Origin of the sequence: Yoonia sp. I 8.24, from assembly GCF_022096995.1 — a bacterium.
Taxonomy (GTDB): domain Bacteria; phylum Pseudomonadota; class Alphaproteobacteria; order Rhodobacterales; family Rhodobacteraceae; genus Yoonia.
On the sequence record NZ_JACXGQ010000003.1, the window covers coordinates 457,019 to 514,255 of the forward strand.

The 57,237-nt window shown below is 54.1% G+C and carries 53 protein-coding genes and 3 tRNA genes (2 of these 56 only partly in view); 38 read left to right on the forward strand and 18 right to left on the reverse strand.

Translation table 11 applies throughout. The features are described 5' to 3' along the window. The 4 genes from hemN to Yoon_RS08025 form a co-directional block, all read right to left on the reverse strand. Window positions 1–522 carry the beginning of an oxygen-independent coproporphyrinogen III oxidase gene (gene hemN, locus Yoon_RS08010; RefSeq protein ID WP_238111616.1) on the reverse strand. 828 nt of this gene lie to the left of the window's left edge, so the window shows 522 of its 1,350 coding nt (coding positions 1–522); its start codon is at window positions 520–522; the stop codon falls past the left edge of the window. Window positions 523–588: 66 nt separating this feature from the next. Then, window positions 589–1,197 (reverse strand): SCO family protein, encoded by a 609-nt coding sequence (locus Yoon_RS08015; RefSeq protein ID WP_238111617.1) that lies wholly within the window; start codon window positions 1,195–1,197, stop codon window positions 589–591. 54 nt (window positions 1,198–1,251) lie between these two features. Beyond that, window positions 1,252–1,719 (reverse strand): copper chaperone PCu(A)C, encoded by a 468-nt coding sequence (locus Yoon_RS08020; RefSeq protein WP_238111618.1) that lies wholly within the window; start codon window positions 1,717–1,719, stop codon window positions 1,252–1,254. Window positions 1,720–1,791: 72 nt separating this feature from the next. Then, window positions 1,792–2,133 carry a hypothetical protein gene (locus tag Yoon_RS08025; RefSeq protein ID WP_238111619.1) on the reverse strand — a complete coding sequence of 114 codons (342 nt, stop codon included), beginning with the start codon at window positions 2,131–2,133 and terminating at the stop codon, window positions 1,792–1,794. A 207-nt stretch (window positions 2,134–2,340) separates the two neighbouring features. Between Yoon_RS08025 and Yoon_RS08030 the strand changes: the two genes are divergently transcribed. The 8 genes from Yoon_RS08030 (at window position 2,341) to Yoon_RS08065 (ending at window position 10,503) form a co-directional block, all read left to right on the forward strand. Next, window positions 2,341–2,844, forward strand: a complete 504-nt coding sequence (locus Yoon_RS08030; RefSeq protein ID WP_238111620.1) for a DinB family protein — start codon at window positions 2,341–2,343, stop codon at window positions 2,842–2,844. Window positions 2,845–2,877: 33 nt separating this feature from the next. Beyond that, entirely contained in the window at window positions 2,878–3,861 is a 984-nt protein-coding gene (gene acuI, locus Yoon_RS08035; protein ID WP_238111621.1) for an acryloyl-CoA reductase, read from the forward strand. Between the two features lie 359 nt (window positions 3,862–4,220). Further along, window positions 4,221–4,661, forward strand: a complete 441-nt coding sequence (locus Yoon_RS08040) for a TrgA family protein (protein ID WP_238111622.1) — start codon at window positions 4,221–4,223, stop codon at window positions 4,659–4,661. Window positions 4,662–4,664: 3 nt separating this feature from the next. Then, entirely contained in the window at window positions 4,665–5,780 is a 1,116-nt protein-coding gene (locus Yoon_RS08045; RefSeq protein ID WP_238111623.1) for a gamma-glutamylcyclotransferase, read from the forward strand. Between the two features lie 51 nt (window positions 5,781–5,831). Continuing rightward, window positions 5,832–6,857 carry a cysteine synthase A gene (locus Yoon_RS08050; RefSeq protein ID WP_238111624.1) on the forward strand — a complete coding sequence of 342 codons (1,026 nt, stop codon included), beginning with the start codon at window positions 5,832–5,834 and terminating at the stop codon, window positions 6,855–6,857. After that, window positions 6,854–9,145, forward strand: coding sequence for a DUF3772 domain-containing protein (locus tag Yoon_RS08055; RefSeq protein WP_238111625.1), 2,292 nt, complete (start codon window positions 6,854–6,856; stop codon window positions 9,143–9,145). The genes Yoon_RS08050 and Yoon_RS08055 overlap by 4 nt, the downstream gene beginning before the upstream one ends. Further along, entirely contained in the window at window positions 9,142–9,858 is a 717-nt protein-coding gene (locus tag Yoon_RS08060; protein WP_238111626.1) for an alanyl-tRNA editing protein, read from the forward strand. Before Yoon_RS08055 ends, Yoon_RS08060 begins: the two co-directional genes overlap by 4 nt. Window positions 9,859–9,861: 3 nt before the next feature. Then, complete coding sequence (locus Yoon_RS08065; protein WP_238111627.1) at window positions 9,862–10,503, forward strand: M35 family metallo-endopeptidase; 642 nt, start codon at window positions 9,862–9,864, stop codon at window positions 10,501–10,503. Here Yoon_RS08065 and Yoon_RS08070 read toward each other — a convergent pair. After that, on the reverse strand, window positions 10,500–11,636 hold the full coding sequence (locus Yoon_RS08070; protein ID WP_238111628.1) for an AI-2E family transporter: 1,137 nt from the start codon (window positions 11,634–11,636) through the stop codon (window positions 10,500–10,502). The two genes, Yoon_RS08065 and Yoon_RS08070, sit on opposite strands and share 4 nt — an antisense overlap. A gap of 126 nt (window positions 11,637–11,762) precedes the next feature. On the opposite strand from Yoon_RS08070, the gene Yoon_RS08075 reads away from it, so the two are divergent. The 9 genes from Yoon_RS08075 to Yoon_RS08115 all read left to right on the forward strand — a co-directional run bounded on the left by Yoon_RS08075 (window position 11,763) and on the right by Yoon_RS08115 (window position 24,683). Beyond that, window positions 11,763–11,852, forward strand: a tRNA-Ser gene (locus Yoon_RS08075). Between the two features lie 534 nt (window positions 11,853–12,386). Beyond that, window positions 12,387–13,640 carry a hypothetical protein gene (locus Yoon_RS08080; RefSeq protein ID WP_238111629.1) on the forward strand — a complete coding sequence of 418 codons (1,254 nt, stop codon included), beginning with the start codon at window positions 12,387–12,389 and terminating at the stop codon, window positions 13,638–13,640. Window positions 13,641–13,669: 29 nt separating this feature from the next. After that, window positions 13,670–14,758: a polysaccharide biosynthesis/export family protein gene (locus Yoon_RS08085; RefSeq protein WP_238111630.1), complete on the forward strand. Its 1,089-nt coding sequence runs from the start codon at window positions 13,670–13,672 to the stop codon at window positions 14,756–14,758. A gap of 158 nt (window positions 14,759–14,916) precedes the next feature. After that, window positions 14,917–17,019: a capsular polysaccharide biosynthesis protein gene (locus Yoon_RS08090; protein ID WP_238111631.1), complete on the forward strand. Its 2,103-nt coding sequence runs from the start codon at window positions 14,917–14,919 to the stop codon at window positions 17,017–17,019. Window positions 17,020–17,168: 149 nt separating this feature from the next. After that, window positions 17,169–18,215, forward strand: coding sequence for a hypothetical protein (locus Yoon_RS08095; RefSeq protein ID WP_238111632.1), 1,047 nt, complete (start codon window positions 17,169–17,171; stop codon window positions 18,213–18,215). 5 nt (window positions 18,216–18,220) lie between these two features. Beyond that, window positions 18,221–18,994: an ABC transporter permease gene (locus tag Yoon_RS08100; RefSeq protein ID WP_238111729.1), complete on the forward strand. Its 774-nt coding sequence runs from the start codon at window positions 18,221–18,223 to the stop codon at window positions 18,992–18,994. A gap of 2 nt (window positions 18,995–18,996) precedes the next feature. Then, window positions 18,997–19,644, forward strand: coding sequence for an ABC transporter ATP-binding protein (locus Yoon_RS08105; RefSeq protein WP_238111633.1), 648 nt, complete (start codon window positions 18,997–18,999; stop codon window positions 19,642–19,644). A 228-nt stretch (window positions 19,645–19,872) separates the two neighbouring features. After that, window positions 19,873–21,021 carry a glycosyltransferase gene (locus Yoon_RS08110; RefSeq protein ID WP_238111634.1) on the forward strand — a complete coding sequence of 383 codons (1,149 nt, stop codon included), beginning with the start codon at window positions 19,873–19,875 and terminating at the stop codon, window positions 21,019–21,021. 23 nt (window positions 21,022–21,044) lie between these two features. Then, window positions 21,045–24,683: a glycosyltransferase gene (locus tag Yoon_RS08115; protein ID WP_238111635.1), complete on the forward strand. Its 3,639-nt coding sequence runs from the start codon at window positions 21,045–21,047 to the stop codon at window positions 24,681–24,683. A 33-nt stretch (window positions 24,684–24,716) separates the two neighbouring features. Here Yoon_RS08115 and Yoon_RS08120 read toward each other — a convergent pair whose 3' ends face one another. Then, complete coding sequence (locus tag Yoon_RS08120; protein WP_238111636.1) at window positions 24,717–25,592, reverse strand: LysR family transcriptional regulator; 876 nt, start codon at window positions 25,590–25,592, stop codon at window positions 24,717–24,719. 161 nt (window positions 25,593–25,753) lie between these two features. On the opposite strand from Yoon_RS08120, the gene Yoon_RS08125 reads away from it, so the two are divergent. From Yoon_RS08125 to Yoon_RS08135, 3 genes are read left to right on the forward strand one after another with little or no spacing between them, the layout of a single operon-like run. After that, window positions 25,754–27,370, forward strand: a complete 1,617-nt coding sequence (locus Yoon_RS08125) for a GMC family oxidoreductase (protein ID WP_238111637.1) — start codon at window positions 25,754–25,756, stop codon at window positions 27,368–27,370. Beyond that, window positions 27,370–28,578, forward strand: a complete 1,209-nt coding sequence (locus Yoon_RS08130) for a mandelate racemase/muconate lactonizing enzyme family protein (protein WP_238111730.1) — start codon at window positions 27,370–27,372, stop codon at window positions 28,576–28,578. Before Yoon_RS08125 ends, Yoon_RS08130 begins: the two co-directional genes overlap by 1 nt. Before the next feature lie 10 nt (window positions 28,579–28,588). Continuing rightward, a complete protein-coding gene (locus Yoon_RS08135; protein WP_238111639.1) occupies window positions 28,589–30,019 on the forward strand; it encodes an aldehyde dehydrogenase family protein in 1,431 nt (476 codons plus the stop codon). 55 nt (window positions 30,020–30,074) lie between these two features. Here Yoon_RS08135 and Yoon_RS08140 read toward each other — a convergent pair whose 3' ends face one another. From Yoon_RS08140 to Yoon_RS08165, 6 genes are all read right to left on the reverse strand, one after another. Then, on the reverse strand, window positions 30,075–31,184 hold the full coding sequence (locus tag Yoon_RS08140; RefSeq protein WP_238111640.1) for a TauD/TfdA family dioxygenase: 1,110 nt from the start codon (window positions 31,182–31,184) through the stop codon (window positions 30,075–30,077). A 29-nt stretch (window positions 31,185–31,213) separates the two neighbouring features. Further along, complete coding sequence (locus tag Yoon_RS08145) at window positions 31,214–31,957, reverse strand: class II aldolase and adducin N-terminal domain-containing protein (RefSeq protein ID WP_238111641.1); 744 nt, start codon at window positions 31,955–31,957, stop codon at window positions 31,214–31,216. 4 nt (window positions 31,958–31,961) lie between these two features. Continuing rightward, entirely contained in the window at window positions 31,962–32,930 is a 969-nt protein-coding gene (locus Yoon_RS08150; protein ID WP_238111642.1) for an NAD(P)-dependent oxidoreductase, read from the reverse strand. A 217-nt stretch (window positions 32,931–33,147) separates the two neighbouring features. Then, window positions 33,148–33,906 (reverse strand): proteasome-type protease, encoded by a 759-nt coding sequence (locus Yoon_RS08155; protein ID WP_238111643.1) that lies wholly within the window; start codon window positions 33,904–33,906, stop codon window positions 33,148–33,150. 100 nt (window positions 33,907–34,006) lie between these two features. After that, window positions 34,007–34,945: an alpha-E domain-containing protein gene (locus tag Yoon_RS08160; protein WP_238111644.1), complete on the reverse strand. Its 939-nt coding sequence runs from the start codon at window positions 34,943–34,945 to the stop codon at window positions 34,007–34,009. A gap of 25 nt (window positions 34,946–34,970) precedes the next feature. Further along, window positions 34,971–36,389, reverse strand: a complete 1,419-nt coding sequence (locus Yoon_RS08165; protein WP_238111645.1) for a circularly permuted type 2 ATP-grasp protein — start codon at window positions 36,387–36,389, stop codon at window positions 34,971–34,973. 140 nt (window positions 36,390–36,529) lie between these two features. On the opposite strand from Yoon_RS08165, the gene Yoon_RS08170 reads away from it, so the two are divergent. Then, window positions 36,530–39,898 carry a DUF2126 domain-containing protein gene (locus tag Yoon_RS08170; protein ID WP_238111646.1) on the forward strand — a complete coding sequence of 1,123 codons (3,369 nt, stop codon included), beginning with the start codon at window positions 36,530–36,532 and terminating at the stop codon, window positions 39,896–39,898. 33 nt (window positions 39,899–39,931) lie between these two features. Here Yoon_RS08170 and Yoon_RS08175 read toward each other — a convergent pair whose 3' ends face one another. Continuing rightward, window positions 39,932–41,251 (reverse strand): ATP-binding protein, encoded by a 1,320-nt coding sequence (locus tag Yoon_RS08175; RefSeq protein WP_238111648.1) that lies wholly within the window; start codon window positions 41,249–41,251, stop codon window positions 39,932–39,934. Between the two features lie 44 nt (window positions 41,252–41,295). Here Yoon_RS08175 and Yoon_RS08180 point away from each other — a divergent pair, with 44 nt between their 5' ends. The 3 genes from Yoon_RS08180 to Yoon_RS08190 all read left to right on the forward strand — a co-directional run bounded on the left by Yoon_RS08180 (window position 41,296) and on the right by Yoon_RS08190 (window position 43,463). Next, window positions 41,296–42,231 (forward strand): MBL fold metallo-hydrolase, encoded by a 936-nt coding sequence (locus tag Yoon_RS08180; RefSeq protein ID WP_238111650.1) that lies wholly within the window; start codon window positions 41,296–41,298, stop codon window positions 42,229–42,231. A 60-nt stretch (window positions 42,232–42,291) separates the two neighbouring features. Further along, window positions 42,292–42,366, forward strand: a tRNA-Asn gene (locus Yoon_RS08185). 143 nt (window positions 42,367–42,509) lie between these two features. Next, a complete protein-coding gene (locus tag Yoon_RS08190) occupies window positions 42,510–43,463 on the forward strand; it encodes a hypothetical protein (RefSeq protein WP_238111652.1) in 954 nt (317 codons plus the stop codon). Between the two features lie 143 nt (window positions 43,464–43,606). Here Yoon_RS08190 and Yoon_RS08195 read toward each other — a convergent pair. Then, window positions 43,607–43,696, reverse strand: a tRNA-Ser gene (locus Yoon_RS08195). A 151-nt stretch (window positions 43,697–43,847) separates the two neighbouring features. Here Yoon_RS08195 and Yoon_RS08200 point away from each other — a divergent pair. Both Yoon_RS08200 and Yoon_RS08205 read left to right on the forward strand, forming a co-directional pair. Then, a complete protein-coding gene (locus Yoon_RS08200) occupies window positions 43,848–44,252 on the forward strand; it encodes a hypothetical protein (RefSeq protein WP_238111654.1) in 405 nt (134 codons plus the stop codon). Window positions 44,253–44,427: 175 nt separating this feature from the next. Further along, on the forward strand, window positions 44,428–44,742 hold the full coding sequence (locus Yoon_RS08205; RefSeq protein ID WP_238111655.1) for a hypothetical protein: 315 nt from the start codon (window positions 44,428–44,430) through the stop codon (window positions 44,740–44,742). A 110-nt stretch (window positions 44,743–44,852) separates the two neighbouring features. Here the strand turns inward: Yoon_RS08205 and Yoon_RS08210 are convergent, their stop codons facing one another. Continuing rightward, a complete protein-coding gene (locus tag Yoon_RS08210) occupies window positions 44,853–45,197 on the reverse strand; it encodes a hypothetical protein (RefSeq protein ID WP_238111656.1) in 345 nt (114 codons plus the stop codon). A gap of 187 nt (window positions 45,198–45,384) precedes the next feature. Here Yoon_RS08210 and Yoon_RS08215 point away from each other — a divergent pair, with 187 nt between their 5' ends. From Yoon_RS08215 to Yoon_RS08240, 6 genes are all read left to right on the forward strand, one after another. Continuing rightward, window positions 45,385–46,011: a 50S ribosomal protein L21 gene (locus tag Yoon_RS08215; protein WP_238111657.1), complete on the forward strand. Its 627-nt coding sequence runs from the start codon at window positions 45,385–45,387 to the stop codon at window positions 46,009–46,011. A gap of 12 nt (window positions 46,012–46,023) precedes the next feature. Continuing rightward, on the forward strand, window positions 46,024–46,293 hold the full coding sequence (rpmA, locus tag Yoon_RS08220; RefSeq protein WP_090197892.1) for a 50S ribosomal protein L27: 270 nt from the start codon (window positions 46,024–46,026) through the stop codon (window positions 46,291–46,293). Between the two features lie 126 nt (window positions 46,294–46,419). Next, a complete protein-coding gene (locus tag Yoon_RS08225; RefSeq protein ID WP_238111658.1) occupies window positions 46,420–46,962 on the forward strand; it encodes a GNAT family N-acetyltransferase in 543 nt (180 codons plus the stop codon). A 73-nt stretch (window positions 46,963–47,035) separates the two neighbouring features. Further along, window positions 47,036–48,082, forward strand: coding sequence for a GTPase ObgE (gene obgE / locus Yoon_RS08230; RefSeq protein WP_238111659.1), 1,047 nt, complete (start codon window positions 47,036–47,038; stop codon window positions 48,080–48,082). Further along, entirely contained in the window at window positions 48,070–49,176 is a 1,107-nt protein-coding gene (gene proB, locus Yoon_RS08235; protein ID WP_238111660.1) for a glutamate 5-kinase, read from the forward strand. The genes obgE and proB overlap by 13 nt, the downstream gene beginning before the upstream one ends. A 12-nt stretch (window positions 49,177–49,188) precedes the next feature. Continuing rightward, window positions 49,189–50,454, forward strand: coding sequence for a glutamate-5-semialdehyde dehydrogenase (locus Yoon_RS08240; protein WP_238111661.1), 1,266 nt, complete (start codon window positions 49,189–49,191; stop codon window positions 50,452–50,454). Here the strand turns inward: Yoon_RS08240 and Yoon_RS08245 are convergent. Beyond that, window positions 50,451–51,041, reverse strand: a complete 591-nt coding sequence (locus Yoon_RS08245; RefSeq protein WP_238111663.1) for a histidine phosphotransferase family protein — start codon at window positions 51,039–51,041, stop codon at window positions 50,451–50,453. The two genes, Yoon_RS08240 and Yoon_RS08245, sit on opposite strands and share 4 nt — an antisense overlap. A gap of 29 nt (window positions 51,042–51,070) precedes the next feature. Here Yoon_RS08245 and Yoon_RS08250 point away from each other — a divergent pair, with 29 nt between their 5' ends. From Yoon_RS08250 to Yoon_RS08260, 3 genes are all read left to right on the forward strand, one after another. Continuing rightward, window positions 51,071–51,250, forward strand: coding sequence for a DUF3553 domain-containing protein (locus Yoon_RS08250; RefSeq protein WP_238111665.1), 180 nt, complete (start codon window positions 51,071–51,073; stop codon window positions 51,248–51,250). Between the two features lie 99 nt (window positions 51,251–51,349). After that, window positions 51,350–52,126, forward strand: coding sequence for a GNAT family N-acetyltransferase (locus tag Yoon_RS08255; protein ID WP_238111667.1), 777 nt, complete (start codon window positions 51,350–51,352; stop codon window positions 52,124–52,126). Next, window positions 52,119–52,949 (forward strand): 1-acyl-sn-glycerol-3-phosphate acyltransferase, encoded by an 831-nt coding sequence (locus Yoon_RS08260; RefSeq protein WP_238111668.1) that lies wholly within the window; start codon window positions 52,119–52,121, stop codon window positions 52,947–52,949. Before Yoon_RS08255 ends, Yoon_RS08260 begins: the two co-directional genes overlap by 8 nt. On the opposite strand, the gene Yoon_RS08265 is transcribed toward Yoon_RS08260, so the two are convergent. Both Yoon_RS08265 and Yoon_RS08270 read right to left on the reverse strand, forming a co-directional pair. Continuing rightward, entirely contained in the window at window positions 52,926–53,552 is a 627-nt protein-coding gene (locus Yoon_RS08265; protein ID WP_238111669.1) for a thiamine phosphate synthase, read from the reverse strand. The genes Yoon_RS08260 and Yoon_RS08265 overlap by 24 nt on opposite strands. Before the next feature lie 59 nt (window positions 53,553–53,611). After that, window positions 53,612–53,944: a TfoX/Sxy family protein gene (locus Yoon_RS08270; RefSeq protein ID WP_238111670.1), complete on the reverse strand. Its 333-nt coding sequence runs from the start codon at window positions 53,942–53,944 to the stop codon at window positions 53,612–53,614. Between the two features lie 63 nt (window positions 53,945–54,007). Here Yoon_RS08270 and Yoon_RS08275 point away from each other — a divergent pair, with 63 nt between their 5' ends. The 3 genes from Yoon_RS08275 to Yoon_RS08285 form a co-directional block, all read left to right on the forward strand. Then, the gene (locus Yoon_RS08275; protein ID WP_238111671.1) at window positions 54,008–54,748 is read left to right on the forward strand and encodes an RNA methyltransferase; all 741 of its coding nucleotides are present in this window, start codon (window positions 54,008–54,010) and stop codon (window positions 54,746–54,748) included. Window positions 54,749–54,837: 89 nt separating this feature from the next. Further along, entirely contained in the window at window positions 54,838–55,971 is a 1,134-nt protein-coding gene (gene ctaA / locus Yoon_RS08280; RefSeq protein ID WP_238111672.1) for a heme A synthase, read from the forward strand. A gap of 4 nt (window positions 55,972–55,975) precedes the next feature. Continuing rightward, window positions 55,976–57,237: the 5' portion of a carboxypeptidase M32 gene (locus Yoon_RS08285; protein ID WP_238111673.1), read on the forward strand. The gene runs 208 nt beyond the window's last position; 1,262 of the gene's 1,470 nt are visible here — the first part of the coding sequence; the start codon lies at window positions 55,976–55,978; the stop codon falls past the right edge of the window.

Sequence of the window (57,237 nt, forward strand, 5' to 3'; positions counted from 1 at the left end):
TGAAAAGTCTTGAATGCCAATGCTGGCGCGCGTCATGCCCATATCGGCAAGGGCCGCGATTTTGGCATCATCAACCAAGGTCGGGTCGATCTCGACCGAAAACCGCAGATTATCGGTCGGTGGGAACACGTCAAAAATGGCCGTTGCAAGCGCGCGGATCATGTCGGGGGGAAGAATTGTTGGCGTGCCGCCACCCCAATGTAATTCGCCCATGCGCACGCCGTCAGGCAGGCTATCGCGCAGCAACGCAAGCTCTGCTTTCAGGTAAGTTAGATAGGTTTCAACCGGCGCGATGGTGCTGGTCCCTTGGGTGCGGCAGGCGCAGAACCAGCACAGACGCTCGCAAAAGGGGATATGCACATAGACCGAAACCGGGATGTGCGGGTCAAGCTTGCCCAAGCAGTCGTGTTGAAAGTCAGCGTCGACCTGCGCGTGAAACGCGGTGGCGGGTGGGTAGCTGGTGTAGCGGGGCACGCGGGCGTCAAAAAGCCCACGTTCGCGTAGGCGTGCAATATCTTCCATACCCCGGTCATGGCAGACCCCTGCGCCCATTTCATTGCGCTAGATCAAATGGCGCAGGGGATTTTACTAGCTCAGCTGATCAATAAAGCAAGCGGTGGTTTCTGCGATCTGTTCGGCCGTGTGGTCGCGCTTAAAGAAGGTCGCAAATCCGGTTTCAGGGAACATCAGGTAGGTCTGGGTTGAATGATCGACCAGATAGTATTCGGGGTCGCCTTCTTGCTTGCGGTAATAGGTCCGGTAAGCTTTTGAAGCCGCATCGACCTGTTCTGCTGTGCCTGTCAGCCCGATCATTTCATCGTGGAAATTATCTGCAAAATCGCCAACGATTTGCGGCGTGTCGCGGGCAGGGTCGATGGTGACAAAGACAGTGCCGATGTCGTGCCCTTGGTCTTCGAGGATATAGGCGGCCGCAGCGTTGCGCGCACTGTCGAGCGGGCAAACGTCAGGGCAAAAGGTATACCCAAAGTAAACCAAAGTGGGCTTGGTAATGACATCAATGTCGGTCACCATTTCGCCGGTTTCCGAGACCAGTTCAAACGGCCCACCAATTGCGGCACTTGCCACGGAGGTATCCCCGCAAGGCACCCCGTTCGCGTTCTGGGATACAGTCCAAGTGTAAAACCCAAGCCCCGCCGCAACGGCCAGCGTGGTCGATCCAATAATGGCAGCTTTCATTGCTCTCTCCTTGTGGGGGTGTTGCGCCTTGCCAGAGGCAAGGCGCGCAGGGATTTAGTGGTTCATTTCGCCATGGTTCATGTTGCCATGTTCACCGCGGGCGACAACTTTGAACATGACCTCAACCTCGCCGGCGTGTTCAAATACCAATGTCGCGGGGATTATTTCATCCAATACGAACGGTGTGCCCTGTAGGCCCATGAACATGACGTGAAAACCGCCGGGTTCAAGCGTGGCCATGCCGCCTGCGGGTACCGGGATGCCTTCGATATGGATCATTTTTGCGACCCCATCTTCGAACTCGGTGGTGTGAATTTCGACGCGTGGATAATCGGCGCGCACATCGATCAGCTTATCATCGGTGTCGCCGTGGTTCATGATCTGCATAAAGCCGCCACCCGCCATGGCTGTCGGGGCGGTTTCAAACACCGTGGTATCCATCACGTGAATTTCAGATTCGGCCAGCGCAACAGAGGCAGTCAGCGACAAAACGGCAGCGGTAAACAGTGTATTCAATTTCATTTTTCAGTCTTTCATCAGCGCCTTAGGGGGTCACCTTTAGGCAAATATTGGGAAATTGGGGAATGGGGTAAGCTACGCCAGCGGCGGTGCGCGTGCACCATGTGCCCAATAAACTGTTGAAAGACGGTTAAGTGTTCGTGGCGTGACAACATGAAGCGGCAGTGCCTGCCCAGCGGCAATCACCATTTGCGTAGGCGCGTCCAAGGCGCAGGTCTGTGAAATAACACAGGCCTGACAATGGGTGCCGCCATCGCGCGGATCACCGGAATCACCGCAAATATCGGCCCAAGACCCACCGGCAAGCACATAGGCTGTGGCCTGCCCATCATCGCTGGGTGCAACCGATTGGTGCCCAAAGCCAACCAAGGCCAGAGCAAGCGCAAGAGTTACACTGATAAGCGCACGCAGGATCATGCGGCGGGTTCTACGCGTAATTTCGCGGGATGACAAAGGTTAAACCGTCGCAGGGGTGGATCAAGATCCACCCTACGTTTCAAACGAGAACGGCAACAGTAAAAACGCGGTGGCACGGCAGTATACAGACTTGGTATGAACTGACTAGAATAGTGCGAAACACAACTGCACAGTCGCGTAAGTATTTCAAACAAAGGGGCTGGACCCATGATTACAGTAGATTACTGTCGGACAATGGCTGCGTATAACCGCTGGCAAAATGATGGGCAGCGTCGAATCGTAAGTGGCATGACACCTGAGGCGTTGACGCTTGATCGGGGCGCGTTTTTTGGCTCTATCATGGGCACGCTGAACCATTTACTTTGGGGGGATACGCTCTGGATCAGCCGTTTTGATGGCGGGCAGGGTACAGAGCTCACGATTCCGCATAGCACAGCGCTTACTGTGGATGCAAATATCTGGGATACAAAGCGGGCGCAGATGGATGATCGTATAGCTGCTTGGGCGGATGCGCTCCAACCTGCTGATCTTGAAGGTGATCTACATTGGTATTCGGGATCGATGCAGCGCGATTTTGCAAAGCCTGTGGCGATCTGTGTGATGCAATTATTTAACCATCAAACGCATCACCGTGGACAAGTACATGCGATGCTGACAGCTGCAGGTGAAAAACCCGGCGATACAGACCTTCCCTTTTTGCCCCAAAACTGATCCAGTCCGAGAAACGCTAATCGGGAGGCATATATGTTCAACGCTTTGATGGTCGAAAAAGATGCGGATGGGAAAACCTCTGCAAATATCCAACAGATTGATATCGCCCAATTGCCTGCGGGTGAGGTTGTCGTGGATATCGAATATTCGACCGTAAACTATAAAGATGGGTTGTGTATCGGCCCTGGTGGCGGTCTGGTGCGCAACTACCCGCATATCCCCGGCATCGACTTCGCAGGTACCGTCGCAAGTTCAGACGATCCGCGGTATTCTCCCGGTGACAAGGTTGTATTGACCGGTTGGCGTGTCGGTGAAGCGCATTGGGGTGGGTATTCCCAAAAAGCGCGGGTCAAAGCGGATTGGCTGGTGCCATTGCCCACGGGCATCGATACGCGCCACGCAATGGCCGTGGGAACTGCTGGGTTCACCGCGATGCTGGCGGTTATGGCGCTTGAAGATCATGGGATCAAGGATGGGCCCGTTTTGGTCACTGGGGCTGCAGGCGGTGTCGGGTCTGTTGCGACCGCTATTCTTGCGCAGTTGGGGTACGAGGTCGCGGCGGTGACAGGGCGCCCCGAAACGGCGGATTATTTAAAATCCTTGGGTGCAACTCAGATCGTAGCGCGTGAAGACATCAACGAGACGACAAAGCGACCGCTGGAGGCTGAAGCATGGGGCGGGTGTATTGATGCGGTCGGCAGCGCGATGCTTGCGCGTGTTTTGGGGCAGATGAAATATGGTGCCTCGGTTGCGGCCGTGGGGCTTGCAGGTGGCGCAGATTTGCCAGCCACGGTCATCCCGTTTTTGCTGCGCGGCGTGAACCTTTTGGGGATCGACAGTGTAATGCAGCCCTATGAAAACCGTTTGCGCGCGTGGGAACGTATTGCAAAGGATCTTCCGATGGAAAAACTAGAGGCGATGATCGTCCCGGCTGTGCTGTCAGATTTGCCAGCTCTGGGGCGCGATATCTTAAAAGGTCAAATCAAAGGGCGGGTTGTTGTGGATGTGAACGGCTAACCCGTCTGCGGTGATGCGCGAAAATATTCCGATTGGGCCTGTGTTGGTTTTGGTCCAGTTGGTTTATGCGCTGCTGCGGGGGCAAACGCGCAACACCCGTGTATGCGGCCCCATCGCGTATTGATATGTGATATTTGGGCTGTAAGGCTTTGATTTGTATTGGTAAAGGCGGTGATTTTTCGCGCTCCATATCCGTCTCTCAATTTGAAATCCTTAGAAATCACGTCAGTTCTCGGTTTTGACCGACCTAGTTTTTGCTGTGCCCTTGCATGGTGCGATGTGATCACGGAAAATGCTGGTGAAACTATCCTTGTCGTATGTGATTGCGGCGGGATGTGAAAAGACAAGGAAGAATTCTGATGCCAACTGCTGGACGGCTCGCTGGAGCCGTATTTTTTGCTCTCTATGGCTGGTACGTCGCCGGTATTTCTGTGCCATATTTCCCTGAATCCAACGCGCCAGGCTATTTGATTCCTGTTTGCGCTGGCTTGGGACTTTTCTTTGGCTGGACAATCTGCGGAACCCATGCGGGGAAAGGCTATAACGCAGCGACGGGCCAGGGGTTGACCATGGCGTTTTTGTTTTCGTTCTGCATTCTGTATATCATGGGTTTCTTCCAAATGATGGCGCAAGCCATGCGTATGGTCTATGATGGCCCCATGGAAGCAATCATGGCGTCCTTTCTTGAAACCTTTGAATTTGCGCTCTACTTCGTCGACGTCAAGATGATTGCAACGGTGCTGATTGGTGGGGTTCTGTGTGCGTGGGCAACCGAATACGTCGCAAAACGGTTCCCCTAGTTTATGGATATCTTTGTTTACGGCACGTTGATGTCGGAACAGCTGTTTTGTGCCGTCGCGGGGGGTAATCCCTGCGTAACTGAGGCCGCACAGCTTGATGGCTATGTCCGTTTTGGCGTGGCCGGGGATGTTGTGCCCTTCATCGTGCCATCAAGTGCTCAGGCTGTAGACGGTGTTATCTATCGTGGGGTGAATGCCGCGCAAGCTGCGCGGTTAGATTTATATGAACGCGCATTTGGGTATGCGACCGAAACGGTTTTGGTTACGGCCACAGGCGGCCAAACTCCGGTAACCTGCTACATGCCACCGGACGGTATCATCGCAGACAAAAAGGCTTGGTCGCTTGCCGTGTGGGAGGCAGATCATCTTGCACCCGCATTACTGGCAGCAGCAGAGGTGTTTTCGCACGATCCGCTGCCATCGCCCGAGTCATTGCGGCGTATGTGGCCAATGATTGAATCACGGGCTTGGGCCAAACATCGTACACGGCCGGCGCCAGCGACGCTGCGCCATAATCCGCGAACCGATGACATCAGGGTTGTTGCAAAACGTCCACCGCGGGGCGGGTTTTTTAGGATGCAAGACATTGATGTGCATCATAGACGCTTTGATGGCACCCGATCAGATAGATTGCACCGCGAGGTATTCATCGCGGTCGATGCGGCATTTGTGCTGCCATATGATCCGGTACGCGACAAAGTTATCTTGGTCGAGCAAGTCCGCATGGGGCCGCTGATGCGCGATGATCCAAATCCGTGGATGCTTGAACCCGTGGCGGGTATTGTGGATGCGCGGGAAACGCCGGAACAGGCCGCGCACCGCGAGGCCTTTGAGGAGGCGGCGGTGACGCTTGAGCATCTCGAACCCATCAGTGCGTTCTATGCTTCGCCGGGGTCCACGACTGATTATTTCTACACCTACATTGGCCTATGTGATCTGCCGCAAACGACATCCTATTTGGGTGGCCTTGCTGAAGAGGGCGAAGATATTCGCCTGCATCCCATGTCATTTGACGCGGCTTTGGCGCTAGCCGATAGCGGTGAAATTCAGGTGGGACCGTTGGTTTTGATGCTCAATTGGCTTGCACGCCATCGTGATCGGCTGCGCGCGATGGCTTGAGTTCATGCCTGCGCGGTTCTACACAGGGTAGACGTAATGAAAGGCGCCACCATGACCATCCGAAATGACCTTGCCCATGCTGTTGGGAACACGCCACTGATTAAGCTGCGCGCCGCATCAGAGGCGACCGGCTGTACGATTTTAGGCAAGGCCGAATTTCTAAACCCCGGTCAATCGGTCAAGGACCGGGCGGCGTTGTTCATGATCAAGGATGCGATTGCCCGCGGTGATCTGAAACCCGGTGGCACGATTGTCGAAGGGACGGCAGGGAATACCGGCATCGGGCTTGCGCTTGTTGGGGCGTCAATGGGATTTCAGACCGTCATCGTGATCCCTGAAACGCAGAGCCAAGAAAAGAAAGACATGCTGCGGCTCGCGGGTGCGCAATTGGTCGAAGTGCCTGCCGTACCTTATAAAAACCCTAACAATTACGTGCGCTATTCTGGACGTCTCGCGGAAAAGCTCAAGGCGACGCTGCCTGGCGGGGCGATCTGGGCCAATCAATTTGACAACGTAGCCAATCGCCAAGCGCATATTGAAACCACTGGCCCGGAGGTTTGGGACCAAACCGGCGGTAAAGTCGATGGATTCATTTGTGCGGCCGGGTCTGGCGGGACAGTTGCAGGCGTCGGCATGGCATTGCAGCCCAAAGGGGTCAAAGTGGGTCTTGCTGATCCCGAAGGCGCCGGGCTGTTTAAGCTCTATACTGGTGAAGAAAACCCCGGCAACTCGATCACCGAAGGGATCGGGCAAGGCCGGATCACCGCAAACCTTGAAGGGTTCACACCCGATTTCACCTGCCGCATTCCAGATGCAGAGGCGTTGCCAATTGTGTTTGACCTTTTGCAAAATGAAGGTCTGTGCATGGGCGGCTCAACAGGGGTGAATATCGCAGGCGCAATGCAGATGGCGCGCGAGATGGGGCCGGGGCATACGATTGTGACGGTTTTGTGTGACTATGGCACGCGGTATCAGTCCAAATTGTATAACCCATCGTTTTTGCGCGAAAAGAACCTGCCCGTACCTGAATGGCTTGAGGCAAATGTTGATCTACCGGCGGTGTTTGAAACCGCATGATCCGCCGCTTTGTTCTGATATTGTGCCTTGCGTGCTTTTGGCCATTGGTCGGGGCGGCGCAAGATGCGACCGAAACAGAGACGCAGGCATGGGAACAGGTCGCCACCCGCGCTGAAAGCATGGCGGGACGCGAAGATGCATCTCGTTTTGCCATTCAGCGCCTACGCGCAGAGCTTGTTATCTGGCGAGACCGCTTTTTGGCGGACACGACCATCAACGCCGGGCGGTTGGAAACTGTCGACACGCAGATAGCGGCGCTCGGCCTTGCGCCAGAAAACGGAGACGAGGCGGAAGCAATCGCAGATCGCCGCGCAGAATTGGCTGCGCAACGACAAGCATTGGCCGCGCCGGGTCTATTGGCCGAAGAAAGCTATGCGCGTGCAAATGGGCTTATCAGCGAATTTGATGTGATGGTTTTGCAGCAGCAAGCTGATGCGTTGACCGAACGTGGTGAAAGCCCGCTGAAACCGCAATATTTCGGACCGGCTGTTGCGGCGGTTTGGAATATCGGCGTTACCATCGCAGTGGAAACACAAGCAGGGTTTTCCGCACATGTTGCCGCCGGAGCGCTGCTTTCTCATATTCCACGGGCGTCCGTCTTTTTGATCGTCGCGATTGCGCTGATCGGAACCGGGCGTCGCCGGGTCACGAAATGGCGCATGAATTTGGCACAGTCACAGATACGGTTTGTACCGCTATGGCTGTTCTTACTGTCGTTGGTGCAGATCATTGTGCCGGTGCTGGGCTTGTTCATGCTCACGGTTGGTTTGCAGACCTTAGAGGTGTTCGGGCTTGTGGGCGATGCCGTGGTAGGGACACTACCAACCGCGGGCTTTGCGGTGGTTTTTGCGTGGTGGGTAGGCCGGCATTTGTTCCCGGTGGGACAAGATACCGGGCAATTGGGATATAGTATGGAAGGCCGTGCGCGGGTGCGGCGCTATGGGTTGGCGATAGGTTGGGTCTTGGCTTTTGGAGCATTGCTAGATGCAGCGATCGGGGTCATCGACGAAGACCCAGCTGTCGTTTCGGCAATTACTCTGCCCGTTATTGTGATTTTGGGGGCCTTGCTCTGGCGTTTGGGGAAAGCGATTGGATCGAAGCCCATTGAAACCGCGGGGCTTCCCTTTTCGGCTGGTCGCGTACGCCCAATCGTGGGGAATTTCTCCATCGCCGTCGCCGCCGTTGCCCCTTTGATGCTTGCGTTTGGGTTCGGTGCAGGACGCGACCTGATGTTGTCGTGGCTTTATACGCTGGGTGTCATCGGCATGCTCTTGATTACACAGCGTCTTGTCCATGAATTGAGTGCGCCAAATGATGAGGAGGAATCCCCAAAAACAGGCACAATGGCCTTGGTGCCTGTGGCAATTAATCTGGCGCTTTATTTTGTGGCCTTGCCTGTTATTGCGCTGATTTGGGGCGCGCGTGTGGATGATCTGATCGAGGTTTGGGCGCGGTTCCGTGATGGGTTTTCCGTGGGTGATACCCGGATTTCACCCACTGACTTTTTAACATTCGCGATTGTGTTCGGGCTTGGGTATCTGCTGACCCGCACGATCCAAGGCACGCTGCGCAAGACAGTTTTGCCGCGTACCCGGCTTGATCTGGGTGGGCAAAACGCGATTGTCGCTGGGGTTGGCTATGTCGGGATCATTTTAGCTGCGATTGTCGCAATTACGAGCGCGGGGCTTGATTTATCAAGCCTTGCAATTGTCGCCGGTGCCTTATCTGTGGGCATTGGTTTTGGCCTGCAGAATATTGTCTCTAACTTTGTTTCCGGGATCATCTTACTGATCGAACGCCCCGTAAGCGAGGGAGATTGGATCGAAGTGGGCGGCCATATGGGCTATGTGCGTGCGATTTCTGTGCGTTCGACCCGCATTGAGACATTCGACCGGACCGACGTGATAGTGCCAAACGCCGATTTGGTCAGTGGACAAGTCACGAACTGGACACGCGGGAACCTTGTTGGGCGGGTCATTGTTCCTGTTGGTGTAGCCTATGGCACGGATATCGATCAGGTTACGAAGATCCTGCGCGAAGTTGCAGAGGCGCATCCGCTGGTCGTCATAACACCGCCACCAACGGTTCTGTTTACCGCATTTGGTGCGGATTCATTGGATTTTGAGATCCGTGCAATTTTGCGGGACGTGAACTATGTGCTGGTCACTAAATCAGAAATAAACATCGAAATTGCCCGAAGATTTGCCGAAGCCGGGATCGAAATTCCCTTTGCGCAGCGTGACATTTGGTTGCGCAACCCCGAAGCCCTGCACGGAGACAAGACATGACCGACCTGCTATTTCGCGATGATCCGTATTTGCGCGCGGCAAAGGGCAGGGTGGTTGCCGTGACCTCCGAAGGGGGGATCGTTCTGGACCAAACGGTGTTCTATGCGACCTCGGGCGGGCAACCCGGGGACAGCGGCACGTTAACTTGGGATGATGGGGCGATTGATATCGCCACGGCAGTCAAAGGACCAGATGATACCGTTGTATTGATCCCAGCCGAGCCAGCAAAGATGCCCAACAAAGGTGACGTTGTTACTCAAGATATCAATTGGGACCGTCGCCATCGCTTGATGCGCATGCACACGGCGCTGCATCTGTTGTCAGTGGTCATTCCGCTGCCAGTGTCAGGCGGATCGATTGCTGCCGATAAGGGGCGCTTGGATTTTGATATGCCAGAGGCCCCCGCCGATAAGACCGGATTGGAAGATGATTTGAACAGATTGATCGCCTGCGACATGGATGTCAGCAGTGAATGGATCACACAAAGCGCATTGGACGCGCAGCCCGAATTGGTAAAAACCATGTCGGTGCAGCCGCCACGCGGCAGTGGCAAAATTCGGCTCGTGCGGATTGGGGTTGGCAATGAATGCGCTGATCTGCAACCATGCGGGGGCACCCATGTGGCCAATACGCGCGAAATTGGTCGCGTTCGGATTGGCAAAATTGAAAAGAAAGGCCGCCAAAACCGGCGGGTCTATCTGCATTTGGAGTAGCGGATGCTGCGTTTTAGCCTTTTGATTTTTATCACTCTTTTTGCGAACTCGGCTGCGGCAGATAATTTCGATGGCTGCAACAAAGAGCAACTGCACATCGTTGATAGCGCGTTTCGCAACGCCAAGGAATTGACCCTGCGTGCGGCAACAGCCGTTGGCGACACGCCTGAATATGAACACTGGTTCGGCGAATACAGCGCTGAAAATGCAGAAACCGTCCGCGCCAATCTCAAATCAATTGTCGGTGCAATCCGAAGCGGCAATGTCATTGCGCATTGTGATCCCAACGGTTTCGACGGCTGTAGCGGGAGCACCTATGCATGGGTCTATCCTGACGAGCATTTCTTGATGCACCTCTGCCCGCCGTTTTTCTCTTTGCCGCCGCTGACTGCACTACAGCCGGGGGCGCGGCGCAGTGACAATGGCACACGTGAAGGTACAATCGTGCATGAGCTGTCGCACTTTATCAGGGTCGCGGATACTGATGACCACTGTTATTCACGCAGCGATTGCGCCGACATGGCGCGCACTGACGTGCGCCGGGCTCTCGATAATGCCGATAGCTATCAATATTTTACTGAGGATGTGACCTATTACGCACGTCAGTTGGTCCCCGGCAAACCAGAGGTGCGTAGTAACAATTAACGCCGCTCTTGGCCGAACAGGTCCCGTTCAATCGGCTGGTCAAGCATTTGCTCGGTTTCTGGCAGCCCTTCACGTGATAGCAAAATCGCAAGCGGGCGCAGGCCCGGCACGTAGCTGCACACCACCAGCATCATTACCATTATCGGCACTGATAGGAACATGCCCGGCACACCCCAGACAGCGCCCCAGAAGGCGAGTGATAGGATGATCCCAAAAGACGATAGCCGCAGCGCGCGCCCCATTAACATCGGGTCAATAATACTGCCATTCACAAATTGGATTACTGTCGAAATCACAAAAATCGCCAAGGTAATCGGGGCCTCGCCTATTTGCACATGTGTGATAAGCGCGATCAGGAATGTCGCCACGATAGAGCCAATGTTTGGGATAAAATTTAACACGAACGTCAAAATGCCAATGGACGTCGCAAGTTCGAGCCCAAAGGCTTTGGCCAGTAAAAACACCAAGGCCCCGGTAATCGCGCTGATCAATGTCTTTACCAACAGGTAATAGTTTACCCGGTGAATGATCGACGCGATGATTTTGCCGATCCGGGCGGCTTGCGCCTCGTTGCCGACGAAATTGACCAGTTTGGTATGAAACCAAATCCGTTCAGCAAACAAAAAGCCAACAAAAAGGATCACCAAAACCGTGGCCTGCATGATGCCACTGGCCTGGCCTGCGGCCGACCGCAAATAACTGGATACATTGACCGAACGCAGCGCATTAAAAACAGCCATTTCACTGTCTTCACCCATCCATGCAAACAGCGAGGCAATCGCCGACGGCGCACGTTCAGTATAGGAGAGGGTGGTGACCAAGACAGTGTTTATTTCGGCCAAGAGGATCGAGGTCAAAATCAAGAGCGCCACGGCAATCAAGATCATCGCAACAAGGCTCGCCAACGCGTTGGGAATACGAAACGGCCCGATCCTTTGGCGCGCGATAAAGCTGATCACGTCGCTTGTCAGACTGAACAGAATAATCGCGGTCGCGAGCGTGATCAGCATGAATCGGGCTTGGACAAGCAAGAACAAGACCACGGCAAAGGCAATGATGATCAATGCGCCAGTTTGCAGACGGTTTGAATCGCGTCTCACGCTGTCGTTTTGTGGCGGATTTTCGTGGGGCATGGGGCGATTATGGTCCGGTTAGTCTTAGGTATCATAGGGCGATGAGGTCCACGCCGTAAACACCCGCAAAAACATATCTATTGGCCCTTGCAAAGGGAGGGCGGATGGGGCTAAACCGCGCACCACGGACAGGTGGCCGAGTGGTCGAAGGCGCACGCCTGGAAAGTGTGTAGGCGGGAGACCGTCTCCAGGGTTCGAATCCCTGTCTGTCCGCCATCCCTCTCATTCTTCCCAACGCTCCGCTGAAGTTTACGCAGTTGCCTGAGATACACGATTGTCCGGAGCTGTATTTGCCCGTCGGTTGATGGTAGGTCTTTGCACTCCTCGCATGATCATGCGGACGTTTTGCCGCAGACCCAATCATCTAATGTTTAGACGGGCATTCTCCCGATGGGCGACATGTTGCCGACCAATTCGCGTCGACACTAAGCAGGTGCCCATAACCGTCGCGTTGCGATTGGGGGTTTTTTTATCAATTTGTTAAGCAAAATCGGTAAAAAATGGTTTGTCGCAATTATCTATCCTTTCTGTCCATCGCCCCGGCACGTCGGTTATACCTATGGTTGCAACTATAGGGTTGCAATCATAGGGGGAATAATGGACCCATTGGGTAGTTGCTGGTTGTGATGTTCGGTGGTGCTCTAGGTAAGTGTGCCAGCGTTTTGAATATCAATACTAACTATGGTCTGGAAAATTGACGACGCAACTTTGTTCTTCTTTGAAACGCTATGACACACGGATGAAGTCTTTATGTTTCATCCTTTAGATACCCGTGCACCGCAGGTTCTTTTGCTGCAGGGGCCTGTCGGTCCATTTTTTCAAGAGCTGCACAGCGGTCTTGTGTCGCGTGGGTTCGCAGTAAAGCGCGTCGTTTTTAATGCAGGCGACAAAATCTTTACACGCGGTGATTACACGTATTTTCGCGGCGCCAAGAAAGAATGGGCGAATTGGCTGCGTGCTGAGATGGTTCAAAACAGGCCCAGCTTTATTGTCGTATTTGGCGCGATGCGGCCAATGCACTTTACGGCCCGACAGGTTGCTTCGCTTTATGGCGTGCCTGTGATTTGTCTGGAGGAAGGGTATCTACGTTCTGGCTACATCACTTGCGAGCTTGGCGGCAATAACGATAGCTCACCGCTTTGTCGCTGGACGCCCGACCAAATCGATCCCGCGACGCTGCCAGAGCCATTGGATATGCCGTCACCCCAATCTGCGCTACGAATTTGGGCTGCGATCTATTACCTTATGCGTGATCTAAAGGCGGCCCCAGCCGAAAGTGCCCTGTTTCATCGAAAACGTGAAGGGATCGGGCGATTGGCTACGTCGTGGGGAAAACACTTGACCTCACGGGCATGCGTGAAACATGAGATTCTGACAAAGCTGAAAAAACTGCAGACGCGGCTAAAGGGAAAATACATTCTTGTCACGCTGCAAGTGCCCGAAGACAGTCAGATAAGGTATTCTTCCCGAGGCTGGACGAACCAAAAACTGGTGAAACAAACGCTTTTGGCTTTGCGCGAAAGCACAACCGAGCAAACCGTTGTTTTCAAGCTTCATCCTTTGGACCGGAATGCGGGCCAAACGCGGCGCCTCATTGCGAAATATGCGCGTGCGCTTGGATTGTCGCGGCGCGTGATGACTTTGGGAACAGGGGCGATCGGAGAGGTGACGCGACACGCCTCTGGTATGATCGTGATCAATTCCACCTCCGCGTTTTCGGCGCTGCACCATGGTGTTCCTATTTTGGTGTTGGGGGACGCGATTTACCGACACGACGCTCTGGTCACCACCGGGACAAAGCCGTCGGCAATCGCAAATTTCATGCAATCACGGGCCGCGAAACCCAAGGCAAATTTTGATGCGTTTAGACGGTCCGTGCGCGCGCGCGCGTTGCTTCCCGGCGATTTTTACCGTGAAGCCGGCCGCAAAGTCGCTGTTGACGCAATTGCGCAAAAGCTTGAGCAAGAGTTATCCCAAATAAGCTTGCCAGTTGGACCAAACTGATGGGTCTTGCGCAATTTAGGAAACACGGCGTGGCTTATCTCGGCCATGGTGCCTTGCTTCTCGCGCTTTCCGGCTGCGCAAGTTTGCCAGCATTTGGTCCTTCTGCAGATGCAATTGTCGCAGGTGCCGTTTCCGAAAGTGATCCCGATCCAGCACTGGTCGCATTTGATCTGATCAATGTGAGCGCTACGACGGTGCCCCCGACCTATTCTGGTGGGCGGTTTCCGCACGGGTTTCTGAATCAAAGCTTTTTAGTTGATCACGAACGTATTTCCGTCGCAGATGTTATTGAATTACGGATTTGGGAGACTGCGAATGACGGTCTTTTTGCCTCTTCCGGAAATCGGGAAACGGTTTTGTCGTTCGAGGTTTCGAATGCGGGCACGGTAGAGGTCCCCTATGCGGGGCGTATCAATGTCGCGGGGCTCACGACTTCTCGGGTACGCCAAGTACTGCTTGAAAAATACCAAGGGCAAGCAATCGACCCTGAGATCAGTGTCCGCATCATTGACGCGGCAACGCGGACGGTGACCGTGTTAGGGGATGTTGTGACCTCGGGCAGGGCGGATATTCCAGCACAGGGGATACGCCTCATGGCTCTCTTGGCGCAAATGGGCGGCAGTCCAAACCCGTTGTGGGAGACCGAAATTTCGGTCTCGCGCGGGTCGCATTCCGGAAGCGTTCGAATGGATCAGGTGACAGGCCATTCTTCAAACAATATCGTTATCTTGCCCGGGGATACCGTACAGATACGTCATATCCCACGGCGCTATGCCGTTTATGGCGCTGTGTCAAACAGTGGTAATATCGTTTTAAATATCGCGCGCCCGACACTGTCTGACCTTTTGGCCGAGGTCGGCGGGCTGAATGATATGCAGGCAGCCCCAAACGCCGTTTTTGTATTTCGGCGGGCCCGTAATCTGAACGAAAATCCGCAGGTCTACCGCGTCGATTTCGCGCGCGCCGATGCGTTTATCCTTGCGGATCAGTTTTTGCTTAACGAGACCGATATCGTTTATGTCGCCACGGCTGACGCCAGTGAATTCCGCAAATTTGTGACCACCTTGATGTCGCCGGTCGTGAGCAGCGCCAATAGCGTCAACAACCTGGGAAATTAGATGGCCGATCACCTAGCTGGAATACCGTGTCGAAAAAGAGAGAAGGGTGGCCTTCAGCGTGTTTACCATTGCTTACCCCGCGACAGCTAAAAGCGATCTATCAACGCGATACACCTTTCGCAAATATACGCAGGAGGTCTGAAAGAGGCCTATGATATATGCCAACAGATATTCATAAAGCCGCTTGTCCGGCGGATCATCAGCGCATGAATCGCGGTCACCCGATTGCTTTGACGTTCAGGCGCTTGGCAAAGGCGGGGCAATGGCTGCGTATGATGGTAAAACGCCTGTTGCCCGGTGCCCATGGCGACTTGGCTACCTCTATGGACCTCTGCGACGATCCGTTGGTCGCGCGTGCGCTTGGTCGCGCGCCTGCATTTCATAGCCGTCTGATCCCAACGCGCGCTGAACGCTACATTGGCTGGGGTCGCAAATGGTCAGGTCGCCGCGCGGTCGACATCGCAAAGCAAAAAAACGCCACCGCGCTCTTATTGGAAGATGGGTTTTTGCGATCGGTAGGCCGCCGTGATCCGGCAATTTCAATCGCCATCGATGACCTCGGTGTTCATTACGATGCCTCAACCCCATCGCAGCTGGAAGGGTTGATTGCGGCCCCCTTATCGCGCGATGAACAGGCCCGCGCGCAAGCCCTGTCGCAGCTATGGCGCGACGGCCGCGTATCTAAATATAACGCAGCACCAGAGCTGCAGCGCCCATTGCCAGCGCAATATGTATTGGTTGTTGATCAAGTTCGGGGCGATCTGTCGATCCGATATGGCTGGGCAAAGGCGGATAGTTTTGACACGATGCTGCAACGCGCGCTTGCCGATAACCCCGATGTTGACGTTGTCGTGAAACTTCATCCCGATGTGTTTACCAACGCTGCCAAAAGCCATTTTGATCCCGATCGCCTCGCGCAGATTGACCGTGTGCACGTGATTGCCGAAAACTGTCACCCCGTTTCGCTGATATCGCAGGCCAATGCCGTCTATACGGTCACCTCGCAGGTCGGGTTTGAGGCGTTGATTTGGGGGAAACCCGTGCACACGTTCGGGATGCCGTTTTATGCCGGTTGGGGGCTGACGCGCGATGCGCTTGCTGCGCCGGAGCGGCGTGTAGCGGCGAGTTTGGCCCAGCTCGTCTATGCCGCCTTAATCCGTTATGTGCGCTATGTGGACCCTGTCACGGGCCAGATGTCCGAGGCCGAAGACGCCATTACCCATATCGCGCGCCAAAGACAGATGCGCCATAAACTCCCCGAACAGATCACAGCGATTGGGTTTTCGGCCTGGAAGCGTCAATTTTTGCCTCAGTTCTTCGCTGACACAGCGGTGCGATTTGCGCGAAAACCCAAACGCTCTGAAACAGTTGCCGTTTGGGGACGTGCCGAAGCGCCCGCTGGTGCGTTGCGGATTGAAGATGGTTTTTTGCGGTCCGCCGGGTTGGGGGCCGACCTGATCCGTCCCTTGTCATTAGTGATTGACAAGACGGGGATCTATTTTGACGCGACGCGACCTTCGGATCTTGAAAATATCCTCAATACACAAGAGCTGACGCAAAGGCAGATAGCGCGCGCGCGGCGGCTTCGCCAGAACCTGATCGCGGATGGGATTAGCAAGTATAATTCTGGGGGCCGTGGGTGGACCCGCCCGGATACCAATAAATCCGTCGTGCTGGTCGTCGGCCAGGTCGAAACGGACGCGTCGCTGAAATATGGCTCCCCTGAGATCAAAACGAACCTTGCGTTATTGCAACGCGTCCGCGCGCGATGCCCGGATGATTATATTGTGTATAAGCCGCACCCGGACGTTTTGGCCGGGCTGCGGGACCGGATACGTGACGCAGAACCTTTTGCTGCATTTTGCGATGAATTGCTTACGCGCGACATCGCACCAGATCACTTACTGTCCCAGATTGATGCGGTACATACGATGACATCTTTGATGGGGTTTGAGGCGCTGGTGCGTGAAATCCCCGTCACTTGTCATGGGATGCCATTCTATGCGGGCTGGGGAGTGACGACGGATACCCTGCCGGCACCGCGACGGGTGAAACACCTGTCGTTAGACGGTTTGGTCTTTGGCACATTGTTTACCTATCCGCGCTACTATGACGCCGATGCAGGGTGTTTTGTTGGGCCTGAGCAAACGCTTGATATGCTGAAGGCTAAACGCAACTCCGGCGCGCATGGGAACTGGTCTCGCAAGTGTCTGAGATTGCTAATGATATCTTCAATGCAGCTTCGGCGGACTAAAAAATGACAGAGGCAAAACCCACCCAAACAGCGCAGAAGGTGGTTTCCTTAAGCAAAACAGACGCGCAGAAATCTCAAACTGCCAGTTTACAGCGCAAGCGTCGCAACAAGCTATGGATATCTTTTGTTGTACTCGTTTTGATCCCTATTGGGGCGGTGGCTAGCTATTATACATCCGTCGCAACCGACCGCTATGCCGCCCGCGCGGGGTTTTCCATTCGTGGGATTGAGACGAGCGCGGGGCTTGACGGTTTGGGTGCGCTGACCGGGCTTGCAAGTGCGGGATCGACGACGGCTGATACCTATGTCGTCTTGGAATATTTGGAAAGCCGCCGCTTGCTCGAAGATGTTGATGCGCAACTTTCACTCAGAGAGGCGTTTTCCAGCCCAGATATCGACTTTCTCACCCGGCTAGATCCCGACGCCCCGATTGAGGATTTCGTGAAATATTGGAACCGGTTTATCCACACCCAATCTGATCCAACCTCTGGGATTATCGAATTCGAAGTCCAATCAATGTCGCCTGAACACGCGCAACAGATCGGGCAGGTTGTGCTGGAGTTAACGCAAGACTTGGTGAACGAGCTTTCGGCGAATGCGCGGCAAGATGCGCTGAGTTTCGCGCGCGAAGAAGTCGCCCTGCAAGAGGCGCGTTTGCGTGAAACGCTCAACCGAATTCGCGATTTTCGGAATTTCGAACAATTGGTTGATCCGACGGCCAGCGCCGCGCTCGAAATTCAGCTTTTGTCCGAACTTGAGGCCCGGCTGATCGACATAAATGCGCGCATTGCCGCCCAGCGCGAGTCGCTAGATGAAACGGCCCCCAGTTTGGTCGCGCTGCGCAGGCAAGCCGAAGCCCTATCAGAGCAGATCGAAAGGCGGCGTCACGAAATTAGTGGCGTTTTATTGGATGGGACAGGGACATCGGCGGTGACACAACAACTCGCCGCGTTTGAGACATTGGATGTCGAACGCCGGCTGGCAGAACAGTCCTACGCCTCGGCGCTCAGTTCACTTGAACAAGCGCGCCGTGATGCTGACCGCCAACAGCGTTACCTTGCTGTGCATATCCGTCCGCAAACCCCTGAAAAATCGGAATACCCAAGACGTGGACATAACACGCTGCTCGCAAGCTTTATGTTCTTTGCGATATGGGGCATCGGCACATTGTTGACCTACTCGGTGCGGGACCACCTCACGTGAGACAGATGACAACAGCTGAGCTGCTGACGCTCCAGATCAGGGTGATTTTGAGCCTCGTTCTAAGGGAAACCCGTGCCACATTTGGAACGTCATCATTCGGCTATTTATGGGCCGTGATCACACCAACCGCGAGTGTCGCCGTCTTGGTCATTTTGTTTTCTATGGTCGGTCGCCACGCGCCCTTTGGCGCCAGCCTTGCCTTGTTTTTTGCGACAGGGATTTTGACGTTGCAGTTCTTTACCGAAACCTCCGGCAAGTTGATGACTGTGTTTGACGCAAATAAGGCATTGCTCACCTATCCAATCATCAAAGATGTCGACACGATCCTCGCACGGACAATTTTGATTTCCGCGACATACCTTGTGATCATGGTCATTTTCTATGCCGGGCTGATTGCGGCGGGGATGGCGCAGCTCCCGGCCCGTCCGGGGCAGCTTGTCTTGGTGTTCTTGAGCACAGCATTATTGGGGCTCGGCTATGGGACCGTGAACGCGGTGATCGTGTCTTTGTGGGACACATGGATGCAGATTGAAAAGGTGCTCACACGCCCGCTGTTTTTCATATCTGGCATTTTTTATGTACCAAGCCAGCTGCCCACGCGCGCGCAAGACTATTTGCAATGGAACCCCATTCTGCATCTGGTGGAGTGGTTTCGGATCGGATTTTATCCCAACTACAGTTCAAGCGTCTTAGATAAAACCTATCCGGTTCTAGTTGGGACCGTGTTGTTACTGATTGGGCTTGCTGGCGAACGTCTGTTTCGGCGCACGAGGTTTTAGCGATGCTTGCATTTGATCGTGTTTCAAAAATCTACAACCTCAAAGGTGTCCGGAAAGTAATCTTGGACGATCTGTCCTTCGTGTTTCCAGAAAACCGCAACGTCGCAATTATGGGCAAGAACGGAGCAGGGAAATCGACAATGATGCGGCTACTTGCAGGTTCTGAGCCGCCGACGTCTGGCCATGTTTACCGCAGCTTGCGCGTCTCATGGCCATTGGGTTTCGCTGGCGGCTTCAATGGGAGCATGACAGGTCTCGAAAATATTCGCTTTGTTTCGCGTATCTATGGGCAAGATACGGAGCGCGTGGTCACCTATGTTAAGGAATTTGCGGAGCTTGGCCCGTCACTGCGGCTGCCAATCAAGACCTATTCTAGCGGGATGAAGGCGCGGCTTGCGTTTGGTCTTAGTATGGCCATCAATTTTCAGGTCTATCTGATTGATGAGATTACGGCCGTTGGCGATGAAACATTTCGCAAAAAAAGCCGTGCTGTGTTTCAAGAAAAGCTGAAGAGCAGCCAAATCATCATGGTCTCGCATTCGGCAGCTACGATCCAAGAATATTGCGACTGTGGCCTGCTACTCAACGCGGGCGGGGTCACGTTTTATGACGAAGTGACAGAACTCATAACAGCTTACAAATCCCTCTAAAGTTCGTGTGCCAATGGTTAGTAGCTGCAGCATGCCAGTGAAGCAGTCGGTGAAATCCCGCGTATCGTGGGGGATTAATTGGTAAAAGATGTGTTGCGTAAGTTGTGTGTTAACCAATTTAATGTCATATAGGTTGTGTATAAATTGGGCAAACTGTGTATGCGCTGTGAATGCCCGCGTAACTGTTTCCCTGAACTCTTATGAAGCACTTCTTTGAAAGATGAGCATTTGAAAATTTCCTTTATTGTCCCGTGGATTACAAAAGGCCGTGGCGGTACAGAAAATGTCGGTCAACTCATGGCGAACGCGATGGCTGATCGCGGTCACGACGTTCATATTTATACGTTTGATGATCAAAAAAGTCCATCTAAATGGCCGCTCAACAGCCGTATCTGGCTGCATCACCTCGCTGAACGTGAAGACGCGAAATCTAACAACCAGATGACGATCGCACTGGCGGAAACTTGCCCCGATCTGATCGTCGGGCTGCATATGAACCGGACACTCTTGCGCTACACAGTTGCGGCGCAAAAGATCGGTGTTCCGCTCGTTCTTTCGGAACATATCGACCCGCATTTTCCGAACCGATTGGGTGTCTTTAGCGATGAACAAAGGCAGGCCGCGTTTGTGGGTGCCACGCGGTTACATCTGCTGACTGGCGCGTTCAAAGACGGGTTGCCTGACTATTTTCAATCGAAAGTTGATGTCATCCCTAACACGGTGGCACATGCGGGCACTGCGTGCGACCCAAAGGGCGGCGATGCAAAGACAGTTTTGACCGTCGCGCGTCTGGTGCCGCGCAAAAATCTTGCACACCTAATTGACGAATTCGCTCTCATCGCGGGGCATCACAAGGCGTGGACCTTGGATATCCTCGGTGATGGACCCGAGCTTAAAAACCTTCAGTCGCGGGCCAAAAACAAAGGGGTAGCAAGCCAGGTGAGGTTTCTGGGGCATTCTGATGCGCCTTATGCGTATCTCGAACAGGCTCAAGCTTTTGTTCTCCCCTCCCTGTTTGAAGGTTTCCCGATGTCGTCGCTTGAGGCTATGGCGCATGGCTTACCGCTTGTTGGCTATGCTGCATGTAACGGAATTAACGAACAAATTGTCGATGGGCTGAATGGCCGCCTTGCCGCACGCAGCCTTGAAACGGGTTGCCTTGCAAAATGCCTTGATGAACTCATGTCTGATGACTCGCTCAGGCTCAAAATGGGAGCTGCCTCAAAGCAACGGTTTGATACGCTTTATTCAAATACGGTCGTGTTTGATGCGTGGGAAAACATGTTTAGAGCCGCTGTCGAAAACGGACCAATCACCATCGAAACCCACGCGAAAGCCAACGCACAACACGCGCTTTCCGCGTTGATGAACGGCTAACCCCGCACGAACAAATTGAGATCATGATGTCCAAAGAAAACCAAATTGCATTTGAAAAATTTGATGACTATCTGCGCCTTGCGCAAAAGGAAGGGCATGATAATGCAGACGCCGATTTTCGTGCCTGGATGATCGAAAACAGATATATGCAGTGGAACATCGGTCAGACACGCGACACGCTGACAAAAAAATACGGTGCGAACCTGCGTACGCTATTCCCAAATGCAAACTGTCTTGACGATGCGACCTTTGGGAGTGGATCAAACTACATGTTTCTGGGCACTGTCTATCAAGACCCCCAACGCAGCCATAAGGGGGGGGTGCGCGCGCTTCAGTCGTTTCAGGCAGGCAATAAATTAATTCTTTATGAACAGGGGTTTTTGGCTAGTTCACATAGCTGGTCTGAATCCTTCAAAAGCGGCAAACCGAATATGGCATGCCTGGGATATGTTTATGATGACATCGCCCATTATTTTATGGCCGATTATCCTAATCGACTGATTCACCGCATGAATAGCGAAATCGAGCTATCGGCAGAGGAATTCAGCCGTGCGGGTGCGGCAATGACGCGTATCGTAGAACGAAAAATATCGAAATATAATTCCCAGCCTATTGTTAAGCCCACAATGTCGGATGGGTATAAGAGCCGCGTATTGGTTTGTGACCAGGCCTTTGCAGATGCGTCTACAATCTATGGGAAAGTGACTGAACGTGATTTTGAAAAGATGCTTTTGGCGGCCATTCACGAAAACCCGACATCCCAAATTCTGATCAAAACCCACCCAGATACGCATTGGGAAAAGGGTAAACGCGTTGGCTATTTTAATCATCTCCAGGATGTCGGCCGCATTCGTATTCTGCGCGATCCAGTGAACCCCTTTAGCCTGTTCGAATGCGTTGACAAAGTCTATGTTGGAACGTCCCAAATGGGGCTAGAGGCGCTTTTTGCAGGAAAAGAAGTCATCTGCTTTGGTGCGCCGTTCTATGCCGGATGGGGGCTGACGGATGACCGCCAAACCATCCCGCACCGGCACCGCAAGCGTAGGCTCGAGGAAGTCTTTTACTTCTTCTACATCTGGTACACGCTCTACAATGTTCCCGGCTGTGCAACGCCAAGTAGCGTCGAAGACGCAATTGATTTCATCGATAAAAATCGGCCGGTAAAGATGCCTTGCGTGCATACCGACACCCCAGAAAATCCAAAGGTTTCCGTCGTTTTACCCGTTTATGGCGTTGAGAAGTACATCAACCAATGTCTCTATTCTATCCGCGGGCAAACGCTTGAAGACATCGAGATTATCACCGTAAACGATTGTAGCCCTGATGGGAGCCAAGCCATCATCGACCGCCATGCGGCAGATGATCCGCGGATTAGGTCAATTGTTCTGGAAAAAAATGTCGGCCAAGGATTTGCCCGCAACGAGGGTATTGATGTCGCGCGAGGGGAATTCATTCAGTTTCTCGATTCTGATGATATCTTGGCTTCGAAATCGCATTTAGAGGATGTGTACAACGCGGCCTGTGACGATGGTGCCGATATGGTGCGCGGGCGCAAACTCTTTGAACGGCTTGAAAATGCGCAGGGAGAAAAGGTCGGGATGCGTCGCGACTGGTGCGAAGAAGCCTTTAATGTGCCGTTTCATGGAAAAACGTTTGCGGAACAAACTGAAGTTATTCAAGGCCGCCATTTTTGGAATTGGCTGTATCGCAGACAGTTCCTACTCGAACAAGACATACGGTTCTTAACGCCGCAATGGGAAGAAAAACCCTTCCTATTGAAGGCTCTTTTGCGCGCAAAGTCTCTGTCGAGCATTGACAGCGAGGGGTTTGTGTATCGGGTACGAGAGGATTCGACCGCCAGACGGAAAAAGACGTTGAAGGACGTTGAATATCAGGTGGCGAACTTTGAATCTCTTGTCGATTTGCTTCATGATGGTGGCGCTTTGGACCGAAAATCGAAATTATTCGGTGTTTCGCGGTACCTAGTTACGCAGTTTTTGAACCTAATTGTGACTGGCTTTGCCATAAGTACCGTCCGACGTGAAACGGGTGCAGTTGGTGAGAAAGAGTTGTTTGAGCGATTGCAACGGCTACTGGTGCGGACTGCGATGAAGGCAACGGATGTGTCGCCCGAGCCCAAGCAACTCAAAGATTTCTTAAAGGCAAATAATGCTTATCCGCTTGTCTTTGCGGCGATCCTGAGCGGACGGTTTGAGTTTGTGCAACCTACGTTAGATATGTCAAAAATCCCCCAGTCCGACTACATCGCTGAAATGCTTCGCGTTCCGCAGGATGCCGCCGAACGCCAGTTCCAAGAGGCTCTATCGCTTTACGCGCGCAATGATCTTGTCACGACCGACAAAGATGCCGTTGTCCTCAGCCAAGATATCGCACAAAAACCGCGGCTCATCATCCATATTGGATCGACGAAGACCGGATCGACATTTATCCAACATTTCTTAGAACAGAACCGGGCAGCGCTGTTGCGCGCTGGCGTCTACGTGCCCGAAGTAGGGCTATTCTGGCAGAAATCACGTCCCCATAAACAAGCGGGGCATGCGCAGTTTGTTCCCGAGGCGGTGCAGCAAAAATCGCAACTAAAAGACCATATCGACGCGACGCTTGCACTTGCCGGCGGCAAAATACACACGGTTATTCTGTCATCTGAGGCGTATTTCTTAAACCCAAATGCGATAGAGCTCGCGCGCCATTTTTCGGACTACGATGTTGAGATGGTGACTTATCTGCGCCGTCAGGATGATTGGGCGAATTCGCAATACGCAGAATTTGTGGCTGGTGGTGCGGTGGGGCGGGTCGCACAGCCGATTGAAGACTGGCTCAAAACGGATCAAACCCGCAACCGGCTCAACTACTATGGGCGCATGAAACTGTGGGAAACTGTCGTTGATAAATCAAAAATACACATCGGTATTTATGACAGAAAACGGTTGAAGGATGGCGATATTGTCAGTGATTTTCTGGCATTGACGCAGCTAGATTCACATGCCGATTTGCCGCGCCCCGAAACAGGGCAAGAAAATAGATTCCCATTTGGTACGGCGCATGTGAATTTCATCCGTAGGCTCAATAGCCATAATTGGTCCGACCGGAATGCTTACTTTAGCTTCATTGAAGCAGCGGGTCAAAATGTGACGCAGTTGCGCCAAAAGAAGAGCCTACCACCGCCCCGTTTGGATCTATTAACCGACACGATGCGTGCCGCGATCCTTGACGATGTGGCGCAAACAAATGCTGATCTTGCCAAAGAATTCTTAGGGCAAGAGGACGGAATTCTTTTTGACTGTTTTGTTCCCTGCAAGAACGAAATTGTAGATGTCATCTCCAATGAGGAATTTGATGCAATCATGCAGGCCTATGACGCGTGGGCACCCAAAACGCCAAAGCCGGGTGGCGCACCTGCCCAGAAAGCAAAGGGGAAATCTGTCCCGCCAAAATTTGTCCGGGCGCAAAACCGCTCGGATTTGTTCCCAACGAATAGGACCTTGGTCGCGAAGGCATTTGGGTTGGCGGGCCGCCGCATGGGCGCGCGAAAACATGCCAAGCTCAATAACAACCCAGATTTGTTTTTTGCCGATATGCAGGGGCGGGGGGGCAGATTCGTTCGTAAAACACTAAAGTTTGAGCGTCGTTTGCGCAGCTAGAGAGCAAATCAACGATGGGTCGATCGGGTTTGTCTAGGCAATTATTGTCGCGAGCCATTCATGGAATTTCGCGATATGCGGTTGTTTCTTTGGGTCAGGCTGCGCGACGATGTAGAAATTATTGCGCGTTTCTAACGTTTGCCTGAATGGCTCGGCTAAGAGGCCGCGTTTGATATAGCGGCGCGAAAACATCGTGTTGACGATCGCGGCGCCGCGTCCGCTGGCGATCAATTCCAGTGCCACAACCGATGAATCGACCGGCATCCAAGCAGGCGGCGGCGGGCATTCAACGCCTAATTCTTCAAACATGAGCGTCCAGTCATTTTCCGACCCAATAATCGGGACGATATCCGCGTCTTTCATCAGTGTCGGATCACGTTGTAGGCGCGCGGCCTCTGTTGGATTACACACGAGAGAGGCCTGGCCATCGCCCAGCGACCAAATATTTGGTTCGGGCCAATTGCCACCGCCGTAGCGGATATCAACGTCAATTGTTGCATCATTCATTCGGTCCGACCAAACGGTCGTCGATAAGATGATATCGATTTCTGGGTGGAGCGCCCGGAACTCTGCAAGACGCGGTGCCAAAACCAGCACCCCAAAGGAAATCGATGCACGCACCCGTAGTGTCGTTTTGCGTTTAGGTTGAAAAAGCCCTTCTGTCGCGGTTTGCAGTTCTACAAATGATGCGCGGACCGGCTGCGCGTAAGCCTGCCCGATATCAGTCAGCTCGACGCCCTTCGGAAGCCTTTTGAATAGCTTCATTTCCAATGTTTCTTCCAGCAGTTTGATCTGCTGGCTTACCGCTGCTGGGGTGAGGTGTAGTTCGTCTGCGGCGGCTGCGAATGAACTATGCCGTGCGGCTGCCTCAAATGTGCGCAACCAAGTCACATGCGGAAGTCTTCTCATGGCGATGATTCCTGTCGATCCGTATGGGACGTTGCACGAATCTGGCTTACCCTTCAAGCCTTTGTGGTTAACGAAAACCACCCCTTAGGCGCAAAAGTGCTTGTTTGAAGTCATCGGTAAAATAACTGCAAATTAGCCCCCTAGAAACACGGGCTGACCCCATGAAACACTTGGAATTTGACTACGTTATCGTTGGTGCGGGATCTGCGGGTTGCGTTTTGGCCAATCGGCTAAGCGCTTGCGGCAAGCATACTGTCTTACTTTTAGAAAGTGGTGGCAGCGACGCCCGGTTTTGGGTCAAAGTTCCATTGGGCTATGCGATCAATGTGGCCAACCCAGCGGTGAATTGGGGGTACCAGACGGCCGCCGATCCGGGGCTGAATGGGCGCGCGATATCTTGGCCGCGCGGCAAGGTTATTGGCGGCTCTAGCTCCATCAACGCGATGACCTATATGCGTGGGTTGCCGACAGATTTCGACGATTGGGAGGCGGCAGGGGCGCGTGGTTGGGGGTGGGATGCAGTGCGTGCGGTATATGATGCCGCTGAAACCAACACGGACACGCTGGCTGTCGGGCGTCAGACCCGGGGAAATGGCCCAATTCATGTAACGGACCTGTCCGATCAGATGTCGCCGTTTTCGAAGGTATTTTTAGATGCCGCGGGTGATGCTGGCTATCCAGTCATTGCCGATTTGAATGCACCTGACGCAGACGGGATAAGCTATTACCGGAGCACCGTGCGCGATGGGTTTCGTTGGTCCTCTGCTGATGCGTTTTTGCGACCTGCGCGGCAGCGTCGGAATTTGCATATCAAGCGCCATGCCGAAGTTGATCGCTTGATCTTAGATGGGCGCGCCGTGACGGGGGTATCGTTGAAACGGCGTGGCGTGGCGCAAATTGCGAAAGCCCGCAAAGAGGTGATCTTATGCGCGGGTGCGATCAATTCGCCGAAATTGATGCAACGGTCTGGGCTCGGTCCGGCTGAGGTACTGCGCACGCATGGGATAGATGTTGTACGTGATTTGCCTTGGGTTGGGCGTGGTTTGCAGGACCATCTGGCCGTTTCATATCAGTTTCAGGCGAATACCCCGACGCTCAACAACGTACTTGGGCGCAGGATCGGGCGATTACGTGCTGGGCTGCAATATTTACTGACACGCAAGGGGCCGCTTGCGGTGCCAGTGAACCAAGTGGGTGGTTTCGTCCGCACTCACCCGGATAGTGCTGTGCCGGATGTGCAGCTTTACTTTAATCCCGTGTCCTATGGCCTATCCTCATCGGGCGATGTGACCGTGGATGCGACGCCAGGTTACCAAATTTCCGCGCAACCGTGCCGCCCGACAAGCTCGGGAACCGTTGAGATCGCATCGCCACATGCGCAAGACGCGCCGATCATTCAACCAAATTCGCTTGAAACTGACGACGACAAGGCGGCTGCAATTGCGGCGGGCAAAGTGCTTCAGGGGTTTGCGCGCACCGCAAGCCTGCGCGCGGTGACGACGCAGGCCAAGGCCCCAGATTTGATGCAACTGGATGATGCGGCTTTGTTGCAAGACTTTCAGAATCGCGCGTCCACAGTATATCATCCAACTTGTACCTGCCGGATGGGCCGCACCGCGCAAGATTCTGTTTTGGATGAAAAATTGCGTGTCCACGGCGTGTCTGGTTTACGTGTCGCAGATGCTTCGGCCTTTCCTAATATCACCTCAGGGAATACAAATGCCCCGACAATGATGCTGGCGCTGCGCGCCGCCGCACTGATCCTAGAGGACGCATGATGAAGCTCGAAAAACTGGAAACCTTTGTCGTGGGGAACCCACCGCCGCGCCATGGTGGGCGCTACTTTATCTTTGTCCGCCTGACCACCGCCTGCGGGATCACGGGCGTCGGAGAGATTTATAACGCGACATTCGGGCCGGATCTATGCTGTGCGATGGCCCGCGATATGTTTGGGCGCCATTTTGACGGGGCCGACCCCCATCATATTGAGAAACTGTTTCGCAAATCTTACGGGGCCGGTTTTACGCAGCGCCCCGATGTAACTGTAATGGGTGTCTTTAGCGGTCTGGAAATGGCGTGTTGGGACATCGTCGGCAAGGCTGCAGATAAACCTGTTTACGAGCTACTTGGCGGACGCGTGAATGATCGCTTGCGCAGCTATTCCTATATTTATCCTCCGTCCGGTGATGTCTATCCCGATCCATCAACGCCGAATGCCTACAATGACCCAGACATCGCGGCGCAGATCGCGGCTGATATGGTCGAGCAGGGGTTTACCGCGCTGAAATTTGACCCAGCGGGTCCATTTTCGATCTTTGATGGGCGGCAGCCTCGGCTGGAAGATATCACACTGAGCGTTGGCTTTTGTCGTGCGATCCGCGCGGCGGTTGGTGACCGCGCGGACCTGCTGTTTGGTACGCATGGGCAGTTTACGGTGTCTGGTGCCAAACGTATGGCGCGTGCGATTGAACCGTTTGATCCGCTGTGGTTCGAAGAACCGCTACCGCCGGAAAACCCCGCAGATATGGCGCAGGTCGCGGCATTCACATCTATTCCCGTCGCCGCTGGCGAACGGCTTTGCACCAAGCACGAATTCGCGCGCATGATCGAAACAAGTGCGGCCTCGATCCTGCAAATCAATTTGGGCCGGGTTGGGGGGCTTCTGGAAGCCAAGAAAATCGCATCGATGGCTGAAACGCGGTCGGTGCAAATTGCGCCGCATCTCTACTGTGGCCCCATCGTCGCCGCAGCGAATATCCAAATTGCGATATGCAGTCCGAACTTTTTGATTTTGGAAAGCATTGGCACATTTGATGGTCCCTACATGTCGGCCGTAAAAGGCGAAATTACGTGGGACAATGGTTACATTATTCCCCCAACGACCCCAGGTTTAGGGTTGGAACTCAACGATGAGGCAATCGCCGATATGCCCTATACGGGCGACGCGCTTCACCTCGAAATGGCACAACGACCGATTACTCACTAGGAGACGCAACATGCTGACACTGAATAAATTCTATATTGATGGCGCATGGGTGGACCCGGCGTCTGACGCAACAATGCCCATCATGAACCCCGCGACCGAAGCCCAAATCGGGACGGTATCAATGGGCAGTAGCGAAGATGTCGATCGCGCGGTGGCAGCAGCCAAACGTGCGTTTGAAACGTTTTCAATGACCACCAAGGACGAACGCCTCGCGCTGCTGAAAAAGCTGCGTGTCGCAACAGAAGCGCGGTTGGGCGATCTGGCAAAGGCGATGACCGCAGAAATGGGTGCGCCTGCGACGATGTCTTTGGGGGTGCAGGCCGACGCTGGCTTGGGTCACTTGGATCATTTTATTACGGCGCTTGAAACTTTGAACGAAGAAGAAATCTTGTACAATAGTGATATCATCAGCCATGAACCGATTGGTGTTTGCGGTCTGATCACGCCGTGGAACTGGCCGATTAACCAAATTGCGCTTAAGGTGGTGCCCGCTTTGGCGACTGGTGCGACGTGCGTGTTAAAACCGTCAGAGCACACGCCGATGTCAGCGCAAATCTATGCTGAAATCGTGGATGCGGCGGGTTATCCTGCCGGTGTTTTCAACCTCGTGCAGGGTGATGGGATGTCAGTTGGGTCTGCAATGTCGCGCCACCCTGATATTGACATGATGTCCTTTACCGGGTCGACCCGCGCGGGCACGGCTGTATCAAAGGATGCGGCTGACACCGTCAAACGCGTGACGCTCGAATTGGGTGGCAAGTCACCTAACCTTGTCTTCGCCGACGCTGATTTGGACAAGCGGATCAAAGAAAGTGTCGCAGGATGTTTTTATAACACGGGCCAATCATGCAACGCGCCCACCCGCCTTTTGGTGGAACGCAGCTGCTATGATGAGGTGCTCGAGATTGCGAAATCTGTCGCCTTGGCACAAGAAGTTGGCGATCCAACGCAAGAGGGCGATCACATCGGGCCTTTGTTCGACAAAATCCAATATGACCGGGTGCAGGCCATGATCCAAATGGGGATTGACGAAGGCGCACGGGTTTTGGTCGGTGGTCTTGGGCGTCCTGACGGGATCGAAAAAGGTTGGTTCGTGAAGCCTACGATTTTCTGTGATGTAGATCACGATATGCGGATTTCACGCGAAGAAATCTTTGGTCCGGTTTTGGTGATCACGGCGTTCGATACAGAACAGGACGCCATCCGCATGGCCAATGACACGGAATATGGATTGGCCGCATATGTGCAGACAAGTGACCCAGAGCGCGCTGCGCGTGTCGTGCGTCAACTGCGTGCGGGAACGATCCAGATCAACGGGCGCGGACCTGACTATGGATCACCTTTTGGTGGCTATAAACAGTCTGGCAATGGCCGCGAAGGTGGGATGCTTGGTCTAGAAGATTATCTTGAGGTAAAGGTGCGCCCGCCGTTCGTGGCGTAAATCGCTCAATCGGTTCAAAAAGATACGGCGCGGGGTTTGATCCCCGCGCCGTTTTTTATGCAGATTTTGATGCAATCCGGTAGGTGCTGCGCATCGCGGCGCGGTCGGTGTAGCACCCGCGTAGGTGACGGCTACCGCTATCGGCGACATAGCCTTCGCGCCCGTGGACGATCCGGTGGTTATCAAACACCACGCAATTTCCGGCCTCGGATTTGAATTTCAGCAAAAACCGGTCTTCTTGCATCATGCGGATGAACTTGATGAAGGCTGGGTAATAGCGATCAAGCAGGTCTTGGGGCAGGTCCATATTGTCCTGAAGATGCTGGGAAATAGTCACCCCGGTCACATTGCCGTCCTGATCAGTTTCGATCACGCGCTGGTGCGACCGGTAATCAATCTTATCGTGCCGATAAAAGAACGGGATCTTATGCGCGGCAAGCATTTCAAAGGCGTCTGGGTCTTCTTCTTTCAGCGCCATTGCCACGGCAACACCGTCTAAGAACAGTGAAAGGCCGCCGTCGACCGTATTCTCAAGGCAATGCAAGAACTGCACGCCAGGGGCCGCTTCTTCGCCGGGCAGGTCGGTGTGCATTTCAAGCGGACCCGCCGTAAAGGCAAGGTTTGTTGGCTCAATTTCAACGCGCACGTTAAAGAACAACCCTTCGCCAGAGGGGGTAACCGGGCCGATTGCCTTGACCAAATTGGGTAGGGATTCTTCGGTTGGCTCCATGTCGGAAACGATGGCGATACCGTCCTCGATCAGCGCGCGGGTCAATTTGGCGCGACCTGCCGCCGTGTTGATGACCTCTGCCTGAGGGATGCGGGGGATGTTGGGCAGATGGCCATTGTACCAAACTTTGCGTGGGATGGCTGCGACATCTTCGGCCCGGCCAGTTGTCGCAACACTTTCGAGCAATGATATAGGCACTTCGCTCGGGGTGTCTTCGGCATCCCAATTGATCGTGAGCACGTCGTCTTTGATCGACAGATCGGTCGCCTTAGGGGCCGTTGGCAGCTGCGATACGTCAAAAATACGTTCACGGGTTTGGGGATCAATACTGGTATTACTTGCATCACGTAGCCAGTAATAATTGAAGTATTTCGGTCCGTTAGACAGCGGTACGATGACCCCGTTGTCCTGCAATTCAAACTGCGTGTTCATCATAGTCTTGATCTCGTGATATAGGGGTGGGGTTAGTTGGTGTAGGTGTTTTTTTCGTCATCAAGGATGGCGCGAATTTCGGCCAAATGGGCCTCTGCTTGACCGGGGTAGGCATCCAATTCTTTTGCGGTTTTTTCGGCAATCTCATCGGAAAGGACGCGCAGTTTTTGCCCGGTCTGTAGCGCACGCACATAGGTTTCTGCGGCACGTTCAAAGTAATAAAGCCGGTTGAATGTATCTGCGACATCGCTGCCAACGATCAAGACACCATGGTTGCCCATAATCATGACCTTTTTCGCGGGATCAGACAGCATTCCAGCGCAGCGGATGCCTTCGGATTCGAAAGCCAAACCACCAAATTCCTGATCTATCACGTAGCGGTTATAGAACGTCGCTGTGTTTTGATCGATTGGGGGCAGGGTGCTGTCTGCCAAACAGGCCAAGACTGTCGACCAGATTGAATGGGTGTGCATGACGCAGCGCGCATGGGGGCATAAGCGGTGCAAAGATCCGTGCAGGCCCCAAGCAGTTGGGTCGGGCGCATTGGGCTGGTCCAGCACATTGGGGTCATTGGCGTCTAGCAAAAGTAGGTCAGATGCTTTGATACGCGCAAAATGTGCTTGGTTTGGGTTAATCAAGAACTGCGTGCCATCATCATTCACCGCGAGGCTAAAGTGATTGGCAACGCCTTCGTGCATATTTAGCCGGGCGGCCCAGCGGAATGTCGCGGCAAGGTCCGCGCGTTCATTCCAGTGATCCATGTTTTGCTGTGTCATCTGATTACTCCGCCAAAACTGGTTTGCTCAGGCCTGTTGGGATGACTTCGTAGCCTTGCTCTTCTGGTTCATCATCCGTCAGTTCCAAAGGGAAACCCGGCGCAGTCACATCTAAACCCGTCGCGTCTTCGAGGCGGCGAATAATGTTTGGGGACAGTTCGCGGTCGCCGTATTTCGCGATTCCATCGTCGAAAATTTGCACCATCAAAGGGCTGATTTCTAACGGAATATCAGCGTCTTCGGCCAGTTTTTGAAACAGGCCGATGTCCTTTTTCACCAAGTCCATCGTGAACGAAATATCGCGTGATCCGTTCAAAATAACCTGGCTTTCGGTTTCATGCACAAAGGACGTGCCAGAGCTGATCTTCATCGCCTCATAGGTCGTATTAAGGTCGATGCCTGCGGCTTTCATCGTGATCAGCGCCTCGCAGCAGGTTAGCAAATTTGCTGTGGCAAGGTAATTGGTCATGACTTTGAGGGTCGATGCAGACCCGATTTCGCCCGTGTGCAAAACCCGGCGTCCCAGCGTCGTTAGAATCGGCAACATCCGTTCAAATGTCGGCCGATCGCAACCTGCAAAGATCGAAATATTGCCTGTGTCGGCGCGGTGGCATCCGCCAGATACCGGGCACTCAATGGCTGATCCGCCTTTTTGTGCAACCAATTCCGCCAGACGTTTGACCTCTGACACTTCGGTCGTGGACATTTCCATCCAGATTTTCGTGTCATTTACTTCGGGCAACATTGCTTCGACAACCGTGGCGCAGGCCGCAGGTGACGGCAAACAGGTGATCACAGCATCGCATTCGCGCATGAGTTCCGCAGGGCTTTGCGCGGCTTTTGCGCCTTTTTCGACAAAATCAGCAACGAGATCAGGATTCAGGTCAAGAACCGTAAGATCAAACCCATTACGTAACAGGCTTCCGGCAAGCTTTCCGCCAACATTGCCTAGTCCCACAAATCCCATTTTCATCTAATCGTTCCTCGTTTGGTTTATTTCGCGCGTAACCAAAGGATTGCGTGATACGAGAAGCGATGTGAAGCAAAAGATTTGTACCCTTTGGGGTCGGTTTACTGGGGCCTGAACGCGGGTCGGCACCGAAGGGCAGCCCGCAGTATCTAGACATCAGCTAAAACCTGTCGGTAGCGGCGGCCAATGAACCAATGGCGCGATTGAGAGTTGTGATGACCTAAGACTGATTTTGGCTTTGGCCGGTATCAACGTTCAAATGCAGCATTTCGTCAAACGCTTTGCGTAGCGCTGCGGACCAGCCGACGGAAAGGCGTTGGAACTCTGGGTCATGCTCTTCAATGCGGCGATTTTGCGAAAATTGCAGCTTATCTGTCTCAAGCACCGAAAGATCCAAAGGCATGCCAACCGACAGGTTCGACCGCAATGTCGAATCCATCGACAACAGGGCAGCGGTAACGCTGACATCAAGCGGCGTTTCCGGAGTGACGATACGGTCCAAAATAGGTTTTCCGTATTTATGCTCACCGATCTGGAAATAGGGGGTTTCTGGCGTCGCCTCGATGAAATTGCCGGCCGTATAGACATGGAACAGACGCGGGGCACCGCCAGCACGCTGACCGCCGACAAGGATCGAGCTCATGGTGCTTTCGCCCGTTTGGGTCATGCCCGGTCCATAGCGGGTTTGTACAACCTGCATCGCGTCGCCAACAAGTTCAGCGATCCGAAACATCGAAGGCGCTGAAAGAATGGTTTCCAACCCGTTTTCGGGATGGTCGATATTTTCTTGCAATAGAGAGATCACCGCCTGCGTCACCGCAAGGTTGCCTGCCGTCATCAACGTGATGCAACGGTCACCTGGAACTTCCCAAGTGAACATCTTTTTGAACTTAGCAATATTATCGAGACCCGCGTTTGTGCGCGTGTCCGACAGAAAAACCATCCCGGCATCAAGTTTTATTGCGACGCAATAGGTCATCGTGTGCTCCAGTAGCAAAACTTCCAGAGCCGTTCTATGAGGCATCTGGGCAAGCGTCGCAAGTTGATCGGCGCAAACATACGCCGAAATGGAAAACTTTTTATGAAGCCTCCGCGACGGGAGGTGCTCCAAATCCAAAAGCATCCGCAGTCATTCCAGCCAAGCTGTTGGTTTCAAATATAAAACCCGTAAGCCATTCGTGCAATCCGCGGGTAAAGATATCTTCAAGCGAAAGTTGCGTAATTGCCCGACTTTGCGCCTTTATTTGGCCGAGCAGTGCTTGTTGTAAACCAGCATTCCCTTTCGTCAGCGCGCTCATTTCAACGTCCAGTTGGTCGAGTGCCGTACGCAATGATCGGGGGCTGTGTGCGTTCAAAACCAAGAGATCCACAACACCTTCCGCGTCCGGACTGCGCCCATAGACATGACGGAATGCAGTGGCAGAGTTTGCAGCGCGCAATATCTGCAGCCATTGTAAATAGTCGAAACCACCACCCACATCGGCAACTTTGGGCAACAGAACGTGGTATTTGACATCTAGCAGGCGGGCGGTCGCATCCGCCCGTTCAAACCATTTGCCAATCTGTACAAACCCATAGCGATCATCCCGCAGCATCGTACCAAGGATCGCGCCCACAATCAGCGAAGCACGCCCTTGAACCCAATCCAAAAACGCATTGAGATTTTTGCGATCAAATTCATTGTGCAGGTGTTGTTTCAATTCTGATTGCGTTTGGTTGATGGCTTCCCACACTTCTGACGTCAGCGAGGGACGCACAGCCTTTGCATTGTGTCGGGCAGCGAGAATGCACGAAACAATCGACGATGGGTTGGTTTCATCGCGCACAAGATGTTCGCGTACCGTTGTCGATGTCGCGGTTTCAGGCCTGCCTGGAAAGCGTTCAGAACAGCCCGAGGCGATCACGATCGAGGTCCATTCGCTCGATCCCGCTCCATCTTGACGCGGCAATGCATCCAGCCTGCGTCCTGCATCAAGCAGACGCGCGGTGTTATCCATGCGCTCTACATAGCGCGACATCCAAAAAAGCCCTTCTGCGGTCCGACTAAGCATGTGATGTCCGATCTGATAAAACCCATGTGTCTTTAACGCCGCCGCCTTGGCTTGAATTCACCACCAGCGATCCCTCTTGTAGGGCAACGCGGGTCAACCCGCTTGGTATAAGCGAGGTTTGATTGCCCGAAATCACAAATGGCCGCAGATCGACATGGCGCGGCGACATGCCGTCTGGGGTCAATATGGGCGAAGTGGATAGCGCCAACGTTGGTTGCGCAATATAATTGGTTGGGTTCGCGACCAGCTTTGCACGAAATTCTTCGACCTCTTCATGCGTAGCTGTCGGCCCGACGAGCATCCCGTAGCCGCCCGAACCGTGAACTTCTTTCACGACAAGCTCCGGTAGGTTTTCCAGCACATAGGCCAACTCATCCGGGCGTTCGCAACAATAGGTCGGGACGTTTTCGATGATTGGCTCTTCACCTAAATAAAATCGGATCATCTCGGGGACATAGGTGTAGACAGATTTATCATCGGCAATGCCAGTGCCGGGGGCGTTCACCATAGTGAGATTGCCCGCCTTCATCGCACGAATGATCCCAGGTACGCCTAATGTGCTGCCTTCAAAAAACACTTCGGGGTCCATAAAATCATCGTCAATCCGGCGGTAAAGCACATCCACACGTTCGGGACCGTTTGTTGTGCGCATATAGACGACATCGTCATCGACAAACAAATCCGACCCTTCCACCAATTCAATTCCCATCAGATCGGCAAGAAAGTAGTGTTCGTAATAGGCCGAATTATATTGTCCGGGCGTCAATAGCGCGAGCGTTGGCCGGCCGGGACAATTGGCTGGCGCGCAATCTTGCATCGCGGCCGCCAAAAGTTCGCCATAGCCATCCACGGGGCGCACGCGGCCACCCTCAAACAGATCAGGGAACATGCGATGCATGACTTCGCGGTTTTGCAGGACATAAGAAACGCCGGAAGGGGTGCGGCAATTATCTTCAAGCACATAAAATGTATCTTCTTCGGTGCGGACAATATCAACGCCGATGATATGCGACCAAATATCATTTGGCGGGCGGTAGCCATTCATCTGGCTAAGATAGGCCGGGTTGTTCAGGATCATCGCCTCGGGGATGATGCCTTCGCGGACAATGTTTCTGTCACCGTATACATCCGCAATAAAACAGTTCAGCGCTTTGGCGCGTTGGATTGATCCGCTTTCGACAATTGACCATTCCTTTTCGTTGAAAACGCGCGGCACCATATCAAATGGGATCAGTCGGTCAGGATCGGTGCCTTCGGTGTAGACGGCAAAGGTAATGCCGATGCGGCGAAAAAGCTCTTCGGCTTCGGCTTGGCGGTCAAGCAACGCCGTTGGCCCGTGTTTTTTTAACCACGCATCTATCACTGCGTATTCGTCACGCAGGCCCGATCCGCGAAACATCTCGTTATACATACTACTTCCTGACGTTTTTTTGTGCATTCGACCTTTGTTGTGGCGCTGAAACACCCCTAACTGTTTTCATCGTTCAGGAAATAGCATCTAATAATCGAAACCAAGCCCATTGCGGCCGTTATCGAGGAAATAGTTCGCCTATGTCTATAAAAGTGGCACTTTCACACAAAACAACCTACACTTATGATCGGTTGATTAACCTCGCACCGCATATTGTTCGGCTCAGACCCACCCCGCATGCCCGTACACCCATCGTCAGCTATAGTCTGACGGTTGAGCCAAAATCGCATTTTGTGAATTGGCAGCAAGATGCGTTTTCGAACTGGCAAGCGCGATTGGTGTTTCCCGAACCCACGCGCGAACTTTCAGTCACCGTTGATCTGGTTGCCGATATGGTGGCGATTAACCCATTTGACTTCTTCCTTGATGCCAGCGCCGATGAGGTTCCATTTTTATATGACAAAGCGCTCATTCGGGATTTGCGCCCTTATCTCAAAAAGATCGCGCGCGGTGATGCTTTTGAAGCGTTCGTCGCCAATGCCCCGCCGCAAACCGGCGAAACAAACAATTGGCTCGTCGCGGTCAATCAATATGTGGCCGATGCGATTGCCTATACCATCCGGATGGAGCCGGGCGTGCAGTCGCCGACGGAAACGATCAAAAAGGCGCTTGGGTCGTGCCGCGATAGCGCGTGGCTTTTGGTCGCCTTGTTTCGTCGTCTTGGCTATGCGGCCCGGTTTGTGTCAGGCTATCTGATCCAGCTCACGGCGGATCAAAAGCCAATTTCTGGCCCGTCAGGGCCTACCGAAGATTTCACCGATCTCCATGCCTGGGCAGAGATCTATCTGCCCGGTGCTGGTTGGGTCGGGATGGATCCGACCTCTGGCCTGTTTGCGGGCGAAGGGCATATTCCACTTGCTTGCACCCCAGAGCCCAGTTCGGCTGCCGCGATATCTGGCGCGCATGATCAGGCCGAGGTGACATTTGGGTTTGATATGTCTGTCCAGCGGATTGCGGAACCGCCGCGCGTAACGCGACCTTTGTCGCCTGATCAATGGTCGGAAATCGACAAAGCCGGCCAAACTATTGAGACAAAGCTAAACGCGCAAGATATGCGGCTAACCATGGGCGGCGAGCCGACGTTTATATCAGCCAATGATCGTGACGGGGCCGAATGGACAACCGATGCCGTTGGCCCGACCAAACAGCAACACGCAGATGAACTCTTGCGCCGCCTACACGAACGTTTTGCACCGCACGGGGTTTTGCACCACGGGCAGGGCAAGTGGTATCCCGGCGAAGCCTTACCACGCTGGGCCTATTCGATCATTTGGCGCGGTGATGGGCTACCACTTTGGTCTGATGTTGATCTGATCGCGAAAGAGGGCACAGGCACCGCGACAACAGAGACCGCCAGTGATTTTGCGGCAAAGCTCGCAGAGAATCTCGGGTTCGACGATGAATACGTCCATGAAATCTACGAAGACCCGCTACACTTCATGGGGACAGAGGCGCTGTTGCCTGAAAACGTAACAGCTGAAGATAGCGAACTGTCAGACCCACAAGAACGTGCACGGCTTATTCGGATGATGAATAATGGATTGGATGCGCCCTCTAGCTTTGCGATCCCCTTGCAGCTTGCGCAGGCCAAAGCATCTTCGCAGCGCCGTTTTAAATGGGCGTCTGAACGGTGGTCGACGCGACGCGGAAAGTTGTTTCTGACCCCGGGCGATAGCCCCGCGGGCCTGCGTTTGCCGCTGGCGACATTACGCAAAAATGAACGCGATAAAAAAGGGAAACGCAAACGCGTCGATAAACCCTTTGTCCGTGATCCGATGACGCGGCGTCCACCAACGCCCGCCCGTCAGGTGATGCAGGCCGCATCTGGCGGTGCGACCGGACCAGCCCAAGACTATGACGCAAATCACTGGCTGCGCGATGTTGGTAGTTCTGACGATTGGATCGCGGGCGGGCAGGTGTTTTGGGAAGAAGGCATGCCCATCCGCACTGCACTGACCGTCGAAGTGCGCGATGGCATTCTGCACGTCTTTATGCCGCCGACTGGATCGGCTGATGAATATCTTGATCTGGTGGAAGCCGCCGAAGAAACCGCCAAAGACATGGGTCTGACCGTGCGGATCGAAGGTTACGAGCCGCCGCGTGATCCGTCGATCAACGTCATTCGCGTCACCCCAGACCCCGGCGTGATCGAGATTAACATTCACCCGGCCAGCAATTGGAACGGGCTGCGCGACATCACCGAAGCGCTGTATGAAGAAGCGCGCCAATGCGAATTGGACAGTTTTACCTTTATGGTTGATGGCCGCTTGACCGGATCTGGCGGTGGCAATCACATCGTTGTGGGCGGGCAGACACCGGGCGATAGCCCGTTTTTACGGCGTCCTGATCTTGCCGCATCGGTGGTGCGCTATTGGCAGCGCCACCCGTCACTCTCTTATCTGTTTTCGGGCACATTTATTGGCCCCACATCGCAGGCGCCGCGCTTTGACGAAGGGCGTTCCGGCAATGTGTATGAGATGGAAATCGCGCTGGCTGAATTGCAACGGATGCAAGACAGCGGGCAGGGGTTTCCGTGGTTGTCGGACCGAATTTTGCGGCATCTGCTAACCGATCTGACGGGCAACACCCACCGTGCTGAAATCTGCATCGACAAAATGTTCTCGCCCGATAGCCCAACGGGTCGATTGGGGCTGGTGGAGTTCCGCGGGTTCGAAATGCCGCCGCATTGGCAAATGTCGATGGCGCAGGGGCTGATCATCCGCGCGCTTTTGGCGTGGTTCTGGGACACACCTTATACAGAACCCCTGATTGATTGGGACAGTGATCTGCATGATAAACATCTGCTGCCACATCATGTGTGGGATGATTTCCAAGAGGTGCTTGCCGATCTGACGCAAACCCATGGGTTCGAGTTCCGCCCTGATTGGTATGATGCTCAATTCGAATTCCGCTTCCCCGAAGTTGGCACCACCGAGGTCGAAGGGCTGACGCTCAGCCTACGCAATGCTATTGAGCCTTGGCTGGTCTTGGGCGAAGAAAGCAGTGCCGGCGGGACGTCGCGCTATGTCGATAGCTCGCTTGAGCGGGTTGAGATTACTGTCGCGGGCGCTTGGTCCGATCGCTATATTTTGACCTGCAATCAGGTTGAAATTCCGCTGCGTGAATATGGCGCTGACCTGCGGGGGACGGGGATACGGTTCCGCAGTTGGCAACCATGGTCATCGCTGCATCCGACTATTCCGGCCCATGCACCGCTTGTGTTTGATCTTTATGATAAAACGATTGGGCGCTCTGTTGGCGGGCTGACCTATCACGTCGCGCACCAAGGTGGGCGGGCGCATGAAACCCGTCCCGTGAATGAGCTCGAGGCCGAAGGCCGCCGCCGTGTGCGTTTCGTGCCCGGACAGCACACGCCAGAACGTTTCACGCCGATCCGCCCGCGCGAGAACACGCATCAGTTTTGGACGTTGGATCTGCGGTTTACCTGACTTTGGGGGCCGTGGAAGCGGCCCCATACCCCGCTACCGTCCGATAACCAATTCGGCCTTTAATCCGCCAAGGTTTTCACAACGGCTTAGCCGCAGGACACCGCCATGGGTGCGTGCAATATCAGCAACAATCGAGAGGCCCAAACCAACGCCGCTACCTTTGTCTTGATTGCGGGCAGGGTCCAGCCGGACAAAGGGGCTCATCGCGTTGTCATATTGTTCAGGCGGAATGCCGGGGCCATCATCAGCGACCCAAAACCGGACTGCGCGATCTGTGACGCTCACGCCGATTTGTGCGCGATCGCCATAGCGCAGGGCGTTGCCCACAAGATTATCCAAGGCGCGCCGGATTGCGGTCGGGCGCAGCGGAACGGGGATATCGCCACCTTCAATGCGATCAAGCGTAAGCGCATCGCCCATGCGTTTGTGACTGGCAAGCACACCGCGGACGAGGTCACCAGGTGCCGTGGGCGCAATTTCGTCACTTGCATCACTGCGCGCAAAGTCCAAAAATGCGTCCAATAGGCGCTGCATCTCGTCGACATCTTCAATCAGCGGTGCGGCTTCTTCTTCGTCTAAGAACGATAATCCTAGCCGCATCCGGGTTAGGGGGGTCCGCAAATCATGGCTGACCCCCGAAAGCATCAAGGTCCGGCTTTGGATTTGGCGCTCAAGCCGGTTACGCATATCCAAAAACGCCATTCCTGCCGCGCGGACTTCGACCGCGCCAGTTGGGGTGAAATTGGTGATCCGTCCGCGCCCATAATCTGTCGCGGCTTCGGCCATGCGTTTGATCGGGCGGAGCTGGTTGCGCAGAAAGATAAAGGCAATCGCCGTCATAAATGCGCCCATCACAACCATAATGACCAGCAGTTGGTGCGGGTTTGAGGCAGACACCCGCCGCCTGCTAAATTCAAAGCGCAACGGCCCGTGCCGCGTTTCAATCCATGTGACCACGACGCGCCGATCTGCCAGTGATACCGCCAAAATCGGATCAATCCGGTTCCGCAGTGTCGCGATGACCGAACTTCCGGTGAGATCAACAAGGGGTATTTGATCCGTTGCGGGGATGTCATCGGCCGAAAACACGGGGGTAATTTGCAGGGCCGTACCAATTCTGTCAGCGACTTCGCGCGCCGCATCTATATCGGGCGCGGCATTCACACTGTCGATCATATAGCCGAGATCGATGATTTCAGCGCTTGTCATCAACTGTGTTACGCCTTCAAAGTGGCGTTGAATGAAGACGACGGAAATCAATAATTGCAGCAGCAAAACTGGCAAAATCAAGATCAGGGCAGCGCGCGCATAGATGCCGCGCGGCATATAGGTTTTGAGCCAACGGAAAAACATGGGGCAAGGGTACTGTTCTCAACCTTAAACGGAAAGCGCAGAATATGACGGATCGCGAAAAACTGCCGCCTGTTGGCGTCGCCGAACAGCTGCGACCGGGTCTGCAACGGGTACTCGCGCCCAATGCTACGCCGATGACCTATTGGGGCACAAATACATATATTCTGGGCGAAAACGACGTCGTTGTGATTGATCCCGGCCCCGATGATCCGGCACATCTGAACGCGTTATTACGGGCGTTGGATGGCCGCAGGGTCGCACACATCTTGGTTACGCACAGCCATATAGATCACTCTGGGCTTTGCACGGCGCTGACCCAAAAAACGGGGGCGCCGGTCGCAGGGTTCGGCGATAGTGAGGCCGGGCGCAGCGATATCATGATCGCGCTACTTGCCGAAGGGATGAAGCACGGCGGGGAAGGGGTGGACCACAGATACCAACCCGATGTCTGTCTGGATGACGGTGCCAAGATCAACGGCCCATGGGGCGAGATCACAGCAATCCACACGCCGGGCCATATGGCGAACCACCTTTGCTTTGCATGGGGCGGTGACCTATTCACGGGTGATCATATCATGGGCTGGTCGACATCGCTGATCTCTCCACCTGATGGGGATTTGACAGCATTCATGCAGTCATGTCGCAAGCTGCAAGATATCCCTGCAGTGCGATATTTTCCGGGCCACGGAGCGGCAGTGACCCAACCGGAAGAACGGCTCGCGTGGCTCATGGCTCACCGCAAGGACCGAGAAGCGCAAATTCTCTCCGCGCTAGGGCAGGGCCTGCTCACGGTTCCGGCACTGACAGAATCGATCTACAGCGATCTTGCGCCGGGGCTACTGCCCGCCGCACAACGAAATGTCTTCGCACATCTCATTGATCTCTGTCAGCGGCATGTCGTTTTGACGGCTCCAAACCTCGGATTTGACGCAAAATTTCAGATAAATGACGCGGCTGAAGAGGCCGTGACAGGAATGTAAAAAAAACGCACAAAGCCTCTGGACGCCGGGAATACGCATTGCTATACGGCCCGCAGATGTTCCGACGTAGCTCAGTGGTAGAGCAGTTGACTGTTAATCAATTGGTCGTAGGTTCGACCCCTACCGTCGGAGCCAAAGAATTCAAGGGCTTAGTGAATTTCACTAGGCCCTTTTATTTTGTCGTTCGTCGTTTATAGATAGGGGCAAGCTCACACGTTTTGCGCGATATTGTATGGGCTAAATGACTATGCAGTTGAAGCTATCGTAGAGTCGATGAAATGGACCTTACCTTTGACAGTGTGCTGCGCGCGTTCGAAATCACCGGGAGCGCAGCCAAAGGTTTCGACAATCACGTATTCACATGTCAGGCTTACGACCCGACTTTGGACGCGATAACGCAATTCGCGCGGCTCATTGATGCAAACGAACAACCGCCGCGTATTCGTTCGGTGATCATCCAAGGCGACACCACCACCATTGGAAGCGGCGAAGATCCTCGGCCATTCTTTTGGCACGGAAGCGCTTGTATTTGTTCACAAGTCTTTAGCCCTGATCACGGCTATATTAATCGGATTTACGTTTCAAATACAGACAAATGGATCGTTTTGATCCCACCAAAGGGGGTGAACCCCGGCAAAAATTGGGCCCCCTTCGTACGCGATGAGGAACTATATTTTGTGCATGAATACGCGCCTTTTCGCGTTCTCAAGGCGCGGTTTGTTTCTCCGCATGATGGGTTTCTTTTGCTTGATATTGTCGCTGAACACGCTGTCACAACGCCAACCTCGGGTGATGGGTATTCTCAGTTTCGTGGCGGGACAAATGCGCTTCAAATTGGTAACAAAATTGTGGGAATTGGGCACACCAACGAATGGCGCGGGAGCACCAAAGAAAGTATCGTTCACCGTCCGTTTCTTTTTGTCTATCAGCCTGAAATACGGGTCGATTACTATGCTTTTGATTTCGATTTTCCCAAAAGATTCAAGATTATCGACCCAACTTCATTCTATGAGCGTGACGGGGCGCTATACTTAGTGACATGTGAAACGGAAACCGTCTGGAGCACAGTCCCGCAGAATGGACGATCCTGCCTCTACCTTGTCGATATTGAAAATATTTTAGATAAAGATGGCATAGGCTCTCGAGGCAGGCGGCTTCATGGGTGGGCACATGGTGAAGCGCCTCAAAAACAAAGGTTTTTAGGTGCGTGGCGTCGACCTAAAGCCTCATAAGTATCTGACGGTTCCAGCCGAAGAATTTATTATCGGAGATTTGCGAAATCCTTTGGTCGTCGCCTCGGCGCGGGCAGGGAATAGCGTTCACAGTGGACTGCCTAAATATGGCCGCGGCTAGCCGAAAATAGCAATCGCGGTCGCGGTGAAGAGACGGGGATTCGAACTCTGGGTGGGTTTGTACCCACAACGGTTTTCGAGAACGCCCCGTTCGACCACTCCGGCACCTCACCTTGACGGCGTCAGCTAATAGGACCGTATCCGCCGCGCAAGAGAAATTCCCGTGGTTTTCGCGGGTTAGGTGGGTTTTCTAACGCGTGCAGTCTTGGCATTCGCACAATTGGGTTTATGCTGCGCTGCAACTGAATATCGAAGGAATTGACCATGTCACCCATTAAATTTGTCGTTCTTACATGTGGTTTTTTGGCTGCTTGCGATCAAACCCCACCGATTGTGGTCGAAGACAATCTGCCGCTTGACGATCCGCGTCAGCAGGCGCTCGTGATGAGCGAATGTGCGATTTACTATGCTGCCGTTTCCAAGCTTGAGGCGGATGGCCTGTCCGCCAACGGTAACCCGACCAAAGATTGCCCCGTAGAAGCCCGCGCGCGTGCCGCAGATATCAACCCGATGGTCAGCGTCCCATCTGTGACGCCGGGCTACCCCGAAACACTATACCAGCGAATGATCGCACGCGGCATTCCTGCGGATATGGCGGCAGACATCGCGAAATCCAAAGCCTTCTGGGACCTCGTCGCCCAACGCGATTCCGCCTACGCGAATTTTTAGGTTTTTTTGGGGGGGTGATGATTGTTGTCACCCGATCGGTCTCACTATCACCGCGAACTCACTAAAATCTTAGACGTCTGCTATGCGGACGAAGCTGATCTTGGCTTCGCCCCATTCCCACCTCAATTTCACGCTAAAAATTGAAGTTCGCTCCATTAAACCGAGGACGCCGCTAATGGTAGAAATACTTGAACTTGTCGTGACGTTCTTGGCGATCTGGATTTATGGCACGGAAGAAAATCCAAGGCATCCATTCTGGAGGAATAGCGTGAGATTCATCTCATTTTCAGGCATTTTGATCTCCACGGCAGGTTTTCTAGGCTTGTTCGGTAGCTTCGAGTTTCCTTTTGTCATCACAGTCATCTGGGCGCTTTGCTCTCTTATTGTCATTTCTGCTGAGTATTATGTGGGGTCAAAGAAGCTATGCTTGGCAGCATTTGTTGCGTATCCAATTTGGTTGGCGATAGCGATTGCTACGGAAGTTACCTAGAGACACTTCGGGCTCAGTGCGGACTTTCGCTGCTTGGCTGAGAACTTTGGAAGTTGGGTGCAAACCTGATTTCTGGGCGGCAACTTTGTTGGGGCACGATTCTGAACGGATTATGAGTAGACCATCAACGCCGTGATCAACGCTTCGGGGCTGGTCTGATAAAGCGCTTGATCGCTGCGCAGTTGGATCAGCCGGGCAGGGCGGTCCTCGGTCGGGATGCTTGCGATGTCCATTGCCTGCGCAATGTGATCACCGCCGCCATTTGTGATATCCGCCATGATTGCTGTGTGGTTGGATTTCACATAGACTTCAACCTGACCCCGGCGCTGATTATAGGTGGCATTGCTGATCCCCGTGCTGACTGCTGAAAACGGAAGCAGCAGCGGATTGCCAATGTGATTTGCCTCTGTGCTACAACCGCACAGAATGGTAAGGACGATCAGAGTGCGTTTCATCGTGTTTTCGCCCGTTCTATGGGTTGACTTATAAGGGTATTGGTCAGATAAGCCGCCATCCGTACAAGTGTTTTGTGCGGGCATAAGTAAAATTACGCCCATTGGGCGCGCTGTTTACAGGCGGCTTTAGCCACTAACGCCGGATCAATCCGGGGCCTCAGAGACGCGAAAAACGAAGGAAGATCATATGTTTGCGGTTTTGAAAACCGGCGGCAAGCAGTACAAAGTCGCTTCTGGCGACGTGCTCCGCGTAGAAAAGCTGGCAGCTGCTGCTGGCGAAACAGTTCAATTCAACGAGATTCTGATGGTTGGCGCCACTGTTGGCGCGCCTTTGGTTGCAGATGCTGGCGTTCAAGCCGAAGTCATCGACCAAATCAAAGGTCCAAAGACAATCAATTTCGTTAAACGTCGTCGTAAGCACTCTTCGGCACGTAAAAAAGGCCACCGTCAGCAACTGACATTGGTGCGCATCGGCGATATCCTTGAAAAAGGCGCAGACGCATCTGGTGTTAAAGCTGCTGTAAACGGCGCGGCCCCCGTTGCTGCTGCACCTGCTGCAAAAAAAGCGGCCCCAAAGAAAGCTGCGGCACCTAAGGCAGCCCCAGCGGCAGCCGGTTCTGACGATTTGAAACAATTGTCCGGTGTTGGCCCCGCACTTGAGAAAAAATTGCACGCGGCTGATGTGACAACATTCGCACAGATCGCAGCATGGACACCCGAAGATGTAGCGGCGATGGACGAAAAACTGTCCTTCAAAGGCCGCATCGAACGTGAAGGCTGGATCGCGCAAGCGGTTGAGCTGGCAAAAGGCTAAGGAGAGACACCAATGGCACATAAAAAAGCAGGCGGTTCATCCCGTAACGGGCGCGACTCAGCTGGTCGTCGCCTTGGCGTGAAAAAATTCGGTGGCGAAGTTGTCATTCCTGGCAACATCATCATGCGTCAGCGCGGCACAAAGATGTGGCCGGGCATGGGCGTTGGCATGGGCAAAGATCACACAATCTTTGCAACCGTCGAAGGCAACGTACAGTTCCACAAAGGCCTGAAGGGCCGTACCTTTATTTCGGTTCTTCCCGTGGCGGAGGCCGCTGAATAAGCCGATTACCTCAGGTATCAAATTTTAGGGGATCGGCGAGAGCCGGTCCCCTTTTTCGTTCATACTCTTGCCACTATATCAATTTAGACGTGCTGGAGATGGTCGTGTTTTCGAGGAGGGAAAACAGTGATTCACGAAGAGATTACAGTTCAAGAGACAATAACCGCCGCGCGTTTCGTGCTGCGCCCTTGTCGTAAATCTGATGCCGGATTGATCGCGATGTATGCCGATGACGAACGCGTCGCGCGTGGCACACGCAGCATTCCGCATCCGCTGCCCCCCGGTACGATCGAAGCAATGATCGACCGGGCAGGCGCCGCTGACCGGACCGAAGATATCTGGGTCATTGACGGATCTGCGCAGGGCCATGCCGAGGCCTTGGGCCTGATCAGTCTTGAACGAATGGATCGCAATCAATCTGAAATCTTCTATTGGATTGCGCCGGCCTTTTGGAACACCGGGCTGGCCTCCGAGGCCGTACGTGCGCTGATCACGGCCAACCCGCATCAATCGGAAACCATTTTCGCCGAAGCATTTCAGGACAACCCCGGATCAGCGCGGGTCTTGACCAATTGTGGGTTTGATTATTTGGGCGATGCAGAGGCATTTTCCGTTGCGCGCAACGCAACTGTGCCAACTTGGACTTACACGCTGAAAACGGGCGCATAGCGTGGCGCGCGTCTTGAGGTGGCGCGCGCAATAGACTATCGCCACATCTGAATAGCGCGGAAAGCAAAAACTCATGAAATTTCTTGATCTCGCCAAGGTCTATATTCGGTCAGGTGCCGGTGGCGGCGGCTGTATTTCTTTTCGGCGCGAAAAGTTCATCGAATATGGCGGCCCCGATGGTGGCGACGGTGGCTGTGGCGGCGATGTCATTGTTGAAGTCGTTGATGGCCTGAATACATTGATCGATTTTCGCTATCAGCAGCACTTCTTTGCGGGCAACGGCCAGCACGGAATGGGTAGCCAGCGTACGGGCAAAGATGGTGAGGACAAAATCCTTCGTGTTCCGGTTGGCACAGAGATTATCGACGAAGACGAAGAAACTGTCATTGCCGATCTGACCGAAGTCGGCCAACGGATTGTGATCGCTAAGGGCGGCAATGGCGGCTGGGGTAACTTGCATTTCAAATCTGCCACGAACCAAGCACCGCGTCGGTCTAACCCCGGCCAAGAATGCATAGAACGCACGATTTGGTTGCGGCTCAAGCTTATTGCGGATGTGGGTCTTTTGGGCATGCCGAACGCTGGCAAATCCACATTTCTAGCGGCGACGTCCAATGCCCGACCCAAAGTCGCAGATTACCCGTTTACCACGTTGATCCCCAACCTTGGTGTTGTTGGTATTGATGAGGTCGAATTTGTTGTCGCGGATATTCCGGGGCTGATTGCTGGCGCGTCTGAGGGGCGCGGCCTTGGCGATACATTCCTGAGCCACGTTGAACGCTGTGCGGTTTTGCTGCACCTGATTGATGGCACCTCTGGCGATCCTGCGGGCGATCTGACCACGATCATTGGCGAACTCGAAGCCTATGGCGGAGAGATGGCGGCAAAGCCCCGGATTACCGTCTTGAACAAAATCGACGCGCTTGATGAAGAAGAACGCGTGTTCTTACGCGACGAAATTGCGGCGGTTGCACAGGGCCCCGTGCTGATGATGTCTGGCGTTAGTCAAGAAGGCATCCCTGATGTGCTGCGGGCATTGCGGGCAGAGATTGACGACAATCGCCTGCGTCACCGTAAAGCTGCGGAGGAAGCGGTGGAGGATGCACCGTGGCAGCCTTAACCGACGCTAAAAGACTAGTTGTAAAGATTGGGTCGGCCCTGCTCGTTGATGCGGACACGGGGTCATTGCGCCAATCGTGGCTCACGTCATTGGCTGCAGACGTCGCGCGCATCCGTGCGCGTGGGACTGATGTTGTCCTCGTGTCGTCAGGATCCATTGCTCTCGGACGCGGTGTGCTGGGTCTACCGCAAACCGCGCTTCCACTTGAACAATCGCAGGCGGCAGCGGCGGTTGGCCAAATCCGTCTGGCGCGCGCTTACGAACAAGCGCTCGCAGAGCACATGATTATCGCCGGTCAAGTGCTTGTTACACTTGAAGATTCGCATGATCGCCGCCGCTATTTGAACAGTCGTGCCACGATGGAAACTATGCTGTCATTGGGTGTGACACCCATCGTGAATGAGAATGACACCATCGCGACGGATGAAATTCGTTACGGCGATAATGATCGGCTTGCAGCGCAGGTCGCGGTGACAATTGGTGCAGATCAATTGATCCTTTTGTCGGATGTTGATGGGCTTTATACTGCCAATCCACGCGTCAGCAGGGACGCAAAACATATTGATATAGTTGACAAAATAACACCAAAAATCGAGGCGATGGCTGGCGATGTTGGGTCTGGCCTGTCCAAAGGTGGGATGATCACAAAAATCATGGCCGCCCGCATGGCGACAGAGGCGGGCTGTGCGATGGCGATCGCACTTGGCACTGAAAACAGCCCGTTGGCCGCATTGGAATCTGGTGCGCGCACCACATGGTTCGCCGCGCAGACAGACCCGCAAGCCGCACGTAAACGCTGGATAGCATCAATGAAGCCATCAGGATCGGTGACGATTGATGCTGGGGCGAAATCCGCGCTGATCTGCGGTAAAAGCCTGCTTCCTGCCGGAATTTGTGGTGTCACTGGTCAGTTTGGCCGGGGCGATGTCATTGCAATCATGGATGCACATGGCACCCAGCTTGGGCAGGGGCTGACCCGTTATACGGCGGCTGAAACACGTTTGATTATGGGACGCAGGTCCGACGAAATGACCGCAGTGTTGGGCTATGAAGGCCGCGCTGCATTAGTACACCGCGATGATATGGTGCTTTGAGAGGCCAGCAAAATGAATGATGCGACTGAAATTGCAGCGATGATGACACAAATCGGTCAAGGCGCGCGCGCGGCAGCGACCCAATTGGCGACAGCACCGGCCGCAGCCAAAGCGCTGGCGTTGACCACCGCAGCAGATGCCGTTTGGGACAATCGCGCAGATATTATTGCGGCGAACAAAAAAGACATGGCGTTTGGCGCTGAAAAGGGTCTGTCGCCTGCGATGATGGACCGGCTTATGTTGGACGAAGACCGGATCATGGGCATCGTGAACGGTTTGCGCGCCGTTGCTGCGCAAGATGACCCAATCGGCGCGGTTACAGAAGAATGGACACAGCCCACTGGCCTGAATATCAAGCGCGTGCGCACGCCAATTGGCGTGATCGGGGTGATTTATGAAAGCCGCCCGAATGTGACGGCCGATGCGGGTGCGCTATGCCTTAAATCCGGCAATACGGTGATTTTGCGCGGTGGCTCTGAAGGGTTTCATTCGAGCCAAGCGATCCATGCCTGTCTCGTTGCGGGCTTGCGCGCTGCCGGTCTGCCCGAAGCCGCCATTCAATTGATCCCGACACGCGATCGCGCTGCGGTATCTGCGATGCTGCAAGCCACGGATTATATTGACGTTATCGTGCCGCGCGGAGGCAAAGGTTTGGTCGGATTGGTGCAACGCGACGCACGTGTGCCCGTCTTTGCGCATCTTGAAGGGATTTGTCATATTTACGTGGATGCAAGCGCGGATCTGGACAAAGCGCGCGCCGTTTTGGTGAACGCAAAAACGCGTCGCACAGGGATTTGCGGATCGGCGGAATGTCTGTTGGTGGATCAAGCGTTTCTGGATCAACATGGCGATATTCTCACGCGTGATCTGTTAGCCGCGGGCGTAGAGGTGCGTGCCGCTGGCGCGCTGGCCGAAACAGCCGGCACAGTGCCCGCGCAAGCGGATGATTTTGGGCATGAATTCTTAGATATGATCATCGCCGCCAAACCCGTTGACGGGATTGAGGGCGCGGTGGCGCATATTCGTGAGTTTGGATCCAATCACACCGACGCGATTATCGCCGAAGATGACAAAGTTGCCGACCAGTTTTTCAGAGATCTCGACAGTGCGATTTTGATGCGCAATGCTTCGACACAATTTGCCGATGGTGGTGAATTTGGCATGGGCGCTGAAATTGGGATTGCGACAGGCAAGCTGCACGCGCGGGGGCCCGTGGGCGCAGTGCAATTGACCAGCTTCAAATATCTGGTGACTGGGGACGGCGCCATCCGCAGCTAAAATCGCGCGGTCAGGCGTGTCTCGCTTGCTTCAAATGTCAGGCTACGCGCGGCCGCTGCCAAGGCGGGGGGCAGCAATGCAAACTGCACCTGCGCCGCCGTGTAGCGATGGTTGCTGACCTCAGCGCCGAAACACGCCCATAAATCCGCATCAATTGTCACGCGTTTTGCATGGGCGTCAAATAGCCATTCGTCTCCCGTGCACGTTGCAGTGATTTCACCGCCCATGGGCAGTGCCGTTTCAAAGCAAAGTAAAACCAAAAGCGCCAAACGCACGACATGTCGGGGCTGGTCGCCACTGATATTCCAATGAAATTGATGCCGCCCGCCACGGGCGACGGCGTTAAGAATGTCTTGCACCTCCGTGCTACTGACCCGCTGATCTTCCCCAACGGCCCCAAAGGCGATCCGAAACAATCGAATCCGCGCATTCGCGTTATGCACACTGTCGTTAATCAGGGCCATTTCAGGGGCCGTATCCCCGCTGGTAAGTTCCAATAATTCAATCCCATTGCCGATCGCGCCAATTGGGCTAATAAGGTCATGACAAATGCGCGAGCCAACAAGTGCGGCCAAATCAGGGTGCATGGCGTGGTCTCTCCTTTGAGGAATGAAATATGATCGGCATTAACGCCATTTTAGAACCCGGCATGCTTGTCCGGAACCCTGCCCAACCAGATTGGGGCACCGGGCAAGTGCAGTCAAACATTGGCGGCAAAATCACGGTAAACTTTCGCGAACAGGGTAAAGTCGTTATCGATGGAACGCGTCTCGCTTTGGCCATTGTGGATCAGTAGTTAACCTTCTTTGTGTAGAGGTAGCCCTTCAATGGTTGTCAAAACGTTAACGGCGCAGTAGAAACTGTGCGCGAAAGCCAAAGGCGCTTACAAGTATTCATGCCGATACATTCCCCACAGTTTCAGATTTTACACGCGCAATCGCCCGATGACCTGCGTGCGGCGCAAAAACTACGCTATGCTGTGTTTATTCGTGAACTTGGCGGGGCGGGTGACTTGGTGGATCATGCAGCACAGCTTGAATGTGATCGTTTTGATGAGTTTGCGGATCACCTTTTGCTGCGCGATCTGTCACGACCCAAAGCTGATCAAACCGTGGGCGTATACCGTCTGTTGACCCAAGCGCAGGCCGACCAGGCCGGACAATTCTATTGCGAAGACGAATTTGACCTCACTGTCCTGCGTCAAAGCGGCAAGCGACTGCTTGAATTGGGCCGATCCTGTTTGCACCCCGATTACCGGGGCGGGGCTGCGATGATGCATCTATGGGGGGCATTGGCCGACTATGTGGCGCGCGCCGAAATTGACGTGCTGTTTGGGGCCGCATCGTTTCATGGCACGGATGTCGATAAGCTCGCGGCGCCGCTAAGCCTGCTTTACCATCGGCATTTAGCCCCGGAAACCCTGCGTGTTACAGCCAAAGGCCCGAACGCCGCCGATATGAATCGTCTGCCTGCCGAGCAAATCGACCGGGTCAGCGCCATGCGGGACACGCCCGCGCTGATCAAAGCCTATCTGCGGTTGGGTGGCACTGTGGGCGATGGGGCCTTTGTCGATAAGCTCTTTAATACAACGGATATTTGTATGGTTTTGGCGGCAGATGCCGTATCGCAATTACAACGCGATATCTATGTGCGTGGCGGTCAAAATGGCTAAAACATGGACCTCGGGCGATACCCCAACCATCGGGCCGCTTGGCTGGGCCGGGTGGTTGCGGGTCTTGTTTCGGGCGGTGCCATTGGTGCTATTGGTGTTTGGCGGGCTTTTGTTTTTGCTCTTTATCCGCCTATTTGAACGTCTTTTCTGCGGGGTGGCACGGCCTGTGACACCGCACATCACGCAGTGGGTTTGTCGCGGTGCGCTTTTTCTTCTTGGGCTCAAGTTCACGACAATTGGGAAACCAATGATGGGCGGCGGTGCCGTTGTTGCTAATCACGCCTCGTGGCTTGATATTTTTGCGCTCAACGCGCGTAAACGGATCTATTTTGTCGCAAAGTCAGAGGTCGCAGGTTGGCCCGGCATCGGCTGGCTGGCGCGGGCGACGGGCACATTGTTTATTAGACGCGCGCGCGGTGCAGCACACGACCAAATCGCGATGTTCAAAGAACGGTTGGCCGTCGGGCATCGTTTATTGTTCTTCCCTGAAGGGACATCAACGGATGGGTTGCAAGTATTGCCTTTTAAATCAACGCTTTTTGCGGCGTTCTTTGATAGCGACCTACGCGCTGAACTGGCGATCCAGCCCGTTACCGTGATCTACCATGCTCCGGATGGGGCGGACCCGCGATTTTACGGCTGGTGGGGCGATATGGATTTTGGACCGCATTTACTGACGACATTGGCTGCAAAGCGGCAAGGCGGCGTGACGGTGATCTACCATCCGCCTGTTCAAATGGCCGCGTTTGCGTGCCGCAAAGAACTTGCCAAATCGCTCGAGGAAACTGTGCGTGCGGGCTTAAACAGTCATCGCAACCCGTAATGCGGCGAGCGCCTTGGCGGGATCGTCGCTGCGCCAAATCTCATCGCCAATGCCAAAGAAATCGCTGTGCGGCGCAAAAGCACGGATCAGATCGGCATCCAGTGCGCCTTCAGCAACCACAGGGACTTCGATCATCATCGACCACCATTCAAACAGGTCAAGCCCTGCCTGTTCGCCTGCACCCAGCGGTGATTGCCCAATGGGGCCAAAACTGACGTAATCTGCGCCCATTTCGCCGGCGCTCATGCCTTCGTGGCTCGAGGTTCCGCAAAATGTGCCGACAATGGCGTCTTCGCCGAGTTCTTTGCGTGTTTTGATCACGGATTTCGCCGCGTCCGTCAGATGCACACCGTCCAAGCCTAACCGCTTAACCATCATAATATGGCTATCGATCACCAGTGCTACGTCACGCGCATGGGTGACATCGCGCAATGCGTCGGCGGCTTTGGCGATACGGGCTTCATCTGTCGTGCCCAAAGCCAAGCGCACACAGGCAACTTCGGCGCTGTCCAAACAAGCGGCCAGCTGATCGGGATAGGTCGACAGATCAAATTCTGACGGTGTGATCAAGTAAATTTGCGGCTGCTCAGGGGCGTCTGACATGGGGAATTTCCGAAATAAGGCGTGGTTCAAGGCGTTCTAGCGGGGAAATGCAGGATTGGCTATGGTTTCGGGGGCAGGCTGCGCGCATAATCGAGCGCCATGCCAACAATCTTGGTGCGGCGGGCATCATCGGCGAAGACATCCTCGGACACATCAACCATACCGCCCATCTTGCGGCCCGTGAAAGAAAGCGGCGTGATGCCATCTATTTCAAGCGCTTGCGCCTCGGCTGTCTTGCCGACGCGGGCCATCCCGCCGCCTTTATGGACGCCGCAAACCATGTGGCCAAATTTCAGAAAACACAGCCCGCCGAACATCTTTTTCTCAGAAATTCCTGGCTCATCCGCAAGGTCCTCGCGCAGCAATTCTGCGTGTCCATCATCGTAGGCCATCGGGTTTCCTTGCGTTGTGTTGTGACCCAGCGTATCACGCCAACCGATATCAAAGGAAGACCTATGCTTAGCCCTGACCAACAGCCTGCTTTTGTCCTGATCCGTCCGCAAATGGGCGAAAACATTGGCGCGGCTGCGCGGGCGATGTGGAATTTTGGGCTTGACCGGATGCGGATCGTTGACCCGCGCGATGGCTGGCCGAACCAAAAGGCGGTCGTGATGGCGAGCGGGGCCGGGCGTTTACTGGATGAAGCGCAGCTTTTTGACGACACACCTACTGCTATTGGCGATTGCGATTTTGTCTATGCGACAACGGCACGTCCGCGTGATCTGACTAAACCCGTTTTTACGCCAGAAGCTGCAATGAGAGATGCGCGCGCCCGGATCGCGGCGGGTGGCAAAGTTGCGGTGATGTTTGGCCCAGAACGTGCAGGTATGGAAAACGATGATATCGCGCGGGCGAATGCAATTATTTCGGTGCCTGTGAACCCAGAATTTGCGTCACTGAACCTTGCGCAATGTGTTTTGTTGACAGGTTATGAGTGGCGCCGTGAAGCCGCGCCTGTGCCGGATGTCACTGTCTCTGCAATGGTCGGATGGGCCGAACAGATCGAGATTGAAAAGCTGGGCGCGCATTTTGAAGAACGGCTTGATGAAGCGGGTTTCTTTTTTCCCGAACATAAGGCCGCGAATATGAAGCTGAACCTGCGCAACCTATGGTCACGCATGCCGCTGACCCGCGCAGATGTGCAAATGCTGCATGGGGTGATGCGACAAATGGTGCGCTGGAAAGAACGGGGGTAGGTGGATCAAGATCCACCCTACGGGCTGCTTGCACCCTGCCTGTACGGCACCTAGGTTCCATCTAAGCTACTTTCTCGGAGGCCAATATCATGGCGACAAAACGTTCCATCTTTGAAGAGGTCGGCGACACCCCCAAACAGGTGGCAGCCCCCGGCGCGATTGACCGCTCAGGGCAGGGTGCGCGCGCCGCAATCCGGGCATGGCTTTTTGCGTTGATGGCACTGGTAGTTGTGATGATTGCCGTCGGCGGCTTGACCCGTTTGACCGATAGCGGACTTGCCATTACCGAATGGAAACCCGTCACCGGTGCCATCCCCCCGATGAATGCAGAAGCCTGGGACTCTGAGTTTGCGAAATACCAAGAGATCCCGGAATATCAGCTACAAAACAAGGGCATGACCCTGTCGGAATTCAAATCCATCTATTGGTGGGAATGGGGCCATCGCCAGCTTGGTCGCTTGATCGGGCTTGTTTGGGCCGTTGGGTTTTTGGCTTTTGTGGGCTTGCGCAAAGTCCCGACAGGTTGGACGGGTCGGTTATTGGGCATCGGTGCGCTGATTGGGGTGCAGGGCGCGATTGGCTGGTGGATGGTGTCATCTGGGCTAGGTGCGGGGATGCTTGATGTGGCGTCCTACCGTTTGGCGACGCATCTTGGGCTCGCCTTTGTGATCCTTGGCCTTTTGATGGTCTATGCGCTGCGGTTTGGGCGCGCGCAGACCGATTTGATGCAGGCGCGCCGGGCGACGGATGCGCGGATGGTCCGGCTAGCGACTGCGTTGGTCGTCTTTGCCTTTGTGCAGATTATCCTTGGGGCGCTGGTCGCCGGAATCGACGCTGGGCGCGGATATCCTGACTGGCCATTGATGGCCGGAGGATTCTTGCCGCCGCAGCCCTTTGATATTGAACCGCTGTGGCGCAATTTCTTTGAAAACGATGGGCTGGTGCAATTCATGCACCGGATGGCGGGATACCTGTTGTTTGCCTATGGATTGTTTGTGTTCATGCGCGCCCGCAAATCGGCAAACCGTAAAATCCGGGCAGCCTTTCACGGGGTGATCGGTATGATGTTTTTGCAGATGGTTCTGGGCATTTTCACGGTGATCTACTCTGCCCCGTGGCATATCGCGATTGTGCATCAGGTTGGCGCTGTTGTGCTGTGGATGTTGATACTGCGCGCACGTTTTCTGTCACAATACCCTATTTCACAATCTGTCCGAGGCTAAATAAATGACCGCATATGATGACTTGATGCAATTTCAGCGTGAAACCGAAGCTTTAGGGCAGGTTGCGGGCCGGCTTGGCTGGGATCAAGAAACCATGATGCCTGAAGGGGCCACGCCCCAACGCGCCGAAGAACATGGTGCGATGGCGAATATCTTACACGCGCGACGGATCGATCCGCGCGTAGGGGATTGGCTCGAAGAGGCAGAGCCTGCTGATGATATCGCCGCGGCAAACCTTCGCCATATCAAACGCAATTTTGAACGCACAGCCAAAGTGCCTGCCAGTTTGGCTGCGGAATTGGCGAAAACGACGTCGCTGGCGCACCGCACTTGGGCACAGGCCCGCGCGGATGAGGATGTTGCGAGTTTCTTGCCAATGCTTCAAAAAGTCGTTGATTTGCGCAAGCAAGAGGCGTCTGCGATCGCTGGTAATTCTGACCCTTATGATGCGTTGCTTGATGATTACGAGCCGGGTGCAACAGGGGCCAGCCTTGGTGCGATGTTTGATGCATTACGTCCGCGGCTGGTGGACTTGCGCGCGGCCATTTTGGACCGCCCGGCGCCTGCGCAGCTGTCCGGCAGTTTTGATGAGGCGGCTCAGCTTGCCTTATCTGAAAAGCTTGCGCTTGCTTTTGGCTACGACCTTGGGAATGGCCGGATCGATAAGGCCGTGCATCCGTTTTCATCTGGTTCTGGGCTTGATGTGCGGATCACCACGCGCACAAATCCCACAGATCCATTCAACTGTTTTTATTCGACAATTCACGAAGTTGGCCATGCCGCCTACGAGCAGGGTATTGATCATCAACACCTTCTGACCCCGCTTGGTGCGGGTGTGTCGATGGGGGTGCATGAAAGCCAAAGCCGGATTTATGAAAACCAATTGGGGCGTAGCCGCGCGTTTACTGGCTGGGTCTATGGACAAATGCGCGACGCTTTCGGAGATTTTGGCATTGCGGATGAGGATGCGTTTTACGCCACCGTGAACCGTGTCAGCGACGGGTTTATCCGCACCGAGGCCGATGAGGTGCAATATAACCTGCATGTACTGCTTCGTTTTGATCTTGAACGCGCGTTGATTGCTGGGGATCTAGCGGTCAATGATCTAGAGGCCGCTTGGAACGACCGGTTCAAAGCTGATTTTGGCTATGCGGTTGATCGCCCATCTAATGGGGTCTTGCAGGATGTGCATTGGTCCGAAGGGCTGTTTGGCTATTTCCCGACCTATACGCTGGGCAATGTTTATGCTGGGTGTTTGAATGCGGA

What these genes read in the sequence shown, in the direction of transcription:
- Yoon_RS08015 (WP_238111617.1), bottom strand. Translation starts at nt 1,197, where the DNA reads ATGAAAGCTGCCATTATTGGATCGACCACGCTGGCCGTTGCGGCGGGG.
- Yoon_RS08020 (WP_238111618.1), bottom strand. Translation starts at nt 1,719, where the DNA reads ATGAAATTGAATACACTGTTTACCGCTGCCGTTTTGTCGCTGACTGCC.
- Yoon_RS08025 (WP_238111619.1), bottom strand. Translation starts at nt 2,133, where the DNA reads ATGATCCTGCGTGCGCTTATCAGTGTAACTCTTGCGCTTGCTCTGGCC.
- Yoon_RS08030 (WP_238111620.1), top strand. Translation starts at nt 2,341, where the DNA reads ATGATTACAGTAGATTACTGTCGGACAATGGCTGCGTATAACCGCTGG.
- acuI (WP_238111621.1), top strand. Translation starts at nt 2,878, where the DNA reads ATGTTCAACGCTTTGATGGTCGAAAAAGATGCGGATGGGAAAACCTCT.
- Yoon_RS08040 (WP_238111622.1), top strand. Translation starts at nt 4,221, where the DNA reads ATGCCAACTGCTGGACGGCTCGCTGGAGCCGTATTTTTTGCTCTCTAT.
- Yoon_RS08045 (WP_238111623.1), top strand. Translation starts at nt 4,665, where the DNA reads ATGGATATCTTTGTTTACGGCACGTTGATGTCGGAACAGCTGTTTTGT.
- Yoon_RS08050 (WP_238111624.1), top strand. Translation starts at nt 5,832, where the DNA reads ATGACCATCCGAAATGACCTTGCCCATGCTGTTGGGAACACGCCACTG.
- Yoon_RS08055 (WP_238111625.1), top strand. Translation starts at nt 6,854, where the DNA reads ATGATCCGCCGCTTTGTTCTGATATTGTGCCTTGCGTGCTTTTGGCCA.
- Yoon_RS08060 (WP_238111626.1), top strand. Translation starts at nt 9,142, where the DNA reads ATGACCGACCTGCTATTTCGCGATGATCCGTATTTGCGCGCGGCAAAG.
- Yoon_RS08065 (WP_238111627.1), top strand. Translation starts at nt 9,862, where the DNA reads ATGCTGCGTTTTAGCCTTTTGATTTTTATCACTCTTTTTGCGAACTCG.
- Yoon_RS08070 (WP_238111628.1), bottom strand. Translation starts at nt 11,636, where the DNA reads ATGCCCCACGAAAATCCGCCACAAAACGACAGCGTGAGACGCGATTCA.
- Yoon_RS08080 (WP_238111629.1), top strand. Translation starts at nt 12,387, where the DNA reads ATGTTTCATCCTTTAGATACCCGTGCACCGCAGGTTCTTTTGCTGCAG.
- Yoon_RS08090 (WP_238111631.1), top strand. Translation starts at nt 14,917, where the DNA reads ATGCCAACAGATATTCATAAAGCCGCTTGTCCGGCGGATCATCAGCGC.
- Yoon_RS08100 (WP_238111729.1), top strand. Translation starts at nt 18,221, where the DNA reads ATGACAACAGCTGAGCTGCTGACGCTCCAGATCAGGGTGATTTTGAGC.
- Yoon_RS08105 (WP_238111633.1), top strand. Translation starts at nt 18,997, where the DNA reads ATGCTTGCATTTGATCGTGTTTCAAAAATCTACAACCTCAAAGGTGTC.
- Yoon_RS08115 (WP_238111635.1), top strand. Translation starts at nt 21,045, where the DNA reads ATGATGTCCAAAGAAAACCAAATTGCATTTGAAAAATTTGATGACTAT.
- Yoon_RS08120 (WP_238111636.1), bottom strand. Translation starts at nt 25,592, where the DNA reads ATGAGAAGACTTCCGCATGTGACTTGGTTGCGCACATTTGAGGCAGCC.
- Yoon_RS08125 (WP_238111637.1), top strand. Translation starts at nt 25,754, where the DNA reads ATGAAACACTTGGAATTTGACTACGTTATCGTTGGTGCGGGATCTGCG.
- Yoon_RS08130 (WP_238111730.1), top strand. Translation starts at nt 27,370, where the DNA reads ATGAAGCTCGAAAAACTGGAAACCTTTGTCGTGGGGAACCCACCGCCG.
- Yoon_RS08135 (WP_238111639.1), top strand. Translation starts at nt 28,589, where the DNA reads ATGCTGACACTGAATAAATTCTATATTGATGGCGCATGGGTGGACCCG.
- Yoon_RS08140 (WP_238111640.1), bottom strand. Translation starts at nt 31,184, where the DNA reads ATGATGAACACGCAGTTTGAATTGCAGGACAACGGGGTCATCGTACCG.
- Yoon_RS08145 (WP_238111641.1), bottom strand. Translation starts at nt 31,957, where the DNA reads ATGACACAGCAAAACATGGATCACTGGAATGAACGCGCGGACCTTGCC.
- Yoon_RS08150 (WP_238111642.1), bottom strand. Translation starts at nt 32,930, where the DNA reads ATGAAAATGGGATTTGTGGGACTAGGCAATGTTGGCGGAAAGCTTGCC.
- Yoon_RS08155 (WP_238111643.1), bottom strand. Translation starts at nt 33,906, where the DNA reads ATGACCTATTGCGTCGCAATAAAACTTGATGCCGGGATGGTTTTTCTG.
- Yoon_RS08160 (WP_238111644.1), bottom strand. Translation starts at nt 34,945, where the DNA reads ATGTCGCGCTATGTAGAGCGCATGGATAACACCGCGCGTCTGCTTGAT.
- Yoon_RS08165 (WP_238111645.1), bottom strand. Translation starts at nt 36,389, where the DNA reads ATGTATAACGAGATGTTTCGCGGATCGGGCCTGCGTGACGAATACGCA.
- Yoon_RS08170 (WP_238111646.1), top strand. Translation starts at nt 36,530, where the DNA reads ATGTCTATAAAAGTGGCACTTTCACACAAAACAACCTACACTTATGAT.
- Yoon_RS08175 (WP_238111648.1), bottom strand. Translation starts at nt 41,251, where the DNA reads ATGTTTTTCCGTTGGCTCAAAACCTATATGCCGCGCGGCATCTATGCG.
- Yoon_RS08180 (WP_238111650.1), top strand. Translation starts at nt 41,296, where the DNA reads ATGACGGATCGCGAAAAACTGCCGCCTGTTGGCGTCGCCGAACAGCTG.
- Yoon_RS08190 (WP_238111652.1), top strand. Translation starts at nt 42,510, where the DNA reads ATGGACCTTACCTTTGACAGTGTGCTGCGCGCGTTCGAAATCACCGGG.
- Yoon_RS08200 (WP_238111654.1), top strand. Translation starts at nt 43,848, where the DNA reads ATGTCACCCATTAAATTTGTCGTTCTTACATGTGGTTTTTTGGCTGCT.
- Yoon_RS08205 (WP_238111655.1), top strand. Translation starts at nt 44,428, where the DNA reads ATGGTAGAAATACTTGAACTTGTCGTGACGTTCTTGGCGATCTGGATT.
- Yoon_RS08210 (WP_238111656.1), bottom strand. Translation starts at nt 45,197, where the DNA reads ATGAAACGCACTCTGATCGTCCTTACCATTCTGTGCGGTTGTAGCACA.
- Yoon_RS08215 (WP_238111657.1), top strand. Translation starts at nt 45,385, where the DNA reads ATGTTTGCGGTTTTGAAAACCGGCGGCAAGCAGTACAAAGTCGCTTCT.
- rpmA (WP_090197892.1), top strand. Translation starts at nt 46,024, where the DNA reads ATGGCACATAAAAAAGCAGGCGGTTCATCCCGTAACGGGCGCGACTCA.
- obgE (WP_238111659.1), top strand. Translation starts at nt 47,036, where the DNA reads ATGAAATTTCTTGATCTCGCCAAGGTCTATATTCGGTCAGGTGCCGGT.
- Yoon_RS08240 (WP_238111661.1), top strand. Translation starts at nt 49,189, where the DNA reads ATGAATGATGCGACTGAAATTGCAGCGATGATGACACAAATCGGTCAA.
- Yoon_RS08245 (WP_238111663.1), bottom strand. Translation starts at nt 51,041, where the DNA reads ATGCACCCTGATTTGGCCGCACTTGTTGGCTCGCGCATTTGTCATGAC.
- Yoon_RS08250 (WP_238111665.1), top strand. Translation starts at nt 51,071, where the DNA reads ATGATCGGCATTAACGCCATTTTAGAACCCGGCATGCTTGTCCGGAAC.
- Yoon_RS08255 (WP_238111667.1), top strand. Translation starts at nt 51,350, where the DNA reads ATGCCGATACATTCCCCACAGTTTCAGATTTTACACGCGCAATCGCCC.
- Yoon_RS08260 (WP_238111668.1), top strand. Translation starts at nt 52,119, where the DNA reads ATGGCTAAAACATGGACCTCGGGCGATACCCCAACCATCGGGCCGCTT.
- Yoon_RS08265 (WP_238111669.1), bottom strand. Translation starts at nt 53,552, where the DNA reads ATGTCAGACGCCCCTGAGCAGCCGCAAATTTACTTGATCACACCGTCA.
- Yoon_RS08270 (WP_238111670.1), bottom strand. Translation starts at nt 53,944, where the DNA reads ATGGCCTACGATGATGGACACGCAGAATTGCTGCGCGAGGACCTTGCG.
- Yoon_RS08275 (WP_238111671.1), top strand. Translation starts at nt 54,008, where the DNA reads ATGCTTAGCCCTGACCAACAGCCTGCTTTTGTCCTGATCCGTCCGCAA.
- ctaA (WP_238111672.1), top strand. Translation starts at nt 54,838, where the DNA reads ATGGCGACAAAACGTTCCATCTTTGAAGAGGTCGGCGACACCCCCAAA.